Here is a 57671-nt window from a genome sequence, read left to right on the forward strand (position 1 = left end):
GAGGTGCACGTTACTGGCAGTACGGATATTTTGGGGACGACTTGTGACATGTGTTGAACAACGCCCACCGGTTTTGTGCGCGGCGTGGCGTCGGCACCTGTCGGACTCCGTGCCTAGGCTGCCAGCTATGAGTGACTCCGCGCAGGACCGGCCGACGCGCCGTCCGGCGCTGTCTCCCTCGCGGGCGAGCGACTTCAAACAGTGCCCACTGTTGTACCGCTTCCGTGCGATCGATCGGCTCCCCGAACCACCCTCGACGGCACAGGTCCGCGGCAGCCTCGTACACGCGGCCCTGGAGGATTTGTACGCGCGGCCTGCCGCCGAGCGTGAGTACGCCACCGCTGCCGGCCTGGTGGAGCCGGCCTGGGACCGCCTGGTGGAATCGAATCCCGAGCTGGCCGAGGTGGTCGAGGCCGAGCGCCTTCCCGGCTTCTTCGACGAGGCACGGGACCTGTTATCTGGCTACTACCGACTCGAAGACCCCACCCGGTTCGATCCCGACAGCTGTGAGGAACGCGTCGAGGTAGAGCTGGCCGACGGGACGATGCTGCGCGGTTTCATCGACCGCATCGATATCGCACCCGGCGGCGCGATGCGACTGGTCGACTACAAGACGGGGCGCGCACCCCGTGCCTTGTTCGAGGCCAAGGCGCTGTTTCAAATGAAGTTCTACGCCGTCGCCCTGTACCGCACTCGCGGCGTGGTGCCCCGGCGGTTGCGGCTGCTGTATCTGTCCGATGGCGAGGTTCTCGACTACTCACCGGACGAAGCCGAGTTGCTCAAGTTCGAGAAGACCCTGATGGCCATCTGGCGGACGATTCAAAACATCGGCGCCACAGGCGATTTTCGCCCCAATCCATCCAGGTTGTGCGCTTGGTGCGCCCACCAGTCGCTGTGCCCAGCATTCGGCGGCACGCCTCCGCCCTACCCGGGGTGGCCCGCTGATTACGGTGTCTCCGAAGCGGATATCGAAGACGCCGCGACCGCCATTCCGGGAGATGCCGCATGACGAAGGACCCGACGGGCTGTTATTACCGGCGCTTGGACGCTGACGGCGAGTTGCAGGTGTTCGAGTCCACCGAACTCACTGCCAGCGGCTGGGGCCCGAATCTGCAGCATGGCTCGCCCCCGATGGCATTGCTGCTCAAGGCCATCGAAGAGTTGCCCGAGGCGCGCGAGAGCCTGCGGATCGGCCGCGTCGCACTCGATATCCTGGGCCCGGTTCCGCTGGAGCCGGTGCGGGTACGGGCATGGATAGAGCGGCCGGGCCGCCGGATCGCACTGGCGGTTGCCGAGATGGAGGCCTACACCAGTGGCGGATACCGCGCGGTCGCCCGCGCCAGCGCGTGGTTGTTGGCGACCTCGGTCACGGCCGACAAGGCAAGTGACCGATACCCGCCGCTGCCCGACTATCCCGCCGCTCCGAAGCCACCCGGATTCGATGGCTCCGGATACGCTAAATCTGTTGATTTTCAGTGGTTTTCGGTACCCGACGGTGAAGCACAGGTGGCCTGGATGCGGCCGCACGTGCATATCGTCGATACCGAACCCACCACGCCGTGGCAGCGCCTGGCGTCGGTGATCGACTCCGCCAACGGGATCGGAGCGGTGCTGAACCCGCTGCGATTTGTGTACATGAACACCGACACCGTGATGCACGTACACCGAATCCCCCAGGGTGACGAGTTCGGCGTACGGGCCCGCATGTCCGTAGGGCCCGACGGCATCGGCGTGACCACCGCGGAAATCTTTGACCGCCGGGGCTACATCGGCTCCAGCGCGCAAACGGTGCTGGTTCAGCGGCGATAAGTGCCACAGTGCGTTACGCACCGCTCCTGCGACGCACGGTTTCCTTGATGTGCTCCGGAAACGCGGGTACATCCAAAAGTTGCGGAAGTAGGGCGGGTTCACGAGTCAGCGCGCGGAATGCCAGTCCAACGGTTACCTCGTGATCCGGGCTGTTCCGTACGGTGATGGAGTCGCCCTGACGTACCGCCCCGGGAGATATCACCCGTAGATATGCACCTGGAACCGCCTGTACGGTAAAGGTTTTAACCCAACCCTGCTGGTCGAGCCAGGCCGCGAACGTCCGGCACGGTATCCGCGGTGACGAAACTTCCAACACGAGCCCGTCAGCACCGATGTGCCATTGCTCGCCGATCCGTGCACCGGTCACGTCAATATCGCGGGTGGTGAGGTTTTCACCGAACTGCCCGTTGCCCAGGTCGCGGCCCAGTTCGCCTTGCCACCAGTCGAGATCTTCCCGGGCGTAGGCATATACGGCCTGATCGTCACCGCCGTGCACGCCGTGGTCACCGATGGCATCACCCGCCAGTCCGCTGCCCGCGCCTTCGAGAGGTGCACGCACAGCGATCGCCGAATCCGTTGGACGCTTGTCGATCCCGGTCGGTACCGGCCCGCCCGTGGGATTCGACCGCAGCTCCCCCACATTCACCGTCAAGACTGTTGCCACCCGTACAGGATACGAAGTGTCCTCGCCACGAAACGCTAGCGGGCCGCGCGCATAAGCGGCAGTAGGTACCTGATCGCGAACTCCCGGGTGTTCTCGTCGGTATCGGTCGGCAGCAGGGCCGAGGGATTGACCAAGAACGTCGAGGTCAGCCGAAGCGCCAAGTCCAGTGCCCGTTTCACTGCCGGAACGGGATAGGCGCCGTCGGCCAACAACTCGGCGATGACCGTCAGCAGGCCTTGATATCCGGCCGTGTTCACATCGAAGACGTTGCGCGAGAAGGATTCAGCGTCGAATTCTTTCAACGCCATGACCAAAGGATGGTCACGCGCCTCCCCCATTCCCATGACGAACGCCTCGACCATCCTGTCTTCCGCGTTCGACAACGGCGTGAGCACCGCCTGCGCCCGGACAAAGAATTCCGTTGTCTCCCGGACCAATACGGCCGCGACAATATCTTCCTTGTCACCACATTTGCGGTACAGCGTCGGACGTGACACGCCCGCGCGCCGAGCGATATCGCCGACCGCGGTGCGGGCGATGCCATGGGCGATGAACTCCTCGCGCGCGGCGTCTAACAAGCGGGACGTCGCCACATTCGTCTCCGAGAGGGTTCCCGTGGTCAGCTGCCGCAGCAATGAGTCGAGCTCTCCCACGGAGCCGATAGTAGCCGCGGAGTTCGTTGCCATGTCGATGCGACTCACGACCACTCCCTTCGAGGACTCTACCTGGGGTTTGAATCAATGAACTAATTTTGATTCAGTATTGCATACCCCTCGAATCCGCCATACACTTCGCCACCAGAACCGTGACCGACCGAAGAGGACAGGCGCATGCACGTCATCGACATCAACGTCCACCCCGAGGAAACACCGTCGCCTCAAGGGCCCCGGCTTCTGCCACGGCTACCGATCCATCGAGCGGCGCTACTGGGGCTCAGCTGCATGGGCGACCCGTCTCGCCTGCCCTATCTGCTGCTACCCAAGATCGCGAACCAGTACGGCGACATCGTCCGGCTGTTCACCGGCCCCACGCCATCTCTCACCCTCACCTTGATCAACCATCCCGACTACGTCGACCACGTCTTCACCCGGCACCACGACCGCTATGTCAAGCACGAGGCCACCATCGAGCTGGTTTCCGGTGAGCCCGTCGCACTTCCCTTGCTTGAGGGGCAGGAGTGGAAACGAGTCCGTACCGCCTTCAACCCATACTTCGGCGAACGCGCGCTGGCAGGTGCTACCCCGCTGATGATGGAGGGAATCACCGACCGGGTCGATGCCTGGTCACGGCACGCGAATAGCGGCGAGCTGGTGGACCTCGAGCACGAACTCGGCGCGGTCGTGATGGACGGGCTGATGCGTTCGATGTTCAAGGTTCGGCTCAGCCCCAACGAGATCGATCATGCCGGCGACGGCGCGCGCCGCTACGGCGTCTACGTCATCAGCCGGGTGGCCCTGCATTTCCTGCCCAGTTGGATACCGAATCCCTTGCGCCGCCGCGGCGAAGAGGCCAAGGAGGAGCTCTTCGGCATCCTCGATCGCTTCGTTGACGAGCGCAGGCGATGCCCGGCGTCCGACACACCAGACCTGGTGGATGCCTTGGTGGGGCTGGAGTTCGACGGCTGCCCCCAGACGCAGGAGCGGCGACGACGCTCCGAGGCCGCCGGCCTGGTGTTCGCCGGATTCGAGACGACCGCCGCCGCACTTGCGTGGACCATCGCCCTGCTCTGCCGCAACCCGATCGCACTGGGTAAGGCGTACGCGGAGATCGACGCCCTCGGCGGCAAAACGCTGGAGTACGACGACCTGGAGAACCTGAAGTATCTGAGGGCTTGTTTTGATGAGGCGCAACGCTTTCAGGCCGCACCCGCCAATGTCCGAACCGCCGTCGAGGACGACGAGATCGGTGGCTACTTCATCCCGCGGGGCTCACAGGTCATCATCACGCAGTACGCGCTGCAGCGCGATCCGCGGTTCTGGACAGAACCCGAGAAGTTCAATCCCGACAGGTTCTTGACCGACAAGATCAACCGAAATGCATTCCTGCCGTTCAGCATCGGGCCCCGCAAGTGCATGGGAACCCGGATGGCCTATATCGAGGGAACCCTGGTCCTGGGGGCCATCCTGCAGCGCTACGCATTCGAAATCCGCGACGGCTGGACACCGAGACACCGCGTACGAGTATCCACCGGCCTTGCCGGCGGCCTCCCGACACGGCTGTTCGCTCGTTGAAACCTGGCGCGAGTAAACACATTTCCCACCACGAAAGGAACACGATGAGCCGATTGGAACAGTTGGGCCCTTCTCCGGAGCACGCGAAGCACCAAGCACTGATGCCCGATTTCTGGAAAAAGGTTCAGCAACAAGAAAACAACGATATCGAGCGCGGGCTGCCCGCTGAGGGCCGGACCGAGTTCGCCCACACCTGGTTCGACGCCTGGGCCGAACAGGACATCAAGAAGATAGATTACTGCCTTGCCGAAGACTGTAGCTACATCGACAGCTCGACGTTCCAGGAGAATCGGCTCGGACGCCAGTTCACGATCGACAACTGCCAGGCCGCCTTTGACGTCTTTCCCGATTTCGCCTTCTACCCACAGGACGGGACCAACCGATCACTGCCCTATTGGGACTACTTCGACGGCCAGTGGCGGGTGACCATTCCGTGGCGCGGCATCGGCCGCATGATCGGCCAGACCATCGAGCCCAACACCGGAGCCAAACTCAAGGGAACGGGCCGCTGCCTGGATTTCATTGGCATCGACCGCTATACATTGACCGAGGACTTCAAGATCACCCACATCGATACCGACTGGGACATGCTTTACGGCGCCGCGCAGCTCGCCGGGTTCGGGCCCCTGGTACGCAGCCGCAGCCTGCAGAGGTTCGGACTACGCGCCGCCAGCCTGGTCGTACCCGCATTTCGGCTGGCGACCCTGCTGACCACGCGGTGATCGCGGGTGCCTATGCGGCGGGCCCGCTGTCCGCGGTGGCACCTCGGTAGCAGCCGATGAGCCCCGCGATGAGACCCAGAGTCGCAGCCTCGATAACCACGATCAGGACATTCACTGGGCTCATGAGCTGCATCAAGTTCCCGATGAAGAGACTCAACGGGGTGTGCTTACCGAAGGCCGAAAAGAAGTAAACACCCGCCGCCCCAACGGCTATGAATGCCAACGGCACCGCGGCGACCGCGGTGGCGAGGACACGCGGGACAACGTATCCGTGCGTGATATCGATACCTCTGCCGCGCATGGCATCAATGTCCTGTTGTATTCGCGCGGAGTCGGCCTCGGCGAAGACCACTGTCGCAGCGGTGGCCGCGGCCACCAAGATCGCGTGCGTCGGGAATCCTGTCGGACCAAACACCAACGCCTCGAGGACGAGGACGATCACCACCGCCAGCGGTATCGCCACCATGCACATCGGCAACACCGACACTCTGGCTATCGCCGCCGCCTGCCGGAAGAACTCGCGCACTGCGGGTGGGCGAGTCAGCATGGCAACGAACGCATCCCGCGCCATCGTCAGGAAGCCGACAAATGAGCGGGTGGGCCTGTCCGCGGGGGGCACGACCGGGCCGTTCCCCGGGCCCGCCTGAGTCACTACCGGGGCCGCTACATACGTGGTCACACATCTCTACATATCGCGTTCCGCCCGTCTCCGCGGGGGAATCATCAACATCGACGAACGCGACGTGACCGGCAGATTTAGCTAGAACCTCACCACGACAGGGCTGGCGGGCTAGACCGCAACCTTGGCGCGACGGCGTTCCCGAACCATGGCGATGGCGGTCTTGAGCCCACGCCGTGGCACCGAATCCGACTCGGCAGTCGAGGGCTGCTCCAGGACCACGAACATCCGCTCACTGCGGGTTTCCGGCGCATTGTCCGCCGTGGCACGCAGGAATCGGTCCGGCAGTGACAGTTTGGCGATCGTGCGCCACGTCTTGGCGTACTGGAACAACATCGAACCGGTCGTATAGGGCAGGTCGTAGCGCTCGCAAATCTCTCGTACCCGCAACGAGATCTCGTGTAAACGGTTGCTCGGCAGATCCGGGTAGATATGGTGCTCGATCTGGTGACACAGGTTGCCGCTCATCAGCCTCATGGTGGGCCCGGCGTTGAAATTCGCGCTGCCCAGCAGCTGGCGCAGATACCACTGGCCCCGCGTCTCGTTCTCCATATCGGTCACGGAGAACTTCTCGGCCCCATCAGGAAAGTGACCGCAGAAAATGACGGCGTTGGACCAGAAGTTTCGGATCAGGTTGGCCGTGGCCGTCGCGGTGAGCGTCGACCGATAGCTCGCGCCCGGAGAAAGTGCGGTGAGCGCCGGGAATGCGGCGTAGTCCTTGAAGACCTGAGAGCCCGCCGACATGACCAGTTCACGCACTCGCTGGATGGTCGACGCACGCGTTTCCTTTGTCCAGATCTTCCGGAACTCCAGGTGCTGCAGAGCGATTCCCCATTCGAACCCCGCCGCGAGAATGAAATTGAGCGGCATGTTCAGAAGGTTGCGCACCTTCCACGGCTCATCGCGCGTGACTCGGAGGATCCCGTAGCCGACGTCATCATCCATGTCGAGGATGTTGGTGTACTTGTGGTGCTCGACGTTATGCGTAACGCGCCAGTGCTTGGCGGCACCGGCCATATCCCACTCCCACGTCGAGGAGTGGATCTCGGGATCGTTCATCCAGTCCCACTGACCGTGCAGAACGTTGTGGCCGATCTCCATGTTTTCGATGATCTTGGCGACAGCCAATGTCAGTGTTCCGGCCCACCACGCGGAGCGCTTCTTGCTCGCGGCCAACAGCACACGGCCGCTCAGCTCAAGGGCACGCTGCGCTGCGATGGTGCGGCGGATATACCGAGCGTCGCGTGCACCGCGCGACTCCTCGATCTCACGTCGCAGCTCATCGAGCTCGACGGCCAGGTTCTCGACGTCCTCGCTGGTGAGATGCGCGAATGCCGAGATGTCCGTGATTGCCATCGGCCTCCTTTCGCGCCCACGATACCTTCACCCTACGGTCCCGTAGGTTACTCGTCGGTAAATGGACACGCCACAGGTGGTGACATCCCGGCCACGACATGCGCTGACACGCCGTATTCCACCCAAATCGGAGGCGTGTCGGCACCCAGGACGGCGTGTCGAACACCGACCGACGGTGACCGGACTCACTTGGCGAAGATGGCGAGATTCCCCACGAGATCAAGCAACGGCTGGGGCACCACACCGAGCAGAACGGTGACGAGCGCGCTGACTCCGATCGATATGGTCACCGCGGGGCCGGGGAAGCGAAGTACCCCCGAGTCCTCCACCGGATCGGCGAAGAACATCACCACGATGACGCGCACATAGAAATACGCCGCGATGGCGCTGCACATCACACCCACCACCACCAGCGGCACGGCACCTCCGGATGCGGCGGCCTCGAACACCGCGAACTTGCTGACGAATCCGCTCGTCAGCGGAATCCCCGCGAATGCCAGCAGGAACAACGCGAACACGATGCCCAGCACCGGTGAACGGCGACCGATTCCGGCCCATCGACTCAGCTCGGTGACCTCGTCGTCATCCTTGAAGTCGCCGTCAGCGCCGTCATCTGCGTTACCCGAGCGCACCAGACCGGCGATGGTGAACGCCCCCACGGTACTGAAACCGTATGCGGCCAAATAGAACAACGTCGATGACACACCCCGCTCATTGGCCGCGGCCACCCCGGTGAGCAGGAATCCGGTATGTGCCACTGCCGAATAGGCCAGCATGCGCTTGACGTCGGCCTGCGTGACCGCTCCGATCGATCCGATCAGCATGGTGGCAATCGCTACCGCCCACAGTACCGGCCGCCAATCGGCAGTGATTCCCGGCAGCGCGACGTACAGCACCCGCAACAGCGCGCCGAAGGCCGCGATCTTGGTGGTGGCCGCCATGAATGCGGTCACCGGCGTCGGCGCTCCCTGGTACACGTCGGGCACCCAGAAATGGAACGGTACCGCCCCCACCTTGAACAGCAACCCCACCGACAGCATGGCCACACCCAGTAGCAGGAAGGATCGCTCCCCCGCATCGGCGTTGATGGCTCGCGCGACGGCGCCGAGTTCGACCGTTCCGGCGTATCCGTATATGAAAGCCGATCCGAACAGGAAGAAGGCCGAGGAAAATGCGCCCAGCAGAAAGTATTTGAGCGCCGATTCCTGGGACAGCAGCCGGCGACGCCGCGCCAGTGCGCACATCACATAGAGCGGAAGCGAAAACACCTCCAGCGCGACGAACATCGTCAGCAGGTCATTGCACGCGGGAAAGAGCATCATTCCGGCGATCGCGAACAACGTCAGCGGGAAGATCTCCGTTTGCGTGATGCCGGTGCGGTTGAGCACCCGCTCCGATTCGCTGCCGGGAACGCTGGACGCCTGCGCGGCGAAGGCATCCAATCCGCTGCTGGCCCCGGCGGAAACCGCGCTCGGGACAACCGTGATCGTCCTGCGCTGCGCCATGACCGTCAGCGCCAGCCCGGACGCCACCAGGATGAGTCCCTGCAGAAAGAGCGTGGGGCCGTCGATCGCCACCGCACCGTTCATGACGACCTGATGCGAACCACCCAGGGCCACCACGGCCACCAGGGCACCGAGGATTCCGCCTGTCGTCAGCATCACTTGAGTGTTGAGCCGGTGCCGCCGCGACACGAATGCCTCCACGAGCACCGATACCACCGCGACCCCGAACATGATCAGCATGGGAGACAGCGCGCCGTACGCAACCGGCGGGGCCGGAAGAATCCCGATATCGGTCATCGTTGCTCGCCTTCACCGTGTCGGAGGGCAATATCGGCCACGACGGGCGGCGGATCTTTTTCGTTGACGGTCCGCAGCGTCTGCTCGACGGCAGGATTCACCATGTCCAACAGCGGTTTGGGATAGATGCCCAATACCAGCAGAAGCGCGATCAACGGCGCTACCACCACCAGCTCACGACGCTTCAGATCGCCGATCGTCTCATTACCCGGCGCCAACGGCCCGGTCATCATCCGCTGGTACATCCACAACACGTAGATCGCCGCCAGCACCAATGCGATGACCGCGCACGCCGCGGCCACCGGGTAGCGCGTGAAAGTACCCACCAATACCAGGAATTCACTGATGAACGGTGCCAAGCCGGGCAACGACAAGGTGGCCAGACCCGCCACCAAGAACGATCCGGCAAGGACCGGCGCCACCTTCTGCACTCCGCCGTACTCCGCGATGAGTCGAGATCCCTTGCGGGAAACCAGAAATCCTGCCACCAGCATCAGGGCCGCGGTGGAGATGCCGTGGTTGACCATGTACAGCGTCGAACCGGACTGACCCTGGCTGGTCATCGCGAAGATACCCAGGATGATGAACCCGAAATGCGATATCGATGTGTAGGCGATCAAACGCATCACGTCGGTCTGACCGATCGCCACGACGGCACCGTAGATGATGCCGATGACCGCAAGCGTGATGATCAGCGGCGTGAAATACCTACTGGCATCGGGGAACAGCTGGATGCAATACCGGAGCATCGCGAACGTGCCCACCTTGTCCACAATCGCCATCATCAGCACCGCACTGGCGGGTGTTGCGTGCACAGCGGCATCGGGCAGCCAGGTATGAAGCGGCCACAGCGGAGCCTTCACGGCGAACGCGAACATGAACCCCAGGAAAAGCGCCTTCGCCACACCCGGATCGATGCCCAACGTGCCGGTCGCGACCATTTCGGTGATGTCCCGCAGATCGAACGTTCCGGCCTGGCCCCGCGCGGTCACCACATACAGCCCGATCACGGCCGCCAGCATGATCAGACCACCGAACAGGTTGTACATCAAGAACTTCACCGCCGCACGCGACCGCTGCTTGGCATCGGAATGTGTGCTCCCGAATCCTCCTATCAAGAAGTACATCGGGATGAGCATCGCCTCGAAGAATATGTAGAACAGCAGCACGTCCAGAGCAGAGAAGGACAGCAGCACCATGGATTCCACGATCAGGATCAGCGCCACATAGCGTTGCGCCAAGGGGCGATTGCCGTACCCCGGGACTCCTGCTCCGTCATCCCATCCGGCCAGCAGTAGCACAGGAAGAAGCCCCGCGGTCAGCAGCACCAGCGCGAGGCCGATCCCGTCAAGACCCACCGCATACTTCATCCCGAATGCCGGTATCCAGGAGGCAGATTCGACGAACTGGTACTGCGGGCCCGTGGGATCGAACGCAACCGCCAGTCCGATCGCGACGATCAACACGAGCAGTGAGGCGCCCAGCGCGACGTATTTCGCCAACACCCGCCGCTGGGTCGGCATCACCAATACGACGGTGGCGCCTAGCAATGGAATGAGCCACAGCGCTGTCACGGCACCCACGACACTCACCACCTCACTGCCATCAACACCGCGACCACCAGTGCCGCACCGGCACACATGGACAACGCGTAAGAGCGGACGTGACCTGTCTGCAGATGCCGTACCCACCCCGATACGGCGCCGAGCGTGGAGGCCACACCATTGACCAGGCCGTCGACCGCCCGGTCGTCGGCCAACACCAGGCCACGGGTAAGCCGCTGGCCGGGACGCATGAACACCGCCTCGTTGAACGCGTCGCCGTAAAGATCCCGCCGCGCGGCGACGGTGAGCACGGAACCCTGCGGCGCCGCTTCGTCGACCTCACCCCGGTACATCCGGTAGGCGATACCCACGCCGCAAAGCACCACCGCGACGGTGGCGACACTGATGCCCCAAGCCGGGACAGGCATCTCGCCATGATGGGCGCCGACAACCGGTTCCAGCCAATTCTGCAGGGCGCCACCAAAGCTGAGTGCAAATCCGGCCCCCACCGACCCGACCGCAAGCACCATCATCGGCCAGGTCATCACCGACGGCGACTCATGTGGATGCGCGTTCTCGTGCCAACGTCTCGCCCCGAAGAAGGTCAACAGCATGACCCGGGTCATGTAGAACGCGGTGATCCCTGCCCCCAACAGTGCCGCCGATCCCAGCAGGAATCCGCCCGCGCCGCCGTGGCCGAACGCCACCTCGATGATCTTATCCTTCGAGTAGAAGCCCGCGAATGGTGGAACACCAATGATGGCAAGGTATCCCAACCCAAAGGTGACAAAGGTGATCGGCATGACGGTGCGCAGCCCGCCATAGCGACGCATATCGGTTTCCTCATTCATGCCGTGCATGACCGAACCGGCTCCGAGGAATAGCCCGGCCTTGAAGAATCCGTGGGTGAGCAGATGCATGATCGCCACCGCATAGCCTGCGGGCCCGAGGCCCGCCGCCAGCACCATGTACCCGATCTGAGACATCGTGCTCGCGGCGAGCGCCTTCTTGATGTCATCCTTGGCGCAACCGATGATTGCCCCGAAGAGCAGCGTGACGGCGCCGACGAGCACCACCGCGATCTGGGCGTACGGAGCGTGTTCGAAGATCGGCCCCGATCTGGTGATCAGGTAGACACCCGCGGTCACCATGGTGGCCGCGTGGATGAGCGCGGAGACCGGAGTGGGGCCTTCCATCGCATCGCCGAGCCAGGACTGCAGCGGCACCTGGGCCGACTTTCCGCATGCTGCCAGCAGCAGTGCCAATCCGATTGCGGTATTGCGGCTCTCGCCGGCCGCGCTCGCCGAGCCCAGCACCTGTATGAAGCCGACAGAGCCGAATGTCGCGAACATGAGCATCATGGCCAGCGCCAGCCCCATGTCACCGACCCGGTTGACGATGAAGGCCTTCTTGGCCGCGGCGGCGGCCGACGGCTTCTGGTACCAGAAGCCGATCAACAGGTAGGACGCCAGGCCGACGCCCTCCCAGCCCACATACAAACCAAGGAAGTTATCGGCCAGCACCAGCAGCAGCATCGCCGCCAGAAAGAGGTTCAAGTATCCGAAAAACCGTCGCCGGTCTGCGTCGTGCGCCATGTAGCCGATCGAGTAGATATGGATCAGTGAACCGACCCCGGTGATCAACAGTGCAAAGCACACGGACAGCTGATCGAGGGTCAACCCGAAATCAACGTGCAGCGCCCCGACGGGAACCCAGCTGAACAATGTTTCGTGCACCACTCGCTCGCCGCCGGCTCGGCCGAGCATGCCGAGGAAGGCGACGCCGGCCACCAAGAAAGACCCGAGGGCCATCGCACAGCCCAGTAGGTGCCCCCAGGCGTCGCCCCGGCGGCCGATGAGCAGGAGGACGGCCGCACCCGCGAGGGGCAGCGCCGGCATGAGCCACGTCACGGGTACTCCCCTCCTAGAACTTCAACAAATCGGCGTCGTCGACCGAAGCCGACCTACGGGTACGGAAGATGGTCATGATGATCCCCAGTCCCACAACCACTTCCGTGGCCGCGACAACCATGGTGAAGAATGCGATGACCTGGCCGTCCAGGTTTCCGTGCATGCGCGCGAAGGTGACAAATGCCAGGTTGGCGGCATTGAGCATGAGCTCCACACTCATGAAGACGACGATTGCGTTGCGGCGCAACATCACGCCGGCGGCTCCGATGGTGAAGATGAGCGCAGCCAGATAGAGATAGTTCCCGGGGTTCATCGCGCCTCCATATCCCGCGGCGTCAGTACACCGCTGACAGACAGCTCCGAGAACGACCCGTCGGGAAGTAGCGCGGGCACGTCGACCGCGTTATGCCGGGCATAGACACCGGGGTTCGGCAACGGCGTGGCACGGTCTCCGTGCTGGAACCGTCGAATGACCAGTTCGCGCTGGCCGCCGGTCTGCCCCAGTTTCTCGCGGTGCGCCAGCACCATCGCGCCGATCGTGGCGGTGATCAACAGCGCACCGGTCAGTTCGAACGCCCACAGGTAGTCGATGAAGATACGCTCCGCCAGACCTTCCACGTTTCCGCGGCTGTTGGCTTGGTCGAGCCCCACAAAGGCTGTGGTGGAGGCATTTCCGATGCCCGCGAGGGCAAGTATTCCGAATCCCAGTCCCGCCGCGATGGCACCGACCCGCTGCCCCGGCAGGGTCTCCACCAGAGAGTCCGAGGAGTCCACACCCACAAACATCAGGACGAACAAGAACAGCATCATGACCGCGCCGGTGTACACCACCACCTGAGCGACACCCAGAAACAGCGCCCCTTGCGCTACGAAGAACACCGCAAGAATGACCATCGTCATGGCAAGGAAGATCGCCGAATACACCGCCTTCGGCGCGGCGATCACCCCAAGCGCACCCAGTACCGCGATCGCACCGAGCACCCAAAACGTGACCCCCTCCCATGTGGGGGTACGAGAGAGCCCCTCAGCCACAAGCACTGTCAGCTGGCTGGCCGCGAGATCGAGACTCACCTGACGTCCTCCCCTGCCTTCGGCAGGTTGCCCAGGTAGTAGTCGGTATCGGTGGTGCCCGGGTACATCGCGTGCGGCGGTAACGCCATTCCTGGCTGTAGCGGTGCCAGCAGCTTGTCCTTGCCGTAGATGAGGTCGGCCCGGTTGTCATCGGCCATCTCGTAGTCGTTCGTCATGGTGAGCGCCCGCGTGGGGCACGCCTCGATGCACAGCCCACAACCGATGCACCGCAGGTAGTTGATCTGGTACACCCGGCCATACCGCTCGCCCGGAGAGAAGCGTTCCTCCTCGGAATTGTCAGCGCCCTCAACGAATATCGCGTCGGCCGGACAAGCCCAGGCACACAGCTCACAGCCGATGCATTTCTCCAGCCCATCGGCGTAGCGGTTGAGCTGATGGCGCCCGTGATAGCGGGCTGCGGTGGGCTGCTTCTTCTCGGGGTACTGCTCGGTGAGCCGCTTTTTGAACATGGACGAGAAGGTCACCCAGAACCCCGCCAGGGCCTCGACCGAGCGTCGCAGCAGATCAGGCATGTGCGTCCTCCTTTGTGGAGCGCGGGTTGGTGTCCAGCCGCTGCCCGGGCAGCGGCGGCACCGGGAATCCTCCGGCCATCGGATCGAAGCGTGCGCGCAGCACAGGTTTTGCCGGCTGTGTGCGTCGGGAGAGGACGCCCACCAAGGCGATGCTGCCGACCGAAACCATCACCCCGGTGATCCCGAGGATGATCGATGGGTTTCCGTATCCGTACAGCGCCATGGCCTTGACCGCACCCACAACGACGATCCACACCAGTGCGACCGGAATCAGGACCTCCCAGCCCAACCGCATGAACTGGTCGTAGCGCAGCCGCGGCAAGGTGGCCCGCAGCCACATGAACAGGAACATGAATCCCCAGATCTTCGCCACGAACCACAGCACCGGCCACCAGGCGGTGTTCGCGCCATCGATCAGGCTCAGCGGCCAGGGCGCATGCCAGCCGCCCAGGAACATCGTGGCCGCCAACCCGGAAACCGTTGCCATGTTGATGTATTCGGCGAGCATGAACATGGCAAAGCGCAGCGAGGAGTACTCGGTGTGGAATCCACCCACCAGCTCGCCCTCTGCCTCAGGCAGGTCGAACGGTGCCCTGTTCGTCTCGCCGACCATCGCCGTGACGTAGACGAGAAATGATGGCAAGAGCAGGAAGACATACCAGCGTCCCTCCTGTGCCGACACGATTCCCGACGTCGACATGGTTCCGGCCAGCAGGAACACCGCCGCGAATGTCAGGCCCATCGCGATCTCGTATGAGATCACCTGCGCGGAGGACCGCAATCCACCCAGCAGCGGGTAGGTAGATCCGGATGCCCAACCCCCCAGCACGATCCCGTACACACCTATCGAGGTGACCGCCAGTACGAACAGGATCGCCACCGGCAGGTCGGTCAGCTGCAGGGGTGTGCGATGGCCGAAAACCGAGACGACAGGCCCGAACGGGATGACCGCGTAGGCGACGATCGCCGGCACCACCGAGATGATGGGCGCCAGGAGGTAGATGGGCTTGTCGACGCCGGCCGGAGTCAAGCCCTCCTTGAGTGCCAGTTTCACACCGTCGGCAAGGCTCTGCAGCAGGCCGAACGGGCCCACCCGGTTAGGGCCTATGCGGCGCTGCATCCAGGCCAATACCCTGCGCTCGACCAGGATGGCAACAAGCACAGTGAGAACCAGGAAGGCGAATACCGCAACGCATTTCACGACGACGAGCCACAGCGGATCGGTCCCGAACTGCGACAAGTCTGTTTTGCCCGTCACGGCGCGACCTCGATCCGCACCACGTGCCCGAGTGCCGGACCGAGCTGCTGATGAACCTCCGAACCCGCCGAGCGCATGGGCACCCACACCACCCTGTCCGGCATTTCGGTTATCAGCAACGGCAACGTGATCGAACCCAGGATCGACTCCGACATACTGCGCACGGTCACCAATTCACCTTCGGTAGCCCCGATTTCATTGGCGGTCGCCTCCGAGAGCCGCACCTGCGCTGGATGCGCGGTACCGGCGAGGTACTGCTCGCCATCCTGGAGACGGCCCGTATCGAGCAGCATCCGCCACGAGGCCAGCACCGCCTCACCCGCCTCTGGCTGGGTCCTGGCGGTCGCGTGGACCGGCCGCATCGGCTCCCGCGCGCCCTCCCACGGGCCGATGTCCGCAAGCTCGGCAAGCGCCTGGTTTTCATGGTTCAGGCCGATCGGGCGATCCATCCGCTCAGACAGCGCGGTAAGAACTCTGAGATCGTCCAGGGCGTCGCTGACGTCGAGAGTGGTAGGGAAAGTCCTCAGCCGGCCTTCCCAATTCAGGAAACTGCCGGACTTCTCCGCAACTGCCGCTACCGGGAGGACGACATCGGCGAGCTCCGTGACAGCGCCGTGGCGCATCTCCAGGCTCACGACAAATGCCGTCTTGAGCGCACCGACGGCGGCGGCGGGGTACGGCAGATCAGCCAGTTCGACGCCGCCGACGAGAAACGCATCGAGCCCCCTGCCGGGGTCCAGCATGCCGGCCGCATCGAGTCCGGGCACATCGGGCAACGCGATGACACCCCATTTTTCGGCGATGATGCGGCGCGCCGCGCTGTCGGCCACGGGGTGCGCGCCCGGCAACAGCCGCGGCAGCGCCCCGGCTTCCAACGCGCCGCGCTCACCCGCCCGGCGCGGAATCCATACCAGGGTGGCGCCGGTCATGGTGGCCAGTTCTGCTGCCGCCGAAAGCCCCCCGGGTGCCGACGCCAGCCGCTCTCCCACCATGATCACGGCGCCCTGTTCGCGCAACAGCTCCGAATTGGCCAGGTCCGCAAGGGTTTCCGGCTCAGTGCCGGGAACGGTGGCAATAACGTCGGCGGAAAGCTTCGCCGATCCCCGGCTCGCGAAGGGTGCGACGGTGAGCACCTTGAGTCCCCGCCGGCGCACTGCCTTGCGCAGCCGCAGGAAGACGATGGGAGATTCCTCCTCCGGCTCGAATCCCGCCAGCAGGACCACCGGCGCGGACTCCAGCGCCGCATACGTCTCTGTCATCCCGTGCCCGGCGACCGCCGAGCCGAGGAACGTTGCTTCTTCAGCGCTGTGCGCACGGGCGCGGAAGTCGATGTTGTTGGTGCCCAACACCATGCGTGCGAACTTGACATAGGCGTAGGCGTCTTCGACTGTCAACCGCCCGCCGGTGAGTACCCCGGCGTTGGCGCCCGCAGCCGCCAAACCCTTTGCCGCGGTTTCCAACGCCTGCGGCCACGACACCGCCACCAGGTTTCCGGACTCGTCGCGAATCATCGGGTTGGTGATGCGGTCAGCCGCCGTGACATAGGTGAACGCCCAGCGTCCTTTGTCGCAGTTCCATTCCTCGTTGACCTCGGGATCGTCGCCGGCCAGGCGCCTGAGTATCTTTCCCCGCCGATGGTCGGTGCGCTGTGCGCATCCACTGGCGCAGTGCTCGCACACACTGGGCGTGGAGACCAGATCGAAGGGGCGGGCGCGGAATCTGTACGCGGCACCGGTGAGCGCACCCACCGGGCAGATCTGCACGGTATTGCCGGAGAAGTAGGACTCGAAGGGTTCGTCGCTGGCGATGCCAACCTGTTGTAGCGCACCACGTTCCAGCAGCTCGATGAATGGATCACCGGCGATCTGCTGGGAGAACCGGGTGCAGCGAGCACACAGGACACAACGCTCCCGGTCCAGCAACACCTCGGTGGACAATGGAATCGGCTTGGGGAAGGTGCGTTTGGCCTCGGTGAATCTGGTTTCGGTACGCCCAGTGGACATCGCCTGGTTCTGCAGCGGACACTCCCCGCCCTTGTCACAGACGGGACAGTCGAGCGGATGGTTGATCAACAGCAGTTCCATCACACCGCTCTGCGCCTTCTGCGCCGCCTCGGAGGTGACCTGGGTGTGTACCACCATCTCGTCGGTGACCGTGGTGGTGCACGCCGCGAGCGGCTTGCGCTGCCCCTCCACCTCGACGAGGCATTGACGGCACGCACCCACGGGTTCCAGCAGCGGGTGATCGCAGAATCGGGGAATCTGCACACCGATGAGCTCAGCGGCGCGGATCACCAACGTGCCCTTGGGAACCGAAACACTGCTGCCGTCGATGTTGACGGTGACCATCTCCGTCGCGGTCCCAGGTTCCGTGGCAGTCATCGGTTCCCCTCTCCGAAGACGGTGCTGGCTGCCGAATCGAACGGACACCCATGCTTCAGGTGCGCTTCATACTCTCCGCGGAAGTACTTGAGCGAGGAGATGATCGGGCTCGCCGCACCGTCGCCGAGAGCGCAGAAGGATTTGCCCAACACGATGTCCGAGATATCGAGGAGTTTGTCCAGATCCTCGGCGGCGCCCTCGCCGGCCTCGAGTCGCTGCAGGATCCGCACCAGCCAGTAGGTGCCCTCACGGCACGGCGTGCACTTGCCACAGGACTCGTGCGCATAGAACTCAGTCCATCGCAGTACCGCGCGCACCACGCAGGTGGTGTCATCGAATATCTGTAATGCCTTGGTGCCCAACATCGATCCGGCGGCGCTCACCCCCTCGTAGTCAAGCGGGACGTCCAGCTGTTCGGTGGTGAACAGCGGTGTCGACGAGCCACCGGGCGTCCAGAACTTGAGCCCGTGCCCGTCGCGCACACCTCCGGCCAGCTCCAGGAGCTGTCGCAACGTCACACCCAGCGGGGCCTCGTATTGGCCCGGAGTACGCACATGCCCGGACAACGAATAGAGCGTGAATCCCGGTGACTTCTCCGAGCCCATCGTGCGGAACCATTCCGCACCGCGCCGCAGGATTGCCGGGACACTGGCGATGGACTCGACGTTGTTGACCACGGTCGGGCTGGCATACAGACCGGCCACAGCCGGGAACGGTGGCCGCAATCGCGGCTGCCCTCGCCGTCCTTCCAGCGAGTCCAACAGTGCGGTCTCTTCCCCGCAGATGTAGGCGCCGGCGCCGGCGTGCACCACCAACTCCAGATCGAAGCCGCTATCGAGGATGTTGCGGCCCAGGTATCCGGCCTTGTAGGCCTCCGCCACCGCCGCCTGCAGCCGTCTGATCACCGAGATGACCTCGCCGCGCACATAGATGAAGGCGTGCGAGGCGCGGATCGCATAGGCCGCGATGACGATGCCCTCGATCAGGGTGTGCGGCGTCGCCAGCATCAGCGGAATGTCTTTACAGGTGCCGGGTTCGGACTCGTCGGCGTTCACCACCAGGTAATGCGGCTTGGCCCCGGCTTCACCGCCCTGCGGGATGAAGGACCATTTGGTGCCGGTCGGAAATCCGGCGCCTCCGCGCCCGCGCAGCCCCGCCTCCTTGACCAACGCGATGACCGCGTCGGGTTCCATGCTCAGCGCGGTGCGCAGGCCCTGATAGCCGTCATGACGCAGATACCCGTCAAGAGTCCAGGCATCGGCCTCGTCCCAATGTTCGGACAGGACCGGGGTGAGGATCGTGGATGTCACAGCGCTGTCCCCCCTGACTCCTGCCCTGCGTTCCGCTGCACATCCCGGGCCAGTCGCAGCCCCGCGAGCGTCGGGTCGCCCGGCCGCGCCGCCGCCACCGCCTCGGGCCGCTCATCGGCGAACCCGGCCAAGATCCGGGCTGTCTCCTTGAACGTGCAGGGCGGCGCGCCTCGCCGGGGCTGGGGAACGCGGCCCCCACGCAGCCCTTCCACCAGATCTACCGCCCCATCCGGGGTTTGATTGTCAAAGAACTCCCAATTGACCATCAGGACGGGCGCATAGTCACACGCGGCATTGCACTCGACATGTTCGAGCGTCACCTTGCCGTCCTCGGTCGTGCCACCGGGCCGTACGCCGAGTTCGTCGGCCAATCGGGCCAGGATCGCGTCACCGCCGAGCACCGCACACAGCGTGTTGGTGCAGACGCCGACCAAATAGTCCCCGGTGGGCTCGCGGCGGTACATCGAGTAGAAGCTCGCCACCGCGGTCACCTCGGCGGACGTCAATCCCACATGCCCGGCGCAGAATTCAATTCCCGCCATGGTCACGTACCCGTCTTCGGACTGGACCAGATGCAACAGCGGCAGCAACGCCGACCGACGGCTCGGATAACGGTCGAGGATATCCTTGGCGTCGATGGACAACCGTGAAACCACCTCCGCCGGATAGCTTTTTCGCCCCGCGAAGCGACCCTCGTCCTCGGGCGGACGATGACCGAGCTCGACGAATATCTCCGTCACCTGTCCACCCCTCCCATTACCGGATCGATGCTCGCCACGGCGGCGATCAGATCGGCCACCATCCCGCCCTCACACATGGCCGATACGGACTGCAGATTCGTGAAAGAGGGATCCCGGAAATGGACGCGGTAGGGGCGGGTTCCACCGTCGCTGACCATGTGTACTCCCAGCTCGCCGCGCGGCGACTCGACGGCGACGTACACCTGCCCGGCCTGAACCCTGATCCCCTCGGTGACCAGTTTGAAGTGATGGATCAGTCCCTCCATCGAAGTACCCATGATCTTGGCGATGTGCTTGGGCGAGTTACCCAAACCGTCTGGCCCCGAGGCAAGGTCGGCGGGCCAGGCAATCTTCTTGTCGTCAACCATGACCGGTCCCGGCCGCAGCCGGTCCAGGCACTGCTGAGCGATCTTGATGGACTCGTGCATTTCCTTGACCCGGATGAGATAACGGCCGTAGGAGTCGCAGTCCTCGTGGGTGATGACATCAAAATCGTAGGAGTCGTAACCACAGTACGGTTGTGCGCGCCGTAGGTCGTGCGCCAGACCGGTCGCCCGCAGCACCGGACCGGTGATACCCAACGCCATACACCCGGTGAGATCCAGGTATCCGACGCCCTGAGTACGCGCCTTCCAGATGTAGTTCTCGTTCAACAGGTTTTCCATATCGCGCAACCTGCCGGGCAGGATTTCGAGCAGGTCCCGGACTTCCTGCTCGGCGCCTTCGGGCAGATCCTGCGCGAGCCCGCCGGGCCGCACGTACGCGTGGTTCATCCGCAGTCCGGTGATCGCCTCGAAGACCTTCAGGATCATTTCGCGTTCGCGGAAACCGAGGAACATCGCGGTCATCGCCCCCAGCTCCATGCCTCCGGTCGCCAGCGCGACCAGATGCGAGGAGATGCGGTTGAGCTCCATCAGCAATACCCGAATCACGTTGGCACGATCGGGGATTTCGTCAGTGATGTCGAGCAGTCTTTCGACGCCCAGACAGTAGGCCGTCTCGTTGAAGAACGGGGACAGATAGTCCATTCGGGTGACGAATGTGACGCCCTGCGTCCAGGTTCGATATTCCAGGTTCTTCTCGATACCGGTGTGCAGGTAGCCGATACCGCAGCGCACATCGGTGACGGTCTCCCCCTCGATCTCCAGGATCAGCCGCAACACGCCATGCGTGGATGGATGCTGCGGACCCATGTTCACAACGATCCGCTCGTCGGTGGCTTGCGCTGCGGCGGTGACGATCTCGTCCCAATCCTGGCCACCCGCCATGAGATGGAGTTCGGGCTGCGCTGTCATCAGTTGTAAGACCTCCGCTGATCGGGCGGCGCGATGGTCGCCCCGTGATACTCGACCGGCACACCGCCGAGCGGGTAGTCCTTCCGTTGCGGATGCCCCTCCCAGTCGTCGGGCATCTCTATCCGGGTCAGCGCGGGGTGATCGTCGAAGACGATGCCGAAGAAGTCGTAGGCTTCTCGTTCATGCCAGTCCGTGGTCGGATAGACGGCATTCAGCGACGGGATATGCGGATTGCTTTCCGGCACAGCTACTTCGAGCATGATCCGGCGGTTCCAGGTGATCGACATGAGCGGATAGACGGCATGCAGTTCCCGCGCGGTGTCATCGGGATAGTGCACGCCGCTGACGCCCAGGCTGAGCTCGAAACGCAACTGCGGGTCGTCGCGCAGGGACTGGGCGACCTGCACCAGATGTTCGGCCTTGACATGAATCGTCAGTTGATCACGGTAGACGACCACGCTCTCGATGGCATCCTCGTACGTGACATGCTCTTGCTCGGCGAGAACCGATTCCAGTCGATCGACGACCTGGTCGAAGTACCCGCCGTAGGGACGGTTCGAGCTCGCCGGCAAGGAGATTGACTGGACCAGTCCGCCATAGCCGGAGGTATCCCCACTGCCGCGCACCCCGAACAGCCCGCGCCGCACCCCGATGACCTCACTCGGATTCTGCTCGCAGTCGCTCACCGCAACAGCCCCTTCATCTCGATGGTGGACGTCGCGGCAAGTGCGGCCGCTTCGGTCTCGCGGATGACTTCCTCGCGGTTCGCCCCGAGCGGCATGTGCGCAATCTTCTCGTGCAGCTTCAAGATCGCATGCAGCAGCATTTCCGGTCGGGGCGGGCAACCGGGAAGATAGATATCCACGGGGACAACGTGATCGACCCCCTGGACGATGGCGTAGTTGTTGAACATGCCGCCCGAAGAGGCACAGACCCCCATGGCCAGCACCCATTTCGGCTCGGCCATCTGGTCGTAGATCTGGCGCAGTACCGGAGCCATTTTCTGGCTCACCCTGCCCGCCACGATCATCAGGTCGGCCTGTCGCGGGGTCGCCGAAAAACGTTCCATGCCAAAGCGCGCGATGTCGAATCGCGGGCCTGCCGTCGACATCATCTCGATGGCACAACACGCCAGCCCAAAGGTGGCGGGCCACAACGAACCTTTGCGCACATACCCCGCCAGCGTCTCGACGGTGCTCAGCAGAAATCCGCTAGGCAGTTTTTCCTCAAGACCCATGGCTCTCCCGACAGGCGTGCATATTCGTGATGTTGCAAGGACTTCCAGCTGCCCCATCAATCGCGCGGGGCTAATCCCAGCTCAGGCCACCGCGCCTCCATTCGTACGCGTACGCCACCGACACATTGACGATGAACAGGGCCATTGCCAGCAGTCCGAACACTCCGAGGGCGTCGAAGTGCACCGCCCACGGATACAAGAAGACGATCTCGATATCGAAAATGATGAACAACATCGCGGTGAGGTAGTACTTCACGGGCACCCGGTGTCCACCCACGGCGGCACCGTGATGATCGCGCCCCATCGAGTGTTGGGTGGCCTCGATGCCACACTCATACGCCTCGAGCTTGGCCCGGTTGTATCGGCGCGGACCGACAAACGACGAAATCCCAACGGAGAAAACGGCAAAAGCCACCGCAATGGCGCCGAGTACCAAGATCGGTACATATGCATCCATGGCAGAACAGCCTCCCGAATAGATCCATCGGGTCCCTGTGCTGGATCGGCAACATTGCCGTGTCAGTGCTGTTTGTGGTCGAGGGCTGCCGACCAGTACAGATGTGACCTAACAAACACACTATCGGTTGGCGCCTGATCCATGCCACCGTTTGACGGTGTTTTGCACAATTAAGTACCGAGCCGAAAGGTCTGTGGAAGCTGAAGTCAGCGGAATGTTGCGGCAGTGTCAGCGGCGGGTTGCGGCCGCCGAGCCAAGCAGATCGATCACCGTGGCGGTCAACCGCATCGGGTCGATCGGCCGCGGCACCACAGCCTCCGCGCGTGACCAGCTCGCCAGCCAGTTGTCCTGCGGCCGACCGGTCAGGACCACGATCGGCGGCGGCGCTTCGACCTCGTCCTTGACCTGCTTGGCCACACCCATCCCACCGAAGGGAGTCGCCTCGCCGTCAAGGATCGCCAGATCGATACCGGCAGCCGCGAGGCGTTCGATGACCATGGGACCGGTGGCGACCTCGACGAACTCCAGCGGCGGCAGGGCGGAATCCGGTCGCGTGCCGATTCCCTGAATTACCTTGCGCCGGACCGTGATGTCATCGCTGTAGACGAGGACGTGCAGCGCCATACGGCCATGCTAGGCCATGGGGGGACTACGCGCGGAAGAACCGGACCTCGGAGGCCAGGATGGCCTTCGCCCCGATGGCGGCCAGTGCGTCCATGGTGGTGTTGACACCCTTGCGTGGCGCCAGGGCACGCACCGCGACCCACGCCTCGTCGGCCAACGGAGCCAGCGTCGGGGATTCCAGACCGGGCGTCACCTTGAGCGCCTCGTCCAGCACCTCGCGCGGGCAGTCATAGTCGAGCATCAGGTACTGCTGGCCGAACACCACACCCTGGATGCGCGTGGTCAGTTGCGTGCGCGCCGTTTCCGTTGCCGGATCGGCGTTCTCCCGCTCGATCAACACGGCCTCGGAATCGCACAGAGATTCGCCGAATGCGACCAGGCCGTGCTGGCGCAGGGTACGACCGGTGCCGACGATATCGGCGATCACATCGGCCACGCCAAGCTGGATGGAGATCTCCACGGCACCGTCCAGCCGAATGACGTCGGCCTCGATCCCCTTGGTGGCCAGGTCCTTTCGAACCAAATTGGGGTACGCGGTGGCAATTCTCTTGCCCGCGATGTCGTAAATGCTCCAGTCGCGCCCGGCGGGTGCGGCGTACCGAAAGGTCGACCCGCCGAATCCCAGCGCGAGCCGCTCGACGACCGGCGCATCGGAGTCCATCATCAGATCGCGCCCGGTGATGCCGAGATCCAGTTCGCCCGAGCCCACATAGATCGCGATGTCCTTGGGCCTGAGGAAGAAGAACTCGACATCGTTCTGCGGGTCCAGCACCGTGAGATCTTTGGCGTCGCCGCGCCGCCGATAGCCGGCCTCGGACAGAATCTCCGACGCGGCCTCGCTCAGCGCACCCTTGTTGGGGACGGCAACCCGCAGGGGCACTTTTGTGCCCGCGTTTGACTCAGTCATGTCAGAGCTTCCGGTAGACGTCATCGAGGGTGAGCCCGCGGGCGATCAGCAGTACCTGCGCCCAATACAGCAGCTGGCTGACCTCTTCGGCAAGCGACTCGTCGCTCTCGTGCTCGGCCGCCAGCCACACTTCGCCTGCCTCTTCGAGCAGCTTCTTACCCAGGGTATGTACACCCGCATCGAGGGCGGCAACGGTCCCACTGCCCTCGGGCCGGGTTCTGGCGCGGTCACTGAGCTCGGCGAACAGCTCCTCGAAGGTCTTCACGGGTGGCGATTCTGTCACGACCTGGCCCGGCGAGTCATATGGGTTTGCAGGTCGTGGCCGTCAGCACGTCGGCATGCGCAAGCCGCAGGTCGTCCGCCGTCAGCCCCAACAAGGTGGCGACATGCCTGCGCCGATCATTGGCGGGCACCTCGACATGGTTGGGCACCACCAGCACAGCGCACCCCGCGGCCTCGGCGGCGGCGGCACCGGTTGCCGAATCCTCGATGGCCAGACATTCGCGTGGCTCGACGCCCAACAGTTCGGCGGCGCGCAGGTACGGATCGGGGGCCGGCTTGCCCGCCGGCACCTCGTCACCGCAGACCGACTCGGTAAACCAGTGCGTGCCAATGGTCTTGAGTGCCTGGTCGGTGAGCGACCTGATGGTGTTTGTCACCAGTGCCATGGGCACCTGCGCGGCGGCAAGCTGTGCCAGCATCTCCTGGGCGCCATCGCACCAGATGAGACCGGTCTGGAAGAGCTCACCGGTGTATTCGTGCAGCCAATCGTTCTCACTGGCCATCCGCTCGGGATCTGGTTCCAGTTCCAGTGCGGTGAAGATCATCCGCATGGTGGCGTCCGCCGCTCCGCCGACGAGCGCGGCGCGCAGCTCGGGAGTCATCTCGCCGCCGAGCTTGCGGCACAGCTCTCCCATCGAGATGTCCCAGAGCTTCTCCGATTCGATGAGGGTGCCGTCCATGTCCCACAGCACCGCACGCATGCGACCGATTCTGTCAGAGGTCGCCCGCTGCGCACGATGCTGGTGCTCAGTCCTCAGGGTTGTAGCCGAGGTTCGGGCCGAGCCAGCGCTCGGCTTCCTGCAGCGTCCAGCCCTTACGCTTGGCATAGTCGGCGGTCTGGTCCTGGGCGATCCGGCCGACCACGAAGTACTGCGACTGCGGGTGCGAGAAGTACCAGCCGCTGACGGCGGCGCCGGGCCACATCGCCATGGATTCGGTCAGCTCGATGCCGGTGCGCTTCGTCACGTCCATCAGATCGAACAGCGTCACCTTCTCGGTGTGCTCCGGGCAGGCCGGGTAACCGGGCGCCGGGCGGATTCCCCGGTACTTCTCACCGATGAGCGCCTCGTTGTCCAGCTGCTCGTCGGGCTGGAAACCCCAGAACTCCTTGCGGACCCGTTGGTGCATCCGTTCGGCGAATGCCTCCGCCAGCCGGTCGGCGACCGACTCCAGCAGGATCGCGCTGTAGTCGTCCAGATCCGCCTTGAACTCCATGATCTTGTCCTGGCCGCCGAGTCCCGAGGTGACTGCGAAGGCGCCGATATAGTCCGCCAGGCCGGTGTCCTTGGGGGCGATGTAGTCGCCCAGCGACCGGTTCGGGATGCCGTCGCGGTGCTCGCCCTGTTGGCGCAGATTGTGCAGCGTGGTCAGCACTTCGGTGCGGGTGTCGTCGGTGTAGACCTCGATATCGTCACCAACCGCGTTGGCCGGGAAGAAGCCGATCACCCCGTTGGCCGTCAGCCACTTCTCCTCGATCACGGAGTCGAGCATCTGCTGCGCGTCGTTGTACAGCTTGCGGGCGGTCTCGCCCGTCGCCGGGTTGTTCAGGATGTCGGGGAAACGACCTTTCATCTCCCAGGCGTTGAAAAAGGGCTGCCAGTCGATGTACTCGCGCAACTCGGCGATGTCGTAGTCAAGAAATTCCCGCACTCCGACACCCTGCGCGGGTACCGGTGGCGTGTAACCGTCCCAATCGATGGGGGTTCGGTTCGCCCGGGCCCTCTCCAAGGTCAGCATCGGGCGCTCATTTTTCTGAGCGTGCCGTTCCCGCAGCGCCGCGTAGTCGGCAGACGTTGCCTCCAACAACCCTGGGCGCTGCTTGTCGTCGAGCAGCGCCGCGGCGACCGGGACCGAGCGGGACGCGTCCTTGACCCACACGACCGGACCGCTGCGACGCGGCGCCACCTTCACCGCCGTGTGGGCTCGGGAGGTGGTCGCGCCACCGATCAGCAGCGGGATCTGAAGCCCCCTACGCTCCATCTCGACGGCGAAGTTGACCATCTCGTCCAGCGACGGGGTGATCAGGCCGGACAATCCGATGATGTCTGCGTCATATTCCTCGGCCGCAGCCAGGATCTTCTCGGCGGGCACCATGACCCCGAGGTCGATTACCTCGAAGTTGTTGCACTGCAACACAACCCCGACGATGTTCTTGCCGATGTCGTGAACATCGCCCTTCACCGTGGCCATGATGATGGTGCCGTTGGTGTCCTTGGACTTGGAAGACCCAGCGGCACCGTTCGCTGTGTTCTCGGCCTTCTCCTCCTCGATGAACGGCAGCAGGTACGCCACGGCCTTCTTCATCACCCGGGCCGACTTCACGACCTGGGGCAGAAACATCTTGCCCGCGCCGAAGAGGTCACCGACAACGTTCATGCCGTCCATCAGCGGGCCCTCGATCACCTCGATCGGGCGACCCCCGGCGGCGGCGATCTCGGCCCGCAACTCCTCGGTATCGGTCTCGACATCGGCGTCGATACCCTTCACCAGGGCGTGCGTGATCCGCTCCCGGACCGGCAGGCTCCGCCACTCCTGAACAGCCGAGGGGCCGGTCTCCTTCTCCGTGCTGTTGAACCGTTCCGCGATCTCCAGCAGCCTCTCGGCCGCGTCCGCGCGCCGGTTCAGCACGACGTCCTCGATCCTTTCCCGCAGGTCGGGGTCGATCGAGTCATATGGCACCAGCGCACCGGCATTGACGATGCCCATGTCCAGGCCGGCCTTGATGGCGTGGAACAGGAACACCGCGTGAATCGCCTCGCGGACGGGGTTGTTACCGCGGAACGAGAACGACACGTTCGAGATACCGCCGGAGATATGCACCCCCGGCAGGTTCTCCTTGATCCAGGCGCAGGCCTCGATGAAGTCGATCCCGTACGTCGCGTGCTCCTCGATACCGGTCGCCAGCGCGAAGCAGTTGGGGTCGAAGATGATGTCCTCCGCCGGGAAGCCGACCTCTTCGGTCAGAATCCGGTAGGCGCGTCCGCAGATCTCCTTGCGCCGTTCCAGATTGTCGGCCTGGCCCTTCTCATCGAAGGCCATCACCACGACGGCGGCACCGTACTTGTGGCACAGCCGCGCTTCGCGGATGAACTTCTCCTCGCCTTCCTTCATGGAGATCGAGTTGACGATCGGCTTGCCCTGCACGTTCTTCAGGCCCGCCTCGATGACCTCCCACTTGGAGGAGTCGATCATCACCGGAATGCGACTGATGTCGGGCTCGGCCGCGATCAGCTTGGTGAACCGGTCCATCGCGGCGACGCCGTCGATCATGCCCTCGTCCATGTTGATGTCGATCACCTGCGCACCGACCTCGACCTGCTGTAGCGCGACCGACAGCGCGGTGTCGTAGTCCTCGGCCTTGATCAAGTTGCGGAACCTGGCCGAACCGGTGATGTTGGTGCGCTCACCGATGTTCACGAACAGGGAGTCGTCGGTGATGTTGAGGGGCTCCAGCCCGGAGAGGCGAGTCGCCAGTGGGATCTCCGGCAATGCACGCGGCGGTCTGCCTTCGACAACCTTGGCGATCTCCGCGATATGCGCAGGCGCGGTCCCGCAGCACCCACCGACCAGGTTGACCAGGCCGGCCTCGGCGAACTCGGCAAGGTAGCCGGCCTGGTGCTCAGGGGACTCGTCGTACTCGCCGAAGGCGTTAGGCAGGCCCGCGTTCGGATAGCAAGAGACAAAGGTGTCGGCAATGCGCGACATCTCCGCGATGTACGGCCGCATCTCCGGGGCACCCAGGGCACAGTTGAGACCCACCGCGAGGGGCTTGGCGTGCCGGATCGCGTTCCAGAATGCCTCGGTGACCTGGCCGGACAACGTCCGTCCGGACGCGTCGGTGATGGTGCCCGAGATGATGATCGGCCAGCGCCGCCCGCGCTGCTCGAACAGCGTCTCCACGGCGAACACCGCCGCCTTGGCGTTCAGCGAGTCGAAGATGGTCTCGATGAGGATGATGTCGGCACCGCCGTCGACCAGGCCGTTGGCTGCTTCGAGATAGGCGGCGACCAGCTGGTCGTAGGAGACATTGCGGGCTCCGGGATCGTTGACGTCCGGCGAAATCGACGCGGTCCGGGTGGTCGGCCCCAGCGCTCCGGCGACATAACGGGGCTTGGCGGGGGTGCTGTACTCGTCGGCAGCCGCCCGCGCCAGCGCGGCACCGGCGTAATTCAGCTCGTAGCTCAGCTCTTCCATACCGTAGTCGGAGAGCGACACCGCGTTCGCGTTGAACGTGTTGGTCTCGAGGATGTCCGCGCCCGCCTCGAGGTATTCACGGTGGATGCCCTCGATGATGTGCGGCTGCGTCAGAGTGAGCAGATCGTTGTTGCCGACAAGGTCGCTCGGCCAGTCGGCGAACCGTTCGCCCCGGTATCCGGCCTCATCTGGCCTATCACGCTGGATCGCCGTGCCCATCGCGCCGTCGATCACCAGGATGCGCTGTCCGAGAGCAGTTGTCAGCGGGTCCGTGCAGTCGGGCCGGATATTCGGCTGCAGATTGGCCACGTGCATTCCTTCCAGAGCGGAAGGCGTCCTTAACTCTGCCGAGCGTGGCGGTCACGGGCTGTGATCCGGAACCGTTGCAACGCCTCTCGACCAGATGAAGTCTACGTCGTCACCCGACAGTCGTGCGAACGCCTAATGTCTCGTGCGGTTTTCTCTTAGGGCGGTCATATCAACAATGTGATCCGGCTATCCAATCCATTCTCCGCCCGCCGCGGCTCGTCCCCGTCACGCAGGGCTTACGCTGGCACCGTGACGCTGTCGGATAACGCCCAGAACGGCCTACCCGTGCTGCGCGACCCGATAGTGGTTGCCGCGTTCGAAGGCTGGAATGACGCCGGCGATGCGGCCAGCGCTGCGCTGGAGCACCTGGACACCACCTGGCAGGCCACTCCGTTGATGACCATCGACGATGAGGATTACTACGATTACCAGGTCAATCGCCCCGTCGTGCGGTTGGTCGAGGGCGTCACCCGTGAGCTGGAATGGCCGGGGATGCACATCTCCTACTGCTCGCCTCCCGGCTCGCAGCGCGATGTGGTCCTCATGCACGGCGCCGAGCCGAACATGCGCTGGCGCACCTTCTGCAACCGCCTGCTGGCCATTGCGGACCGCCTCAACGTGTCGACGGTGGTGATCCTGGGTGCGCTGCTGGCCGATACTCCACACACCCGGCCGGTGCCGGTCAGCGGCACCGCATACTCCCCCGACGCTGCCAAGTTCTTCGGTCTGGAAGAGACCCGATACGAGGGGCCCACCGGTATCGCCGGGGTATTCCAGGACGCCTGCGTGAACGCCGGTATCCCGGCTGTCGCGTTCTGGGCCGCGGTACCGCATTACGTGTCGCAACCCCCTAACCCGAAGGCAACCGTCGCGCTGCTGCAGCGCGTCGAAGACGTGCTCGACGTGGAGGTCCCCCTCGGGGATCTACCCGAGCAGGCCGAGGAGTGGGAGCAGGCGGTCAGCGAGATGACCACCGAGGACGAGGAGATTTCCGAATACGTGCAGTCTCTCGAGGAGCGTGGCGACGCCGAAGTGGATACCACCGAGATTCTCAGCAAGATCGACGGTGACGCGCTGGCCGCCGAGTTCGAGCGGTATCTGCGCCGTCGTGGGCCGCGTTTCGGGGGCTAGCCCCCCGAGGCGCACTCAACAGCTCGCACCAGCACCGCACCGGTGGCCCCGGTAAAGCACGGCGGTGAGAACCGACCGCCTAAATAAATTCGAGCTTGCTCGCCAGCCAGTGGCCGTCGACCAGTTCCATGGTCATTTTCATCCGGGACTTGTCGATTCGCGAATCCCCGCGTGTGTTATTGGCAATCGACTGATCCACCATGAGCAGCACGACCACCTTCTGCTCGGGTTCACCGACGGTGTCGGACTGCACCGCCGAGGCGACCACCTTGCCCACTGCGGTCGCCTGATTGTCAATCATCAACTGCCGCAGTTGCACTGAGTTCTTCGCGAACTGATCCTTGAGTTCGCCGGTGCTGTGCTCCAGGATCTGCGCGAAGCTCTGGTCGAGATGTCCCGAATCGATGGAGGTCATCAAGACGGCTGTCGCCTCGGCGGCCTCGCGCGCCTCGCCGCGAGATTCGCGAACACGCCGATCACGGTCGAACTCTGCCCGTTCCTGTACGACCGTGTCGCGCTGCGCGGCCAGAATGGGACCGTCGTGGGCCAGCTTCCACCCCAAGAATCCACATATACACAGCGCGACCAGCGCTACACCAACCAGCACACTGGCGAAGACAATTCGCAGTTGCGCACCGTGCGGTGCCGGATAGCCGGTCATATCAGCTCCACATCGCTTGCGAGCCAACGACCATCGACCTTCTCCATGGTGATCTTCACCCGCGATTTGTCCTGGCGGGGATCCGGAACCGCGACGTTGCTCACGCTCTGATCGACGAACAGCAACACGACAACCTTGTCCACCGATTCGGATTGAATCGCCGAGGCCGTCACCTTGCCCTCGGCCTTCGACTTGTTCTCGGCCAAGACCTGTCTCAGTTGGGCGCTGGAGTTCTCATAGGTCTTCTTGAATTGGCCGGTGGACTTCTCGAGTACCGCGGACCGTTGTCGATCGAGATCTCGGTAGTCCACGTTCGTCAATGCGAGGATGAAGTCGGCAGACGCGTCTTGCGCTTGCCTGCCGGCCTCGTGCACCTCGCGATCCCGAATCAGTGTGGTGCGCCATTCTCCCGACAAGTCGGGTGTTGCCCGCCGATCCGCCACCAATTTCCATCCCAGGAGACCGCACCCGGCCACGGCGAACGCGGTCACCACCGCGACCACGATGATCGTGACCGTTGCCCACCGGGCCGGCCTGGGCGCGGGCGGTGGGTACGGCGAATACGGTGGGTACTGCGGATACGGAACGGGCTCTTGAGGCCACTGCTGAATCATCAGACCCCCCGACTGAAGTTATCGCGCGCTTAGGAAAGCCGCTGCACCGCCAACTCGTTCAGCGAAAGGTAGCAGTTCACGGCCATCGTCAGGTCGGCTTCGGCGAGCAGCGACTGAATGACATGTTTGACGCCGTTGGTTCCGTCAAGCGCGAGCCCGTAGACGTACGGACGGGCGATGCCCACCAGACTGGCGCCGAGTGCCATGGCCCGCAAGATATCGATACCGTCGCGAACCCCGGAATCGAACGTCACGGGAACAGGCCCGGCCGCCTCGACGGCAGCGGCAAGTCCGTCGATCGCGGGCACTCCCCCATTCGCTTGCCGCCCACCATGATTGGAGTAGGCGATGGCGTCGATGCCGCGGTCCGCCGCCTCCCGCACATCCGCCACATCGCAGATGCCCTTCAGGATGATCGGAAGTTTGGTGATCGACCGGTAGTGGTCGATGTCCGCCCAGGTAAGCCCGGGATGGCTGAACAACGACGCCCACACCAAACCGGCATGCATCGGCGTCAGTTCCCCGGCGGAGCGCACCCCCGCAATCTCCAGGAATCGAGGATCGGAGGTGTAGTTCGCCAGGCAGTGCCCGTGCAGCATCGGCAGATATCCATGTTTGAGATCACGCGGACGCCAGCCGAGCGTGCCGGTGTCCAGCGTCACCGCGAGGGCGTCGTATCCCGCTGCCTCGGCGCGCCGAATGAAGTTATCGGTCAGCTCAGAATCCGACGACGGGTACAGCTGGAAGATCCCGTAGGAATCGCCACGCTCGGCGGCAACCTGTTCAAGCGTGGCCGCCGACAGTGTCGAATACATGGCGGGCATATCGAGTTCACGAGCGGCGGCCGCCGTCAGCAGGTCGCCACGGTCGCGGACCGCGCCCAGCACACCCACCGGACAGATGAAGGCCGGGCTGGTGAACGTGCGCCCCAGAAATGACGTCGACATGTCCCGATTCGTACGGTCGCGCAGCATCCGGGGCACCAACCCGTAGCGGCGTAGCGCGGTGGCATTCGAGTCCTGGGTGTGCTCATCGCCGGCGCCGCCGCGCACATAGCCGAAGATCCCCTCGCCCAGCACCTGTTCGGCGCGGCTCTCCAGCTCGGCGAACGTGAACGGAAGGGTTGAGACCTTGCCGAGCGCACCCGCCGCATAGAACTGGAGCTGGAAATCGCCGAAGTTCATCGTGCACCCCTCACCGTTCGGATTTTCGCTGGGTGTTCAGCGTACTGGGCACACCGCCCGCACCCGACCGATCAGGTGGTACCGGCCAGGACCTCCTCATCGCTCATCGCCGCGATCTCCAGATAGTGTCCCGCGACGACGATCAGGCGATCCGGAGTACCAAGCTCTGCCTCCCGCTGCTTGAGTCTGTCGGCCAGTCCGGCAACAGTCCGGGTGGCGAACAAATCTCCAACCAGCGCATGATCCGCGGACAACCAGTCACGGACCCGGGCAATCACGGTCGTGGCCAGCACCGAATCGCCGCCCTGGGTGAAGAAATCGTCGTGAATTCCTATGGATTCCACGCCCAACACTGCTGACACCAGATCCACCAGGGCAGCATCCAGATCATCTCGGGGTGTGGCATCGACGCTGGCGGTACTCATCTGCTCAAGCATTGCTGTGACGGCGCCCCGGTCGATCTTCCCGTTCGGCGTCAACGGCATCTGGTCGAGAACATCAACCCGATTCGGGACCATGTAGCTGGGAACCAGGTCGGCGAGCTGCGTCGAAAAGCCCAAGGCGCGATCAGGTGTACCCGACACCGCCGCAACCAGAATGGGCGCGTCACCGCCGACGATGGCGGCGACGGCGTGGCGCACGCCGGGCACCATCCGCAAGGCACTTTCCACCTCACCCAGCTCAACTCGGTATCCACGAATCTGGACCTGATGGTCCGCGCGGCCGAGAAACTCGATGGTTCCGTCCGGCCAGTACCTGGCCATATCACCCGTCCGGTACCACCGCAGTCCGTCGTACTCGACAAATCTCTCCGCCGTGCGCTCGGCATCATTGCGATATCCGGCTGCGACATTGGCACCACCCACCCAGAATTCACCGGCTACCCAGTCCGGGCAATCGCGGCCCGCCGGTGACACCACCCGGCATCGGACGTTGCGCAATGGCACACCGAAAGGCACTGTCGCCCAATGTGCGGGCGGAGTACCCACCACCTCACAGATGGTGTTGTGAATGGACGTCTCTGTGGCTCCACCCAATCCGGAGAACCGGCATCCCGGCACCTGCTCGGCCAGGCGGGTGGCCAAGTCGGCACCCACCCAGTCACCCCCGAGGGTGACGGCCCGCAGCGAATCACCCAGGCCATGCCCGCCGATCTCCAGAATCATGTCCAACATGCTCGGCACACAGTTCAAGATCGAAACCTTGTGGCGCCGTAATAGATCCACCCACGTTGTGGCCTCAGCGCGCTGTTCGGCATCGACGGCCACCACCGATCCACCGACCGAGAACATTCCGAACATGTCGTAGACAGAGGCGTCGAATTCCAGGGCCGACAGCGCAAGCACCCGGTCAGTGGACCCGACATCGAACCAATCGTTGACGGCATCGATAGTGTTCATTGCCCCGCGGTGGAGCACGTCCACACCCTTGGGCGTGCCGGTGGATCCCGAGGTAAAGATGACATATGCGACGGTGTCGGTCGGCGGGATCACCGGCGCTGCCAACGGTTCCGGGTGTTCAACGGCAACGTTTATCGACAACGAAGGCACCGGAATATCCGAGCCTTCGACAGTGATCGCGATGGTCACGCCACCGGTCTCCAGAATGCTGGCCCGTCGAACGGCAGGCTGGTCGAAGCCTATCGGGATGTAGGTCGCTCCGGCGGCGAGCACCCCCAGGACCGCGAGAATCTGATCGCGCCCCTTGGGCAGCTGCACTGCCACCGCATCGCCGGGCCGAACGCCTCTGGCCTGCAGGGCACCGGCCACCGTCAGTGCCTGCGCGGCTAGATCACCGTACGTCCACACGCCGTCGTCATCACCGAATCCCCAGACCACCGCAGGCGCCTCAGGATGGGCGGCCGCGTTGTCGAAGAAGCCTTCGTGCAGGCAACGGCCACTGACCGGACCGTCCGTCGCGTTGACAGTTCTTCGAACCTCCGCCTGCGAGGCAGGAATCCTTACGGCCGCATCAGCATTCCAGCCCTCGTCGCCGTCACACAGCGCGGCGACGGCGTCGATATAGTGGTTGAACATCGCATCAACCATGCCCTGCGGGAAGGCGGCTTCGCGTACATCCCAGTTCAGCAGCAGCCCGCCACGGACCTCGGTCACCTGAGCGTCCAGCAGCACCTGGGGCCCCTGGGAAATGATCCAGACCGGTTCGCCGAACGTTTCCCTGACAGTCTCGGCAAACAGTTCTCCCAAATTCAGTGCGCTGGTGTACACAACGGGCGCCAGCACCGGCTCGCCGCGATGCCTACCAAGATCACGCAGCACATTCAGTCCCGGATACGACGAGTGTGCTCCGCTCTCATACATGTTGTGCTGCAAAGCCCGGGCACGATCGGCCACCGACATGTCATCGGTCAGGTCAACCTCGAGCATGATCGATGAGGTGAAGTCACCGATGACCCGATCGATATCGGGGTGCGTCGATTCACGTTGAAACAGAGGAATGTTCAGTAAGAACCGGCTCTGCGCCGACCATCCGCCGATAGTCTCCGCGAACACGGCTGCCATCGCCATCGCGGGGGTGATGCCCCGCCGATGGGTGGCCGTCAACAGCTGTTCCTTCGCCTGAGGCTCAAGCCAATGGTCATATCGGACAGTGCGATGCGGTTCAGCACGTTCGCTGACCGGCACGGTAGGCAGCTCGGGCGCACCCGGCAAATCGTCCAGCCGCTCATTCCACCATCGCCTGTCACGCTCATAGACCGACGTGTCACTCTGATTCTCTGTGCGGTATCGCCGGTAGGTGTAGTGCAACTCCGGTTGTGCGGCACCGTGATACAGCGCCGCAAGATCTGATACCAGAACCCGGTAGCTCATCGCGTCACCTGCCAGCATGTCGACGTCTAGATGCAGCCGGCTGCTCTTCTCGTCGCGCAGGGTCAGGGTGACGTCGAGTACCTGGCCATCCTCGATCGCCAAGCGCTGATGCGTCTTGCGCTCGCGGAGCTCGGCCAGCGCTTCGTCGATCGCGTCGGCCGTACGTCCGCGCAGGTCCACCACATTGAACACATCGCGTCCCGGGGCCGCCAGGGTCTGCTGGGTGCCGTCGGGCAGAAACCTGGTGCGTAGCATGGGATGTGCCGCCACTAATCGATCAACGGCCAGCCGCAGGCGCGCGGGATCGACTACTCCGCCGTCGAACTCGACGTACAGATGCGCCGCGACCCCACCGAGTTCCTGGTCCTCCGATCGGCCGATCCAGTACGCGTGCTGCATGGTGGCCAGTGGGAAAGGCTCATCCTCGTCGTGGGCATCGGCTTCGTGGGTATCATCCTCGCGGGAATCTGTGCCGTCGATTCCGGCTGCGGGAGCCGACGGTTCGGTGACACCTGCACCGCTGAGCAGGGCATACCACGATTCGACGGACGGGGCGGCAGCAAGCTCTGCGAAGGTGATGCGGCTACCACGCTTACGCCAGCCACCAGCCAGTGTCATCATGCGGATCGAGTCGAGTCCGAGGGCGATGAGGTCGGCCCCGTCCTCGATCTGCTCCAGCCTGATACCCACCAGATCTGCGATCGTGGCCTTGATCTCGTCCTTACTCAAGACCACACCGCTGATGTCCTGGCCGGCCGTTTCTGAATTCATTACGTCGCTTCTTTCGTCTTCTGCAAGTAATACGAGAAATGCCGCTATCGGGCTGCTACGGCCGCAAGCGTGGTCACGCTGCGCTGCCACAACTCCGTCAGCCGTTCGGCATCTGATGTACTGAAAAGGGCCGAACTCCACAGCCAATTCGCCACGAGTTGCGCGCCATCGGCGGTGCCAGTCACGGCGACAGAGATGTTGATGCCGAATCGCAGCGGAAGGTCGGGCTCCGAATTGGTGGGCACCGCGAGATTTCGCGAATCTGTGATGACCGACCAGGGCTGATCGGAGATCCCACTCATGTCCATGCGCCCCAGATAGTTGAATTGGATCTGCGGGTCCGCAGCGCGGATCAGCGTCTCCCAACCCTCGACATAACGCAGCAATCCGTAATCCAGGCCCTCGTAAGGTATTCCGGCCAGATGATCGGCGATCGAATCGAGAAGTACGCGGGCCGACTCCGGGTGTTGCTCGATGTGATCGATCCCGTAGGCAAACTCGCCTGCGCCGATCCGGGCCGGGAAGATGTTGTTGAACCAGCCGACGGTGCCGGTGGTGTCGGTGTCCGACACACCGTCGACGCGACCGTGTCCCTCCATCGACACCAATGTGCCCGCTCCCGGATCTTGCCCACGCTCCTGGCGCCAGCTGGCCACCGTGATCGACAAGGCGGCCAACAAGAATCCACGCACGCCGTCCCGGTTACTCAATGAGGAGAGGAGCTGGCCGGTCACCTCCACCGGCGTGGCAACTCTGGTCGTTCGCAGCGTGTCCCAGGTATCGCGTGCCGGATCGACACTGCGGGCCCCCAGTACCGGGTCCGGCCCGGAAACTTGCGCGGCCCAGTACGCACGTTGGGCATGTACCTCATCGGTGCTTGCGCGCTGCACCATCAACTGGCTCCAGTGTCGATACGACGTGAACTCCACGGACGCCTTGGGCACTCCCCCTGCCTCGACGGTCTGCCAGCCCTCGGCCAGGTCGGCGAGCGCGATATGCCAGGACACGACATCGATGGCGAGATGGTGAACGGACAGCAGCAGCATGTCCTCCTGGTCCGGACTCGCCAACCACACCGCCTGCACCATGGCGCCGGCGCGGGGGTCCAACCTGTCGAAGTTTTCACGCGCGGTAGCGGTGACAACCTCGCCGGCGTGGTCCGCGTCGGGTAATTCCACACGCCTCAAAATGGATCCGGCACGCACCGTTCCCGGTTCGCGCGTCACCACACGAGGGCCGTCGGGGGTGTCCGCCAGCGTCGAGCGCAGCATGTCGTGCCCATCAAGCAGCGTCTGCAACTGCAGTTCGAGATCCCCACTGCCGATCCCGGCGGGGAGTCTCAGCAATACCGACAACGCAAATCGCCGGTAACTACCGCCTTCGAACATCCACGACACCACCGGGAGCGGCGGCACCTCACCGTAGTCGGCCTCTTCCGCAAGGGAATCCACCTCACCGCGGTTGGCCCTGTCGTCGATCAAGGCGGCAAGCTGCCGAATAGTCGGCGCGGCCAGCACCATGCGCGGGGTGATCATCAGATCGCGCTTGCGCGCCTTGTTGACCAACGAAATCGCGACAATGCTGTCCACCCCAAGCGAGAAGAAGTCCTCGTCGATGCCCGGCGCAGTGCCGTCGAACAGTTCGGCGCAGCATTCACACAGCGCACATTCGGTGGCGCTGCTCGGTTGTGCCGCCTCGCCCTCGGCGGCGCCCCCGGACAACGCCTCCAGTGCGAGTCGCTCCAGCGCGGCCCCATCCAGCTTGCCGTTGACCGTGACAGGCAGCCGCGGAAGCGCGACCAGACGCGAAGGCATCATGTACGACGGCAACCGTTCGGCCAGCCTCATCAAGGTGCGAACCGGGTCGAAGTCCGATACACCCCGTTGGGAGACAACAAAACCCACGAGGCTCGCGCCACCCGCACGACGAACCACCGATACCGCCGCGGTGTGCACACCCGGCTGGATCCGCAGCGACGATTCGATCTCGCCGACCTCGACCCGGTAGCCACGGATCTTGACCTGAGAGTCGGCCCTGCCCAGATATGCGAAGCCGCCGTGCGGTAGCCGGCGCACCAAGTCCCCCGTGCGATACATCCGATGGCCCGGCCGCTGCGGATCGGCCACGAAGGCGCCGGCCGTCACTGCCGGCCTACCCGCGTATCCGCGCGCCAATTGAGCGCCTGCGAGATACAGCTCGCCCACGGCGCCATCCGGTACCGGACGCAGACGCGAATCCAGCACGTACCCCGCCATGCCCTGATTCGGTGTGCCGATGGTGGGTGTCGCATAGTCCTTCACCGCCGCGACCACGGCCTCGACCGTCGTTTCGGTCGGACCGTAGCAGTTGTAGACGGCGGTGCCGCCCAACGATCGCAGCCGGTCCCACAACGCGGTTTCGATCGCCTCGCCGCCAAGTGCCAGCACGGCGAGCTCGCGATCGAGCAGTCCCGCGGCAGACAACTGCGCCAGCATCGAGGGCGTGGTATCGATCATGTCGATACCGTGCTCGGTCATGACCCGCACCAATCGGGTTGCATCCCGCATGGCTTCGGCATCGAACAGGTGCACGGTGTGCCCGTCCAACAGGCCGATCATCGGCTGCCAGGAGGCGTCGAAGCTCAGCGACCAGGCGTGCGCGATCCGTAGCGTGCGTCCCAGTCGCGCAGTGGCCGGTCGATACACCCGATCGCGATGGTCCGCGAAGTAACTCATCAGCGCACCGTGGGTGCCGATGACGCCCTTCGGCTCACCCGTCGACCCGGATGTGAAGATCAGGTACGCACTCTGATCGCGATGTACGCCGATCCCGGGGGCCACCGCGGCGCGCCCGGCGATCCGCTCAATGATCTCCGGATCATCGAGCACCAGGGCCCGATAACCCCGATCACCGATCTCGCGATGCCTGTCGAGCGTGATGACAATCTTCGGATTGGATTGCCGCAGAATCGATTCGATTCGCGCGGCGGGCAGATCGATGTCCACCGGGACATAGGCGGCACCCGCGGCCAGCACCGCGAGGATGGCGACGATCGAATCAGCCGAGCGCGGAAGCGCCAGCGCCACTGTCGTTTCCGGAGTCACCCCGCCGTCGATCAGCTCCGCACACAGCCTGGACGCCTCGGCGTGTAACTGTGCATATGTGTAGCGCGACTCCGCACCCGCCACGAGCGCGAGTGTCTCCGGGTGAGCCTGCGCCTCTCGTTCGAACAGGTCCCATACCGAGGTGACGGACCGATCGGCCGCCGAGGCCGTAACGACGATCTCGGCCCGCTCATGCGCGGTCAAAACGTCGAGCGCATCCGGTGTCCGGTCACCGATATCCGGCATCTGACGCAGCACCGAGAGCAGACGCTCACCGATGCTGGCACCCGAAATATGGGGCAATGCCTCGGGAATCGCTTCGATAAGGACCAACAACGCGTCGCCCTGCATATGCGACACCACCGTCACCGGATAGTGAGCCAGACTTTCCATCTCGACCGGGCGGAAACGCGTCCCGTCGGCCAGCTGCACTTCTTGAGCCGCGTCGCCGATGGGCGCATTCTCGAAGACGAACAGGGTGTCGAACAACGCGGCGCTACCCTCGGCCCGCTGCAGTGCCGACAGGCTCAGGTATCCGATATCACGCATCGCGGCCGCTTCGCGCTGCATCTGCGCACACTGCTCGACCACCGAGGCCGAGTAGTCGATGTGATGCACCATCGGCACCGAGTTGATGAAAAGCCCGACCATCCGCTCGACATCGGGCAATTCCTTGGGTCGCCCGGACACGATGGTGCCGAAGACAACGTCGGTGCGATCGGTCAACCTGCCGAGAACAAGCGCCCAGGCGAACGTCGTCACGGTGTTGAGGGTGAGTCCGTTGGTTGCCGCCCAGTGCCGAAGTCGTACGGTTTCCTCTGGCGTCAAAAGGAATTGCGACTTCTCGGGCACACTGTCGTGCGCGGCGACGGCGCCCTCGGCGAGCATCAGTGGCCCGGACACGGTACCCAGGTAGCGCGTCCACCGGGCGGTCGCCGCGGCGGTGTCCTGCGCATTGAGCCATGCGATGTAGTCGCGGTACGGACGCACCGCGGGCAGCCCGTCGACCGATCCGCCCGCCTGGTAGGCGGCAAGCAACTCGCTGAAGAAGATCGCGATCGCCCAACCGTCCATCAGGATGTGGTGGCTGGTGACGATCATTCGGTGCCGCGATTCTCCGGGGACCGTGAGCAACACAATACGGATCACCGGGCCCTTGCCCAGATCGAAGGGGCGAAGCCGCTCGCTCAACGCGATCTCGTCGAATTCCGTTGGCTGTGCGTGGCGTTCTTCCCAGGGGATGTCCGCGTGTGTCGGGACGATCTGCACAGGTTTGGGCAGCCCACGGTCCCAGAAGGCGGCACGCAAATTGGGATGGCGCGTCAGCAGCGCCTGTGCACTGCGGCGCAACAGATCGACGTCCAGCCCGCCGTCGATATCCGCGACGAACTGCATGCTGTACAGATCGACGCTCTCGTCGGCAAGCTGGGATAGCGCGAAAAAACCCTCCTGCAGCGGGCTCAGCGCCAGCACGTCCTCGATCTGGGGCTGCTGCTCGGTCCCCGTCACGACTGTGCCTGCCATGATGCGGTGAGCTCGGCCAGCGCGTCGGCACTCAGACCCGAGGCACTCATCGGAGCACTCTGCTCTGCCTGCGCGGCGGCATCCGAGTTCTTCTCTGCGACAATCTGGTCAGCAGCATCCACCGCTCCCGCCAGCTGCGATATCGTCGCGCATTCGAACACCATTTGTGGAGTCATCGCCAATCCCCGTTCGGCCGCCCGCGTGGACCATTGGATGGAGATGACGCTGTCGCCACCGAGCGCGAAGAAATTGTCCTCGGGATCGACATCGCTGATCTCCAGGAGTTCCTCCAAAATCGCGACAAGCGCGCGCGTGGTCTCCTGCGAGCCCTCGACCGCCGGCGCCACGACGCGTTCGACCGCGGCCGCCGGTGGGGCCAGCAGCCGCCGCATGGCATCGGCCGGAACCAGCACAACGTCGGAAACCCTTGCGTCCTGGTCGTTCACGAACGCATCGAATGCCGCATCCAGAGCCCGCGCGATCAGCACCGTGGTCTGGGCGTCGTACAGGTCGGCGTTGGTAACCACGGTGACATCGAGCCCACCCGCCGGAGTCACGTTCAGCGCAAAGTTCAGATCCAGGTAGGAGACATCCACCTCCATGGGCAAGGGCGACAGCCACGTCTGGCCCGAGCCCGTCAGATCCCGCGTGTCTGCTCCCCAATCCGCACCACGGAAATTGACCATGGTCTGGAACAGGGGGTTCCACGACAGGGAACGGGCAGGGTTGATGGCCTCCACCAATTTCTCGATGGGTAACTCTTGGTGCGCGTGCGCGTTCAGCGTCGCATCACGGCTCCGCTCCAGCGCGGTGCGCAACGTCGGATCGTCCGACAGGTCGTTGCGTAGCGCGACCATATTGGCGAACAGCCCGACGAGATGCGCGACATCTGGATGCACGCGCGCCGCGACCGGGCTGCCGATCACAATGTCGGTGCCACCGCCACATCGATGCAAAACCATGGCCAAAGCCGCCTGGTACACCATGAACTCGGTCACACCGCGCTGCTCGGCCATGCGGGTCAGTGCCTGCCTGCGCTCCGGCGACACGGTGAATCTTTCGACCTCACCGCGCTTTCCGAGGATCTGCGGACGGACACGATCATGTGCCACCGCGATCTCACCGGGTATTCCGGCCAGCGCCTCGCGCCAGTAGGTCACCTCAGTCTGCCCGAACTCGCTGTCGGGACCGAAGGCGTCGCGTTGCCACATCACGTAGTCGGCGTACTGCACCTGTTGCGAATCCCATTGCGGGACTTCCCCGGCGATGCGCGCGCGGTAAGCGGTGACGAGGTCGTCCACGACCACGGTGAACGACGCGTGGTCCGCCACGATGTGGTGCACCACCAGCGACAGTACGTGTTCCTCGGAACCCAGTTCGACGATGGTCGGGCGGATCAGCGACTCCGATTCCAGCCCGAACACATGGTGGCGTAGCTCGGCAAGAGTGTCGCGGAGGTCATCCGGCCCGACACGCACGATCGGCACTTCCAGCTCTCGTGACGGCCGCACAAACTGGTACGGCGCACCCTCGTGGATCGCGAAATTGGTGCGCAGCGACTCGTGACGAGCCACCACATCGTTGATGGCCGCGGCGAGTGCTGAGGTCTGCAGCGGGCCGTCGAAACGCAAGGCGAGCCACATGTTCGCGATATCGGTGACGCCTTCCATCTGGCATTCGAACCAAACGGATAGCTGCGATGAGGACAAGGGCAAGCGCTCGGGACGCACGGCCACCACGAGATCCGGTCGGTCGTCCCGGGGTGCTTGTGCGGTGCCGAGCTGCTGGGCCAGTCCCGCCGGGGTGGGACTGTCGAACACCGCGCGCACCGTCAGGTCGACGCCGAACTGCGCACGGATCTGCGCGACAAGCTTGGCCGCGAGCAGCGAGTGCCCGCCCAATTCGAAGAACGAATCATCCAGGCCGACTTCCTCCCGCCCGAACAGCTCCGAATAGATCGCGCACATCCGGTATTCGGTGGGGGTGGTCGGCGACCGAAATACCCTCTCCGCCATCGGGTTGGGGGCGGGCAACGCGCGCTTGTCCAGCTTGCCGCTTGTGGTCAGCGGAATCTCGGGGATGACCGCGAATGCGGTGGGCACCATGTACCCGGGCAGCATCTCCTGGGCCCGGGCGCGCAGTTCGTCCAGATCGATTTCCGGGGTACTGCCCGCGGCAGGTACTACGTAGGCGGCCAGCATCGGTCCGACCTGTGGATCCTCCACGACGGTGACCACGCAGTGCCCGACCCGCGGGTCGGCACCGATGACGGCCTCGACCTCACCGAGCTCGATGCGATATCCGCGCACCTTGACCTGCTCGTCGGCACGACCGACGAATTCGAGCTGCCCCGAAGCATTGCGGCGCACCAGATCACCGGTGCGGTACAGCCGACCTCCGGGGCTGAACGGGTCCGCGACAAACCGCTCCGCGGTGAGCGTAGGCCGGTCCCGATAGCCGCGGGCCAGCTGCGTGCCCCCGAGGTACAACTCCCCGACGACGCCTGCCGGCACCAGCGCGAGCGCCTGGTCCAGCACGTACGCGTAGACGTTCCGGTTGGGGATACCGATCGGCACAATCGCGTTGCCCTGAGGCCCGTCGACGGACATATGCGTCGAACAGACAACGGCCTCGGTGGGCCCGTAGTGGTTGCGCAATTCGGCGTCGAACACGGTCGCGAACTTGTCGGCCACCTCCCCCGGCAGCGCTTCACCGCCGACGGGAACATGCCGCAGCCCACGCAGCTCGCGGGCCTCGGGGAACAGCAGCACCGAACCGAGCAGCGCCGGCACCATGTGCAGCACGGTCACACCGCGGCGCCGCACCAGATCGATCACATATCCGATATCGGAGAACGGATTCGACTTCGGTATGACGAGCTGTGCCCCCAAGGTCAGCGGGCACAGGATGTCCGCGAGGGAGGCATCGAAGCTGACCGAGGTCGACTGGAGCATCCGGTCCTGCGCGGTCATGCTCCAGTCGGCGGTGAAGGACACCACATGTTCGGCGATCGCCGCGTGTGCCACCGCGACGCCCTTCGGCCTGCCGGTGGATCCCGAGGTGTAGATCACGTATGCCAGGTTCTCGGGCAGCAGCGGACGCAACCGATCTGCATCGGTGATCCGGGCGCCGTCAAGATCGGCCGCCAGCGCCTCGGCATCTCTGAACTCCTTCAGGCTCAACACCATCCGTGGGCCGGCATCGGCGATCAGGTACTCGATGCGTTCCTCGGGCAATGCGGGATCGATGGGCATGTAGGCCGCGCCCGACTTGAGAACCCCGAGCATCGCGACGATGAACTCGACCGATGTCGACATCCGCAGGGCGATGACGTCTTCGGTACCGACGTCCTGGGCGATGAGCCAACGCGCGAACCTGTTCGAGCGCCGATGCAACTCCTGGTAGGTGAGCTCCTCGTCGTCGGCCACCACCGCCAACGCGTCGGATCTGGTCTCGGCGGACACGTCCAGCACATCCACCAGGGTGGTGCCCGGAACCTCGGCCAACACTCCGTGCGAATGCTCCAGTACCGCTGAACGCTCCTCGGCACCAAGGGGATCCAATCGGCCGAGGACTTCTCCCGGACGACTCAAACCGTCCTCGAGTAGCCGTCGGTAGTGCGTAAGGAGCTGGTCGACAAGCCATTCCGGCAGTGCATCGGTCTGGTACTCGATTTCGACGAGCGTGCCATCGGATTCGGCGGCGATCGCCAGGGCCAGCGGGACCTGCGCGCTGACGGCGCCCAGGTCGAGTTGGGTTGCCTGAACGCCGTCCAACCGATATCCGTTGGCGCCCTTGCGCATGCTGAAGCCCAACCGGACCAGCTCTTCCATTCCGTCGTGGCCGTTGGTGCGGCTCGGATTGACCGCGCGCACCACCTCGTCGATACCGACGTTCTGGTGACCGAAGGCGGCCAGACACATCTCGCGCACCTCAGCCAGGTACGAGGCGAAGGTATCGCGTGAGCCCACCGCCGTGCGCAACAACAAGGTGTTGCCGAAGTAGCCAATTGCCTTTTCCGCATTGGCCTTTCGCTCCGCAACCGGAATCGCGATCACAAAGTCGGAGGCCGCCGTGTACCGATGGATGAGGGTCCCGAACGCCGCCAGCAGCACCATGAACGGCGTCGCCGAGCGTTCACGGGCGAATTCCTCGATCCGAAATACGGTCTCGGCGGGCATCGGCACGGCACGGCGCCTGGCTCCCCGGGAGGAATACGTGCTCGCGGGCCCCGGAAGCTCCAAGGGGTCCGGGAGCGGGGTGAGGGATTCGCGCCAGTACTCGAGGTCCGCGCCGGAGGGCGGATCGCCGACCTCCGCTACCACCATGAACTGCGGCGCATCACCCTCGATCGAGCGCCCGTTGTAACACTCGCTCAGCTCGGTGAAGAAGATCTCCCAAGAGTTGTCATCGAAACAGATGTGGTGCACCACCAACAACACGACGAAGTCGTCGGCACCCACCCGCAGCAACGTGACCCGCAGCGGCAGGTCGGCAGCAAGGTCAAACGGCCTTGCGAACTCCCGGTCGGCCGACGCCCGAATCTCCCGATCCTGAGCATCACCAGCCAAGTCCGACAAATCTATTGCAGCCCAGGGAACCTCGACGTCATCGGCAAAGACCTGATAAGGCTCACCGGCGGCGTCAACACCATAGGTGGTCCGCAGTACATCGTGGCGCCGGATTACCGTCGCAAGGGCATCGCGCAAACGCACCTCGTCGAGTGCACCCCGCATGCGGTGCGCGAGACAGACATTGAGCGAGGTATCGGCTGGATCTTTGGTTTGCATGAACCACATACGCCGCTGGCCGGGCGCGAGTTCACGCCGTTCACCGGCCTGGACCCGGGGGGCCTGGTCGGCGGGTTGCGCCGCGACCCCGCTATCGGCAAGTCGTCTGCGCAACAGCTCGCGCCGACGATCCATCGCAGACAGCTGGTCGCCGGTCACCGAGCGTCTCCGCTCATGACAAAAGCCTGGAATCCGAACGACTCCGCGCGCATGAAATGAACCACCTCAATCTGGGAACTATGCCTAGCCTTACCTTAATATCTGCCGGGCACGCCGCGTGACGCCCCATGGGTGCCGTGCATCACCCCGCCCAGAGTGCGGGCCGCGTGCCGCCATCACGGGTTACGTTAGGCTAATCTAACTATCCGCAAGCTGGAAGGAAGCTCGACGTGGATCGCAAACTCGGATGGATCAGGCAATTCCACAAGCCGGAGTCACCCGACGCACCATTGCTGCTGATCTTTCCGCATGCCGGTGCCGGCGCTTCGGCGTATCGCACGCTCTCCAAAGCATCCGCAGCGAATTTCAATGTCCTTATCTTCCAATACCCGGGAAGACAGGATCGCGCAGGAGAACCGGCCCTACCGACTCTCCCCGAAATCGCCGCGGGAGCCTTCACCGAGTTCCAGTCGTCGGAGCACAATCGCCGCGCTCCCCTCCACACCTTCGGCCACAGCATGGGGGCGGTGGTCTCGTTCGAGTTCGCCCGGCTGGCCCAGGCTGCCGGTCTGGACGTGCAGCAGCTGACCGTTTCCTCGGCGGTGGCGCCGTGCAATATCGCCGAGAAACCAGCCCTGCCCACCGATGACGACGCGGTGCTCGCGCATATGGGTGCCCTCGAGGGCACCAACTCCGCCGTGATGGGCAACCTCGATGTGATGCGGATGGCGCTGCCCGTCATGAAGGGCGACTACCGAGCCTTCAACACATACGAATGCGCCGACGGCGTCAAGATCGCGGCGCGTATCCATGCGATCGGCGGCGACCAGGACCCCATGATCACGATGCGCGATTTGTACGGCTGGGGCAAGCACACCGACGAACTGGACGTGACGTTGTTCGACGGCGGACATTTCTTCCTGAATGCGCAGACAGAGGCCCTGGCCGAACTCCTCACCGCGAACACCGCCCACGCGGCCACACCACAACGATGAGCGCCGCCGACGCCGATCCCGTCGTCATCTCCGGAATGGCGATCGAGGCGCCCGGTGGAATAGACACCCCCACGGCGTTCTGGAACGCTCTGGCCGACGGCAGCGAGCTCATCGGTCCGTTCCCCCGCGATCGGGACTGGCCCATCGAACAGCTGCTGTCGCTGTCCAACCTCGAGGGCTGGGGCCGTGTTTCCGATGCCGGCGGATTCCTCACCGATGCAAGCGCTTTCGATCCCACCTTCTATGGCATTACCCAGCGTGAAGCCGTCGCCATGGACCCGCAGCAACGGTTGGCCATGCGGGTGGCCTGGAAGGCCCTGGAAAACACCGGCCTCAACCCGGGTTCACTCGATGGCTCCGAAGCGGGCTGCTTCATCGGCATATCACCCAACGAATACGGGCCGCCGACCGGCGAGATCAACGCGCACAACGGAATGCGGGTGGTCGGCCGTGGACAGCTGGGTGCCGCCGGCCGAATCTCGCATGGGCTGGGTCTGATCGGGCCCTCGGTGTGCGTCGACTCGGCGTGCGCGTCCTCACTGGCGGCATTGCATATCGCGGCCGCCGCGGTGCGCGCCGAGGAATGCGAGTGGGCTATCGCGGGTGGCGTCTGCGTCATGGGCTCACCCGGTGGGTTTTACGAGTTCTCACGCATGCACGCACTCGACCCCGACGGACACTGCCGCTCATACTCCGACGAGGCCAATGGCACCCTCTGGGGTGAGGCCGTGGGAATGGTTGTACTGGAACGTGAATCGCGCGCACGCGCCCTGGGGCACCGGGTGTATGGACGCATCATGGCTATCCGCACCAACCACAACGGCGGAGGCAAGCCCATCCTCGTGCCCCGGGGACGTGCGCAGGCGAAACTCGTCGCGGCCACCATCGCCGCATCAGGTGTCGACCCCGCCGATATCGGGATGCTCGAGGGACACGGCACCGGTACGCGCGCCGGCGATCCGCTGGAGATCATGGCTCTGCAGAGCACGTACGGCGCGGGCGGCTCGAATGCACTCCTCGGGTCGGCGAAATCCAATGCCGGACATGCACAATCCGCAGCGGGAATGGTGGGCCTGATCAAGCTCCTGCTGTCCGGACAGCACGGGCACATCCCGCCGACGCTCTTCGCGGACAACCCCACCACCAAGATCGACTGGTCGATGACCGGCATTCGCCTGGCCACGAAACTGCACCCCTGGGAACCCAGGAACGGCATCCGATACGGCGCCGTCTCATCCTTCGGAGCCGGGGGCGCCAATGCGCACGCCATCATCGCGATGCCTGCTATGGACACCGAGGGAGAGGACGGCGACGATTTCTAGCCACCGCTTACCGAACGGGACCATCCCCGTCCTGCTTTCCGCGGACACCCCGGAGGTGCTTCGCCGTGAGGCGTCGGCGCTTCTCGCGTACGTTGTCGATCACCCGCGAATCGCGCCACATCGCATCGCGGGCATGCTCTTTCGGACCCGCGTCGCGCGCCGATACCGGGCACTGGCCACCGTCGTGGACCACGATCAACTCGTCACCGCGCTGCGCGCCGTGGTCACCGACGTCGAACACCCGCTCGTGGTCCGCAACACCGAACCCGCAACCACGCGCCGCCACGGATTCGTGTTTCCCGGGCAGGGCGGACAGCGCCCCGGAATGGGACGGCTCTTCTACGACGCATTCCCCGACTTCCGCACCGAGGTAGACCGCTGCGCAGAACAGTTCGAGAGACAATTCGGCCGCTCACCGTTGAGTTATCTGCTCGACGAAAGTCTGACCAACGACGACAGTGCGCGCGTCGTCCAGCCCGCCCTGTTCACTCAGATGACAGGCCTGGCGGCGCTGTGGCGCTCGGTGGGCGTCACCCCCGACGCGGCCATCGGGCACAGTCAGGGCGAGATCGCCGCGGCATACGTCGCCGGCATCATGTCTCTTGCCGACGCAGTGACCGTCGTCGGTACCCGAGCCGGAATCGCCGACGAGTTCCCCGCGGACGACTACGCCATGGCGGTCATCGCGGCCGACCGCGATACCTGTGAGGAACTTCTTGCCCGGCAATCCGGTTGGGCCGAGCTCTCGGTGATCAACTCTCCCTCGATGGTGGGGATCTCCGGCCAACACGCGACCGTTCACCAGATCGTCGAACGTCTCACCGAGGACGGGGTCTTCGCGCGAGTGATTCCCGTGCGCTACCCCGCACATACCAGCATGATCGCCTCGATCGGTACCGAGATTCGCAAGGCACTTGTCGGGCATCTCGGCGCCGGCGAGTTCGCCGCCTCGGACATCGATTGCATCGGAGCGACACTCGGCAGCGCAATCAACTGCGACCTGCCCGTCGATCAGTACTGGTTCTGGAATCTGCGCAATGTGGTGCGCTTCGACCGCGCCATCGCGACCGCAGCAGCGGCTCACATCGACACCTTCGTGGAGCTGGCCGCGCACCCCACGCTGCAGCTGGCGATCCGGGAGAACCTTGCGGCGCTGGGCTCCGAACGCACCGCCTGCGTGGTGGGTACGTCCAACCGGAACGCAACAGATCTGTCCGAGTTCACCGCGAATCTGGCCAACCTCGCCGTGCACGATCTCGGCTACAACTGGGATGCACTACGCACCGAGACATCCCCCGCCGTTTCGCTGCCGCTGCGCGATTTCCCGAACGTGCAGAACAACGACATTGCGCTGTGGCTGTCGTACCGCTCGGCAGGTGCGGTTTCGGCGCCGAACCAACCCGCGACCGCGCCGAAGCCTGAACCCGCGCCAGACAATATCGACTCGCGGGCCTATCCGCGGCTCCTGCGCGAGGCATGGACCAAGGTGACCCGGCGCTCCATGATGCCTCCCAGGTCCTATGCATTTATCGACGCCACCGGCGAGGCTGGACCCCTGGTCGATGCCCTCCGGGACGGTGCTCCAGATTTCGGCTCGTCGGCCCAGATCGTCACCGACCCCCGTGAATCCGGTACCGGCGACGGCGACACCGTGGTCATCGTGTTGCCCACGTCGGCTCAGCATGGTGATCATGAGGCCTCCGATGCGGTGGCACAGTTCTTCGGCAACCGCACGTGGTGGCCCGAGCTGTCGAGCTCTGTGACCGGATGCTGGCTCGTCACGGTCGGCGGCGAGCAGGTCATCGCCGATGACGCGTCATCGCATCCCGTACCCGCCGCCATCGCCGCCGCGTTCCGCTGCATGGGTACCGAGCATCCCGGAGTCACCTTCCGGCATCTGGACATCACGCCCGATATCGCACACCCGGACAGCGCCGAAACCATCCTCGCCGCACTGCAATCGGCCGGAGAATCGGAGCTGGCCTTGCGCGCGGACGGCATGTACGCCAAGCGCATCCAGGACGCAGACCACGACGGTGACGCCAAGACCGCCGCCCCGGTACCCGAGCACGTCGTGATCACCGGGGGCACCGGAAAACTCGGCCAAGAATTCTGCGAGCACTATGCCCGTCTGGGCACCCGTCAGATCACGTTGATCAGCCGTTCCGGCGAGACCGACGCGGTGACCGGACGCCTCGATGCCATCCGGCGCAGCTCCGGCGCCACGGTTCGTGCGCTCCGCTGCGATGTGACCGATCCGGGCGCCGTCGCCGAGCTCGCCGCTCAGCTAGCCGAAGCACCCGCGGACCTCATCATCCATGCGGCGGTGGATTATTCGGATATCCCGCTCGCCGAGGTTACTGCCGCCAAGTTCCAGGAGGCGTTGCGCGCCAAGGTCGGCGGCATCGTGAATGTGCTCGATGCCGTGCCCCGCACCGATTCCTGCCGCGTCATGTTGTGTTCCTCCCTGGCCGCGACGATCGGCGGTAAGGGCCAGCTGATGTATGCCGCGGGCAACCGGATGCTGGACGTGCTCGCTTCCCGCCGTCGGGCCGCCGGGCTGGATTGCGTTTCCGTGCAATGGGGGCAGTGGACCGTGCACCTCGATCTCGATGACACGGGTATTGCGAAACTGGCCGCCGCGGGAGTGCACCCGATGCGCCCCGCTGACGCCCTTGCCGTCGGCATGGGACACCACACCGACAACGCTCTTGTCGGCGCGTTCGACCTGACCCAGGCCCGCGCGATGCTGGGCGTGTTCGGCTACGGACCGTTGCTCTCCGAGCTTGAGGAGAACAGCGCGCCGGTGCCTCCCGCCGAGGTGATTCGCCCCGCCGTGGTGGTGCCCGAGAACCGATCCGGACATCTGGTACAACTACTCGCCGAGGTCATCGGCGCCGATCACGCCGACTCCATCGACACCGCCATGCCGATGGTCGCGATGGGCCTGGATTCATTGCAGGCACTGGAATTTCGCCGGCGTGTGCAGGCCGAGCTCGACTTCGAGCTGCCCGTGCAAGATCTGCTCGGCGGCGCCTCGGTGGATCATGTGATCGACGCGCTCACCGCCCAGACGCGGTGAGGATTCGCCGCACGGATTGTTCCGGTCGGATATCCAAGCGGCGCAGCAGTTGTGCGTTGAGCGCGACGACCACGGTGGACGCGGACATGAGGATGGCTCCCACGCTCATCGGGAGCACGAATCCGATCGGGGCGAGGACCCCGGCCGCCAATGGAACCGAGATCAGGTTGTACCCCGCTGCCCACCAAAGGTTTTGCTTCATCTTGCGATAGCTGGCGCGCGACAATTCGATGACCGAGAGCACCGACCGCGGGTCCGAGCTGCCCAGGATGACACCCGCGGAGGCGATGGCGACATCGGTTCCCGCACCGATGGCAATGCCCACGTCGGCCTGCGCCAGTGCGGGAGCGTCGTTGACACCGTCGCCGACCATCGCCACGATATGTCCCTCGGACTGCAGCTGCGCCACCGCCGCCACCTTGTCCTCGGGCCGTACCTCGGCGAACACTCGGTCCACACCGAGCTCGGCTGCCACCGTGTTCGCCACGGCATGCGCATCGCCCGTGATCATGACGACCGATATGCCCAGCCGGTGCAACGCATCCACGGTGTCCCGGGACTCCGGCCGGATGTCATCGGCCAACCGCAGCGCGCCGGCAACCCGCCCATCGGTGAGCACGTGCAGAATGATGGCGCCCTCGCCGCGCCATCTCTGTGCGATCGGCAGCTCTTGTATCCCATGTCTTTTCAGTAAGGCGGGGCCACCGACCGCGACCTGCACCCCATCAACATCAGCGGTGACACCCAGCGCCGGCTCGGAGGAAAAGCCAGCTGCCGCAGCGATGCGCAATCCCCGGCCACGGGCGGCCTCCACGATGGCGCGCGCCAGCGGATGCTCACTGTCGGTTTCCGCCGCGGCCGCAAGCGTCAACACGGTATCGGCGTCGCGCCCGGCGACGGGTTCGACACCCGTCACCGTGGGGGCGCCCTTTGTCAGCGTGCCCGTCTTGTCGAACAGCACGACGTCCACGGTGCGCATCTGCTCCAGGGCAAGACGGTCCTTCACCAAGACCCCGCCCCGGGCCGCGCGTTCGGTGGCGATGGAAACGACGAGCGGAATGGCCAGGCCCAACGCGTGCGGGCAGGCGATCACCAGCACCGTGATCACGCGAACCACCGCGGTATCGGGCGCCCCCAGGATCGTCCAGGCCACAGCCGTCAGCACGGCCGCGCCGAGCGCGAACCAGAACAACCAGCCCGCGGCCGTATCGGCGATCCGCTGAGCGCGTGAGCTGGATGCCTGAGCATCCGCGACCAGGCGCTGGATTCCGGCGAGTGTGGTGTCCGCACCCACCGCCGTGACTTCCACGCGCAGACCGGAATCGGTGGCTACCGTGCCCGCGACCACCTGATCGCCGACCGCACGCCGCACCGGGCGAGACTCCCCCGTCACCATCGATTCGTCCAGATGCGCACTGCCCTCGGTGATCCGGCCATCGGCGGGCACCGAGCCGCCCGGGCGGACGACGACGATGTCGCCCGCCCGCAGATCGGCAGGCGGCACCGGCACCACCGTGTCTCCTTCGACCCGCTCGGCGGTATCCGGCAGCAGTGCCGCCAAGGAATCGAGCGCGGACGTGGTCTGCGCCAGCGACCGCATCTCAATCCAGTGACCCAGCAACATGATCACCACGAGAAGCGCCAGTTCCCACCAGAAATTGAGCTGGTGATCCAGGAACCGGAGACTGGCGCCCCATGACGCGGTGAAGGCCACCGTGATCGCCAGCCCGATCAGCAGCATCATTCCGGGCTTACGACTGCGGACCTCGGCGACCGCGCCTTCCAGGAAGGGTTTGCCGCCCCAGAAATAGATGACGGTGCCCAGCACCGGCGATACCCACGGAACCCATCCGGTGGCCGGCAGCTGATAACCGATGACCATCGCGAACATGTCATTGAACGCCACCACCGGTATCGAGAGCACCAGCATGATCCAGAACAGCCGACGGAACTGCCCGACATGATCGCCGTGTCCGGCATGGCCGTGATGCTCGTGTGAAGCATCGTGCCCGGTCGGATGTTCCGGGTGATCCGAATGCGAGCTCATACCGCCATTAAATACCCCCTAGGGGTACCCGTCAACGGGTCGCTCACCTCGGTCAACATTGAACGTCGACGTCCATGGTGCGATACATCAGTTGGGACCCGACCCCGTTGGCGCGTTTTTTGGGACTGGGGTCCGCCACCCGGGGAGAGGTCCACCAGTACTCGGACTTGCCTTCGCGCACCGACGTCACGGAACACATCTGCAACGGCTTGCCGCCGGTCCTGTGGACGATGACCTTGTCGCCTTGGCGTTGCAACTGCGTGATCACTTGCAGTGCATTGGGGGCCGCGGGGCCTGCCGACGCCGCTGGAGGCGTGACGACGGCCAGCGCCGCCACCAGGAACGCTGCCGCCAGACCTGCACGGCACGGAAACTGTATGCGGTACACGAGGATCCCTAGCACTGCACCATGAGGTACATGACGTGCGAGTCCAGCGATCTGGTCGGCGGCCCCTTGCGCTGCGGCACCTGTTTGTAGATATGTCGACCGACACGTATCGACGTGGCCCGGCATTGGGACATCGGTTTGGCGGGCCCGCTGCGGTTGATGATGACCTGGTCCCCGCGCCCCTTCAGTTCGGCGACCATGGCCTGGGCGTTACCCGGGGCTTGCGGCCCGGGTTGTGCCGGACCCGCGGCGGCCGGAGCAGAAAATACGACGGCGGCGAGCCCCGCCGCCAAGGCCAGGCCGCCGATGGATCCGGTAACTCGGAAGCACGGCAAAGACAAAGAAGATGAAGATGATGAAGTCACGATGATCGTGTCCTTGAGTGGAAGGTGTTGAAGCCATGACTGATTGGCGGCCGACAGCGCAGAGCGACTATCGGGCCGGTGCCATGTCGAAAAGGCACACGCGAATGCCAATCAGCGCCGCATCACACAGAAACGCAGAAGATGGTCACGGCCGCTTCTCAACAACCAATGGGGACGTTGCCGGGGTGGGCCACGCTTGCGCGGACTCCATGCCACCCACAGAGCGAGTGCGACGAACGACATCATCGCCGGCGCGATGACCCAGCCATGCGGGGCGCTGCCCACGGCGGCAATTGCCGCGGTTACCGGCGGCGTACGGCACTCGTGATGATTTCCCCCGTCAACGGCGGCAGCGAGCACGTGCGGAATTTCGGCGATGTGCGTCGACACGGCCGCCGCACCGCCGGTGATTCCGGTGGTCGCGTCGCTGGTCTGCGGGCATTTCAGCACCGCTACCAGCAAGACCGCGAGGATCAGCAGCGCCCTCAGCAATGCCGACACGGTGATGGGGGCCCCACGCCCCACCACACGATCACCATTGAGCGCCATGGGGCCACCCTACACTCACACCCCATACCCGTAGTGGGTATTAAAGTGGGTATCCAGGCGGGTGGAAAGCTTCGTTATCCCCGATCGGCGCCGTCGCGTGCGGCGCGTTGCAAGGCGGCGACCTCGGCGTCTATCCGTGGCAGGAATTCGGGAGCGATGCCCCGCAGCGGGATCTCGCCAAGCGACGTCGACATCACCGGCTTGATCCAGCGCGTCACACCCACCCATGCGGGACAGTTGATGCGCCTACGTCGCTTTTCAATACCCTTCACGAACGCCTTGCCACATGCCTCGACCGAGGTCACCCTGTCCAGCGGCGGTGGCAGCCGGGTCAACATCTCCGAGAACGCCGACAGATTGGCCTTCTGGTCATTCACCATCGAGGTATCGATCCACGACATGTGCGCCGATCCGACGTCGACACCGTGATGTGCCACCTCCAGGCGCAGGGCGTTGGCGAAGTGCTCGGCGGCCGCCTTGGATGCGTTGTACGCCGTCACCGCCGGCGCGGCGGCATAGGCCGCCAGCGAGGACACGACGAGCACGTACCCCTGCCGTTCGATCACCGATGGCAGGGCAGCGCGCACCGTGTGAAACACCCCGAGCACGTTGACATCAATCAGCTTCTTGAAGGTGGCCGGATCGATCTGCAGCACCGAACCGAACGTCAACAGGCCCGCGTTGGCCAGCAGCACATCGATCCCACCGAACCGCTCAACGGCCCGCGCGACGGCCTTTTCCATGGCAGCCAAATCACACACATCGGCGACGGCCACCTGCACGCGGTCACGGCCCAGTTCGTTGGCAATCGCGTCGAGTTTGGCCTCGTCCAGATCGGTCAGCACAAGGTTGGCCCCCTTGGCATGCAGCCTGTGTGCGACTTCCACACCGATACCGCCGGCACCGCCGGTGATCATCACGGTCTTGCCTGCGATGTTGTTCGCCGTTGAACCCATGCGACGACGCTACAGCTGCACTCCCAGCAGGGCATCCACCGCATCGCGCACCTGGGTGCCCGCCGCGGCATCGTGGCCACCATAAGCCAGGGCGTCGGTCACCCAGTTATCCAGGGCAGCAAGGGCTTTCGGTGTATCAAGATCGTCCGCCAGATAGCGCCGGACCCGCGACACCACATCGCGGGCGCTCGGTGCGGTCGGGAGGGCCGCCGCATGGCGCCAGCGGGCCAACCGGCTCTGGGCATCGCCGAGCACGGCATCGCTCCACGAACGATCGGCGCGGTAGTGGCCGGCCAGCAACCCAAGCCTGATCGCGGCGGGATCCACCCCCTGGGCCGTCAGTCCCGATACCTTCACCAGGTTTCCCCGGCTCTTGGACATCTTGTGCCCGTCCCACCCGATCATTCCGGCGTGCACGTAGTGCCGCGCGAATCGGCGTTGTGCGGTAACGGCTTCGGCGTGCGCGGCGCTGTATTCGTGGTGCGGGAAGATCAGATCGCTGCCACCGCCCTGGATGTCGATACCGGCGCCGAGCTCACGCAGCACGATCGCCGAACATTCGACATGCCAGCCGGGACGGCCCGGCCCGAATGACGCCTCCCAGCTCGGCTCCCCGGGCCTCGCGGCCCGCCACAGCAGAGCATCGAGCTCATTGGCCTTACCGGGACGATCCGGGTCGCCGCCACGCTCGGCGAAAAGGCGCGACATGGTCCCGATGTCGTAGCCCGACTCGTACCCGAACTGTTCGGTGGCATCGACACGGAAGTACACGTCAGGATACTCCGGATCGTCCACCACATACGCGGCCCCCGACGCGAGCATCTTCTCGACGAGTTCGATGATGCAGGCGATCGACTCGGTGGCACGCACGTACTCTCGCGGCGCCAGCACCCGCAGCGCGGTCATATCGCTGCGGAACAGGTCGGTTTCCCGGTCGCCCAGCTCGCGCCAATCGATTCCGTCGCGATCGGCCCTTTCGAAGAGCGGGTCGTCGATATCGGTGACGTTCTGCACGTAGTGCACATCCAGGCCCGCGTCGAGCCACTGCCGATAGATCAGGTCGAACGTGAGATACGTTGCGGCATGGCCCAGGTGGGTGGCGTCATACGGGGTGATCCCGCATACATACATGGTCGCGGCCGCCCCCGGACCCGATGAGGGCGTTACCGGCCGTACCTGACGGTCGGCGGTGTCGTACAGCCGCAATTGCGGACCACGACCGTCGAGTTCAGGAACCGGCGCCGACGCCCACGACTGCATACCCACACCTTATGGGGTGGTTAGACGCGCCCGGCGACCGCGTCCAGCAGCAGCGGCGCCAAGTCCGGACGGCACATGATCAGGTCCGGCAGGTACGGATGCGGTTCGTTGTACCGCAGCGCAGAGCCATCGAGCCGTGAGGCATGCAGCCCGGCAGCCAGCACCACCCCGGCCGGAGCTGCCGAATCCCATTCCCATTGCCCGCCGCCGTGCAAATAGGCGTCAGCCTCACCGCGCACCACCGCCATGGCCTTGGCGCCGGCCGAACCCATCGGGATGAGCTCGATGTTGAGTCGCTGGGCCATATCGGTCAGGAATTTGGGTGCGCGGCTGGCACTGGCCACGATCCGGATCGGGTCCGATTCAGCACGCGCCGAAGGCACCACCCGGGTCTCGTCGGTACGAAAAACGGTGCCCGCACCGGGCAGCGCCACGGCAGCATCGGTGATCGAACCACCCCCGTGTTGTCCCTCCGGGTCCGCCTGCCACAGGGCCACATGCACCGCCCAGTCATTGCGACCCTCGATCCCGAATTCGCGGGTGCCATCGAGCGGATCGATGATCCACACGCGCTGTGCGCCAAGGCGTGCCTTGTCGTCCACGGCCTCTTCCGAGAGCACCGCGTCCGCGGGACGCTCCGCCGC

44 protein-coding genes (1 of these 44 running past the window's edge) are annotated in these 57671 nt (G+C 64.4%); 8 read left to right on the forward strand and 36 right to left on the reverse strand.

Annotated elements, in window-relative coordinates:
- Positions 1 to 127 precede the first annotated feature (127 nt).
- Together B4393_RS16000 and B4393_RS16005 are read left to right on the forward strand one after the other, a co-directional pair.
- A complete protein-coding gene (locus tag B4393_RS16000) occupies positions 128 to 1009 on the forward strand; it encodes a RecB family exonuclease (RefSeq protein WP_078334929.1) in 882 nt (293 codons plus the stop codon).
- The gene (locus tag B4393_RS16005; protein ID WP_078334930.1) at positions 1006 to 1809 is read left to right on the forward strand and encodes a thioesterase family protein; all 804 of its coding nucleotides are present in this window, start codon (positions 1006 to 1008) and stop codon (positions 1807 to 1809) included. Before B4393_RS16000 ends, B4393_RS16005 begins: the two co-directional genes overlap by 4 nt.
- A 13-nt stretch (positions 1810 to 1822) precedes the next feature.
- Here the strand turns inward: B4393_RS16005 and B4393_RS16010 are convergent, their stop codons facing one another.
- Together B4393_RS16010 and B4393_RS16015 are read right to left on the reverse strand one after the other, a co-directional pair.
- Entirely contained in the window at positions 1823 to 2473 is a 651-nt protein-coding gene (locus tag B4393_RS16010; RefSeq protein WP_109558558.1) for an MOSC domain-containing protein, read from the reverse strand.
- 35 nt (positions 2474 to 2508) lie between these two features.
- Complete coding sequence (locus B4393_RS16015; protein WP_413816151.1) at positions 2509 to 3159, reverse strand: TetR/AcrR family transcriptional regulator; 651 nt, start codon at positions 3157 to 3159, stop codon at positions 2509 to 2511.
- Positions 3160 to 3303: 144 nt separating this feature from the next.
- Between B4393_RS16015 and B4393_RS16020 the strand changes: the two genes are divergently transcribed.
- Together B4393_RS16020 and B4393_RS16025 are read left to right on the forward strand one after the other, a co-directional pair.
- On the forward strand, positions 3304 to 4704 hold the full coding sequence (locus B4393_RS16020) for a cytochrome P450 (RefSeq protein ID WP_078334931.1): 1401 nt from the start codon (positions 3304 to 3306) through the stop codon (positions 4702 to 4704).
- A gap of 44 nt (positions 4705 to 4748) precedes the next feature.
- Positions 4749 to 5426 carry a nuclear transport factor 2 family protein gene (locus B4393_RS16025; RefSeq protein WP_078334932.1) on the forward strand — a complete coding sequence of 226 codons (678 nt, stop codon included), beginning with the start codon at positions 4749 to 4751 and terminating at the stop codon, positions 5424 to 5426.
- 10 nt (positions 5427 to 5436) lie between these two features.
- Here B4393_RS16025 and B4393_RS16030 read toward each other — a convergent pair whose 3' ends face one another.
- From B4393_RS16030 to metH, 21 genes are all read right to left on the reverse strand, one after another.
- On the reverse strand, positions 5437 to 6105 hold the full coding sequence (locus B4393_RS16030) for an ABC transporter permease (RefSeq protein WP_078334933.1): 669 nt from the start codon (positions 6103 to 6105) through the stop codon (positions 5437 to 5439).
- 111 nt (positions 6106 to 6216) lie between these two features.
- Positions 6217 to 7461 carry a fatty acid desaturase family protein gene (locus B4393_RS16035; protein ID WP_078334934.1) on the reverse strand — a complete coding sequence of 415 codons (1245 nt, stop codon included), beginning with the start codon at positions 7459 to 7461 and terminating at the stop codon, positions 6217 to 6219.
- 185 nt (positions 7462 to 7646) lie between these two features.
- Complete coding sequence (gene nuoN / locus B4393_RS16040) at positions 7647 to 9263, reverse strand: NADH-quinone oxidoreductase subunit NuoN (protein WP_078334935.1); 1617 nt, start codon at positions 9261 to 9263, stop codon at positions 7647 to 7649.
- The gene (locus B4393_RS16045) at positions 9260 to 10855 is read right to left on the reverse strand and encodes an NADH-quinone oxidoreductase subunit M (protein WP_109558556.1); all 1596 of its coding nucleotides are present in this window, start codon (positions 10853 to 10855) and stop codon (positions 9260 to 9262) included. Before B4393_RS16045 ends, nuoN begins: the two co-directional genes overlap by 4 nt.
- A complete protein-coding gene (nuoL, locus tag B4393_RS16050; RefSeq protein ID WP_109558555.1) occupies positions 10852 to 12717 on the reverse strand; it encodes an NADH-quinone oxidoreductase subunit L in 1866 nt (621 codons plus the stop codon). Before nuoL ends, B4393_RS16045 begins: the two co-directional genes overlap by 4 nt.
- Positions 12718 to 12730: 13 nt before the next feature.
- Positions 12731 to 13030 (reverse strand): NADH-quinone oxidoreductase subunit NuoK, encoded by a 300-nt coding sequence (nuoK, locus tag B4393_RS16055; protein WP_070937062.1) that lies wholly within the window; start codon positions 13028 to 13030, stop codon positions 12731 to 12733.
- Positions 13027 to 13755 (reverse strand): NADH-quinone oxidoreductase subunit J, encoded by a 729-nt coding sequence (locus tag B4393_RS16060; RefSeq protein WP_078335118.1) that lies wholly within the window; start codon positions 13753 to 13755, stop codon positions 13027 to 13029. The genes nuoK and B4393_RS16060 overlap by 4 nt, the downstream gene beginning before the upstream one ends.
- Before the next feature lie 29 nt (positions 13756 to 13784).
- Complete coding sequence (gene nuoI / locus B4393_RS16065) at positions 13785 to 14321, reverse strand: NADH-quinone oxidoreductase subunit NuoI (protein WP_109558553.1); 537 nt, start codon at positions 14319 to 14321, stop codon at positions 13785 to 13787.
- Complete coding sequence (gene nuoH, locus B4393_RS16070; RefSeq protein WP_078334936.1) at positions 14314 to 15579, reverse strand: NADH-quinone oxidoreductase subunit NuoH; 1266 nt, start codon at positions 15577 to 15579, stop codon at positions 14314 to 14316. The genes nuoI and nuoH overlap by 8 nt, the downstream gene beginning before the upstream one ends.
- Positions 15576 to 17960 carry an NADH-quinone oxidoreductase subunit G gene (locus tag B4393_RS16075; protein WP_078334937.1) on the reverse strand — a complete coding sequence of 795 codons (2385 nt, stop codon included), beginning with the start codon at positions 17958 to 17960 and terminating at the stop codon, positions 15576 to 15578. The genes nuoH and B4393_RS16075 overlap by 4 nt, the downstream gene beginning before the upstream one ends.
- The gene (gene nuoF / locus B4393_RS16080; RefSeq protein WP_078334938.1) at positions 17957 to 19270 is read right to left on the reverse strand and encodes an NADH-quinone oxidoreductase subunit NuoF; all 1314 of its coding nucleotides are present in this window, start codon (positions 19268 to 19270) and stop codon (positions 17957 to 17959) included. The genes B4393_RS16075 and nuoF overlap by 4 nt, the downstream gene beginning before the upstream one ends.
- Positions 19267 to 20010, reverse strand: a complete 744-nt coding sequence (gene nuoE, locus B4393_RS16085) for an NADH-quinone oxidoreductase subunit NuoE (RefSeq protein ID WP_078334939.1) — start codon at positions 20008 to 20010, stop codon at positions 19267 to 19269. Before nuoE ends, nuoF begins: the two co-directional genes overlap by 4 nt.
- A complete protein-coding gene (gene nuoD, locus B4393_RS16090; RefSeq protein WP_191988867.1) occupies positions 20007 to 21278 on the reverse strand; it encodes an NADH dehydrogenase (quinone) subunit D in 1272 nt (423 codons plus the stop codon). The genes nuoE and nuoD overlap by 4 nt, the downstream gene beginning before the upstream one ends.
- A 26-nt stretch (positions 21279 to 21304) precedes the next feature.
- Positions 21305 to 21952 (reverse strand): NADH-quinone oxidoreductase subunit C, encoded by a 648-nt coding sequence (locus B4393_RS16095; protein ID WP_236743183.1) that lies wholly within the window; start codon positions 21950 to 21952, stop codon positions 21305 to 21307.
- A gap of 35 nt (positions 21953 to 21987) precedes the next feature.
- Positions 21988 to 22542: a NuoB/complex I 20 kDa subunit family protein gene (locus B4393_RS16100; RefSeq protein WP_078334942.1), complete on the reverse strand. Its 555-nt coding sequence runs from the start codon at positions 22540 to 22542 to the stop codon at positions 21988 to 21990.
- Positions 22543 to 22612: 70 nt separating this feature from the next.
- Positions 22613 to 22999, reverse strand: a complete 387-nt coding sequence (locus tag B4393_RS16105) for an NADH-quinone oxidoreductase subunit A (protein ID WP_078334943.1) — start codon at positions 22997 to 22999, stop codon at positions 22613 to 22615.
- A 228-nt stretch (positions 23000 to 23227) separates the two neighbouring features.
- A complete protein-coding gene (locus tag B4393_RS16110) occupies positions 23228 to 23623 on the reverse strand; it encodes a response regulator (RefSeq protein ID WP_078334944.1) in 396 nt (131 codons plus the stop codon).
- A 25-nt stretch (positions 23624 to 23648) separates the two neighbouring features.
- Positions 23649 to 24530 (reverse strand): ATP phosphoribosyltransferase, encoded by an 882-nt coding sequence (gene hisG, locus B4393_RS16115; RefSeq protein WP_078334945.1) that lies wholly within the window; start codon positions 24528 to 24530, stop codon positions 23649 to 23651.
- Between the two features lies 1 nt (position 24531).
- Positions 24532 to 24813, reverse strand: coding sequence for a phosphoribosyl-ATP diphosphatase (locus tag B4393_RS16120; RefSeq protein WP_176126497.1), 282 nt, complete (start codon positions 24811 to 24813; stop codon positions 24532 to 24534).
- Positions 24814 to 24829: 16 nt separating this feature from the next.
- A complete protein-coding gene (locus B4393_RS16125; protein ID WP_078334946.1) occupies positions 24830 to 25513 on the reverse strand; it encodes an HAD family hydrolase in 684 nt (227 codons plus the stop codon).
- A 46-nt stretch (positions 25514 to 25559) separates the two neighbouring features.
- Entirely contained in the window at positions 25560 to 29321 is a 3762-nt protein-coding gene (gene metH, locus B4393_RS16130; RefSeq protein WP_413816150.1) for a methionine synthase, read from the reverse strand.
- Between the two features lie 243 nt (positions 29322 to 29564).
- Between metH and B4393_RS16135 the strand changes: the two genes are divergently transcribed.
- The gene (locus B4393_RS16135; RefSeq protein WP_078334947.1) at positions 29565 to 30446 is read left to right on the forward strand and encodes a PAC2 family protein; all 882 of its coding nucleotides are present in this window, start codon (positions 29565 to 29567) and stop codon (positions 30444 to 30446) included.
- Between the two features lie 79 nt (positions 30447 to 30525).
- On the opposite strand, the gene B4393_RS16140 is transcribed toward B4393_RS16135, so the two are convergent.
- The 6 genes from B4393_RS16140 to B4393_RS16165 form a co-directional block, all read right to left on the reverse strand.
- On the reverse strand, positions 30526 to 31107 hold the full coding sequence (locus B4393_RS16140; protein WP_078334948.1) for a hypothetical protein: 582 nt from the start codon (positions 31105 to 31107) through the stop codon (positions 30526 to 30528).
- Positions 31104 to 31721 carry a hypothetical protein gene (locus B4393_RS16145; RefSeq protein ID WP_078334949.1) on the reverse strand — a complete coding sequence of 206 codons (618 nt, stop codon included), beginning with the start codon at positions 31719 to 31721 and terminating at the stop codon, positions 31104 to 31106. The genes B4393_RS16140 and B4393_RS16145 overlap by 4 nt, the downstream gene beginning before the upstream one ends.
- Positions 31722 to 31750: 29 nt before the next feature.
- Positions 31751 to 32905, reverse strand: a complete 1155-nt coding sequence (locus tag B4393_RS16150; protein WP_078334950.1) for an alpha-hydroxy-acid oxidizing protein — start codon at positions 32903 to 32905, stop codon at positions 31751 to 31753.
- A gap of 71 nt (positions 32906 to 32976) precedes the next feature.
- Positions 32977 to 36507, reverse strand: coding sequence for a non-ribosomal peptide synthetase (locus B4393_RS16155; protein WP_078334951.1), 3531 nt, complete (start codon positions 36505 to 36507; stop codon positions 32977 to 32979).
- Positions 36508 to 36551: 44 nt separating this feature from the next.
- Positions 36552 to 41099, reverse strand: coding sequence for a non-ribosomal peptide synthetase (locus B4393_RS16160; protein WP_078335120.1), 4548 nt, complete (start codon positions 41097 to 41099; stop codon positions 36552 to 36554).
- Complete coding sequence (locus B4393_RS16165) at positions 41096 to 46063, reverse strand: non-ribosomal peptide synthetase (protein WP_078334952.1); 4968 nt, start codon at positions 46061 to 46063, stop codon at positions 41096 to 41098. The genes B4393_RS16160 and B4393_RS16165 overlap by 4 nt, the downstream gene beginning before the upstream one ends.
- Before the next feature lie 230 nt (positions 46064 to 46293).
- Between B4393_RS16165 and B4393_RS16170 the strand changes: the two genes are divergently transcribed.
- From B4393_RS16170 to nbtC, 3 genes are read left to right on the forward strand one after another with little or no spacing between them, the layout of a single operon-like run.
- On the forward strand, positions 46294 to 47058 hold the full coding sequence (locus B4393_RS16170) for a thioesterase II family protein (protein WP_078334953.1): 765 nt from the start codon (positions 46294 to 46296) through the stop codon (positions 47056 to 47058).
- Positions 47055 to 48380: a beta-ketoacyl [acyl carrier protein] synthase domain-containing protein gene (locus B4393_RS16175; RefSeq protein ID WP_078334954.1), complete on the forward strand. Its 1326-nt coding sequence runs from the start codon at positions 47055 to 47057 to the stop codon at positions 48378 to 48380. The genes B4393_RS16170 and B4393_RS16175 overlap by 4 nt, the downstream gene beginning before the upstream one ends.
- Before the next feature lie 55 nt (positions 48381 to 48435).
- Positions 48436 to 51462: a nocobactin polyketide synthase NbtC gene (gene nbtC, locus B4393_RS16180; RefSeq protein WP_078334955.1), complete on the forward strand. Its 3027-nt coding sequence runs from the start codon at positions 48436 to 48438 to the stop codon at positions 51460 to 51462.
- Here the strand turns inward: nbtC and B4393_RS16185 are convergent.
- From B4393_RS16185 to B4393_RS16215, 7 genes are all read right to left on the reverse strand, one after another.
- Positions 51443 to 53392 carry a copper-translocating P-type ATPase gene (locus B4393_RS16185; RefSeq protein WP_109558561.1) on the reverse strand — a complete coding sequence of 650 codons (1950 nt, stop codon included), beginning with the start codon at positions 53390 to 53392 and terminating at the stop codon, positions 51443 to 51445. The genes nbtC and B4393_RS16185 overlap by 20 nt on opposite strands.
- A gap of 169 nt (positions 53393 to 53561) precedes the next feature.
- Positions 53562 to 53897 (reverse strand): hypothetical protein, encoded by a 336-nt coding sequence (locus tag B4393_RS16190; protein ID WP_078335121.1) that lies wholly within the window; start codon positions 53895 to 53897, stop codon positions 53562 to 53564.
- 8 nt (positions 53898 to 53905) lie between these two features.
- Positions 53906 to 54319: a hypothetical protein gene (locus B4393_RS16195; RefSeq protein WP_413816152.1), complete on the reverse strand. Its 414-nt coding sequence runs from the start codon at positions 54317 to 54319 to the stop codon at positions 53906 to 53908.
- Positions 54320 to 54373: 54 nt separating this feature from the next.
- On the reverse strand, positions 54374 to 54811 hold the full coding sequence (locus tag B4393_RS16200) for a hypothetical protein (protein ID WP_078334958.1): 438 nt from the start codon (positions 54809 to 54811) through the stop codon (positions 54374 to 54376).
- A 74-nt stretch (positions 54812 to 54885) separates the two neighbouring features.
- Entirely contained in the window at positions 54886 to 55767 is an 882-nt protein-coding gene (locus B4393_RS16205) for an SDR family oxidoreductase (protein ID WP_078334959.1), read from the reverse strand.
- 9 nt (positions 55768 to 55776) lie between these two features.
- Positions 55777 to 57027, reverse strand: coding sequence for a cysteine--1-D-myo-inosityl 2-amino-2-deoxy-alpha-D-glucopyranoside ligase (gene mshC, locus B4393_RS16210; protein ID WP_078334960.1), 1251 nt, complete (start codon positions 57025 to 57027; stop codon positions 55777 to 55779).
- A 20-nt stretch (positions 57028 to 57047) separates the two neighbouring features.
- On the reverse strand, positions 57048 to 57671 hold the 3' portion of the coding sequence (locus tag B4393_RS16215) for a 3'(2'),5'-bisphosphate nucleotidase CysQ (protein WP_078334961.1). The gene runs 153 nt beyond the window's last position; the window shows 624 of its 777 coding nt (coding positions 154–777); the start codon falls outside the window, past its right edge — the gene reads right to left on this strand; it ends in the stop codon at positions 57048 to 57050.

Source organism: Mycobacteroides franklinii (assembly GCF_002013895.1).
Taxonomy (GTDB): domain Bacteria; phylum Actinomycetota; class Actinomycetes; order Mycobacteriales; family Mycobacteriaceae; genus Mycobacterium; species Mycobacterium franklinii.

Excerpts from the sequence above, each read along its gene's own strand:
- B4393_RS16200 (WP_078334958.1), bottom strand. The coding sequence starts at position 54,811 with ATGGCGCTCAATGGTGATCGTGTGGTGGGGCGTGGGGCCCCCATCACC.
- mshC (WP_078334960.1), bottom strand. The coding sequence starts at position 57,027 with ATGCAGTCGTGGGCGTCGGCGCCGGTTCCTGAACTCGACGGTCGTGGT.
- B4393_RS16150 (WP_078334950.1), bottom strand. The coding sequence starts at position 32,905 with ATGAACTTCGGCGATTTCCAGCTCCAGTTCTATGCGGCGGGTGCGCTC.
- B4393_RS16075 (WP_078334937.1), bottom strand. The coding sequence starts at position 17,960 with ATGACTGCCACGGAACCTGGGACCGCGACGGAGATGGTCACCGTCAAC.
- B4393_RS16015 (WP_413816151.1), bottom strand. The coding sequence starts at position 3,159 with ATGGCAACGAACTCCGCGGCTACTATCGGCTCCGTGGGAGAGCTCGAC.
- B4393_RS16035 (WP_078334934.1), bottom strand. The coding sequence starts at position 7,461 with ATGGCAATCACGGACATCTCGGCATTCGCGCATCTCACCAGCGAGGAC.
- B4393_RS16125 (WP_078334946.1), bottom strand. The coding sequence starts at position 25,513 with ATGCGTGCGGTGCTGTGGGACATGGACGGCACCCTCATCGAATCGGAG.
- nuoI (WP_109558553.1), bottom strand. The coding sequence starts at position 14,321 with ATGCCTGATCTGCTGCGACGCTCGGTCGAGGCCCTGGCGGGGTTCTGG.
- B4393_RS16000 (WP_078334929.1), top strand. The coding sequence starts at position 128 with ATGAGTGACTCCGCGCAGGACCGGCCGACGCGCCGTCCGGCGCTGTCT.
- B4393_RS16110 (WP_078334944.1), bottom strand. The coding sequence starts at position 23,623 with ATGGCGCTGCACGTCCTCGTCTACAGCGATGACATCACGGTCCGGCGC.
- metH (WP_413816150.1), bottom strand. The coding sequence starts at position 29,321 with ATGCACGTGGCCAATCTGCAGCCGAATATCCGGCCCGACTGCACGGAC.
- nuoD (WP_191988867.1), bottom strand. The coding sequence starts at position 21,278 with ATGGCGGGTGGCCAGGATTGGGACGAGATCGTCACCGCCGCAGCGCAA.
- B4393_RS16105 (WP_078334943.1), bottom strand. The coding sequence starts at position 22,999 with ATGGATGCATATGTACCGATCTTGGTACTCGGCGCCATTGCGGTGGCT.
- B4393_RS16175 (WP_078334954.1), top strand. The coding sequence starts at position 47,055 with ATGAGCGCCGCCGACGCCGATCCCGTCGTCATCTCCGGAATGGCGATC.
- B4393_RS16100 (WP_078334942.1), bottom strand. The coding sequence starts at position 22,542 with ATGGGTCTTGAGGAAAAACTGCCTAGCGGATTTCTGCTGAGCACCGTC.
- B4393_RS16205 (WP_078334959.1), bottom strand. The coding sequence starts at position 55,767 with ATGGGTTCAACGGCGAACAACATCGCAGGCAAGACCGTGATGATCACC.
- B4393_RS16155 (WP_078334951.1), bottom strand. The coding sequence starts at position 36,507 with ATGAATTCAGAAACGGCCGGCCAGGACATCAGCGGTGTGGTCTTGAGT.
- B4393_RS16005 (WP_078334930.1), top strand. The coding sequence starts at position 1,006 with ATGACGAAGGACCCGACGGGCTGTTATTACCGGCGCTTGGACGCTGAC.
- B4393_RS16140 (WP_078334948.1), bottom strand. The coding sequence starts at position 31,107 with ATGACCGGCTATCCGGCACCGCACGGTGCGCAACTGCGAATTGTCTTC.
- B4393_RS16185 (WP_109558561.1), bottom strand. The coding sequence starts at position 53,392 with ATGCTGGTGCTCTCGATACCGGTGGTGGCGTTCAATGACATGTTCGCG.
- B4393_RS16020 (WP_078334931.1), top strand. The coding sequence starts at position 3,304 with ATGCACGTCATCGACATCAACGTCCACCCCGAGGAAACACCGTCGCCT.
- nuoK (WP_070937062.1), bottom strand. The coding sequence starts at position 13,030 with ATGAACCCCGGGAACTATCTCTATCTGGCTGCGCTCATCTTCACCATC.
- B4393_RS16145 (WP_078334949.1), bottom strand. The coding sequence starts at position 31,721 with ATGATTCAGCAGTGGCCTCAAGAGCCCGTTCCGTATCCGCAGTACCCA.
- nuoN (WP_078334935.1), bottom strand. The coding sequence starts at position 9,263 with ATGACCGATATCGGGATTCTTCCGGCCCCGCCGGTTGCGTACGGCGCG.
- B4393_RS16025 (WP_078334932.1), top strand. The coding sequence starts at position 4,749 with ATGAGCCGATTGGAACAGTTGGGCCCTTCTCCGGAGCACGCGAAGCAC.
- hisG (WP_078334945.1), bottom strand. The coding sequence starts at position 24,530 with ATGACTGAGTCAAACGCGGGCACAAAAGTGCCCCTGCGGGTTGCCGTC.